This is a genomic window from Rhizobium sp. BK512 (assembly GCF_014194915.1).
In the GTDB taxonomy this organism is placed as follows: domain Bacteria; phylum Pseudomonadota; class Alphaproteobacteria; order Rhizobiales; family Rhizobiaceae; genus Rhizobium.
Genome location: NZ_JACIAS010000014.1, coordinates 55,301 through 109,773 on the forward strand (window position 1 = coordinate 55,301; position 54,473 = coordinate 109,773).

The window sequence follows — 54,473 nt, forward strand, 5'->3', positions numbered from 1 at the left end:
ACGGTCAAAAGACCAGCCGCTGATCGACCTCGTCAACGGTGCCCCGCCATCGGCAGTGCTTGACCTTCCTTTTGGCTTTGTCTTGGCTCAGAACGGTGACAGGAACGTTCTGATCGACACCGGCTTTCTCAACGAAGGCAGCGGTGCAGAGTTTTCAAAGAAGTTCGGCATTCCCGACTGGATCTCGCCCGTGCGCATGCTTGAAGAGCTTGGCGTCAAGGCAGGCGATATCACCGATATCGTGCTCAGCCACGCCCATTTCGACCACATGGGTTCGATCTCAGCCTTTACCAAGGCACGGATCTTCATCCAGAAGCGCGAATGGCTCTCCTGGAACGAAGCGATGGCCTTGCCGCCACAGTACGGATTTCTAACGGCTATCATAAACCCGGACAACATGCGCTCGGCTTTCGACGCGGCCGTCGAACACCGCCTGGTGCTGGTCGATGGTGACAAGGACAACATCCTGCCTGGCATGCATGTCCGCCTCGGCGAGGGGCATACGCTCGGCCAGCAGTTCGTGATCGTTGAAACCGCCCGCGGACGATTGCTGGCAGTGGGCGATTGCATATATTCGAAGCTCAACCTCACCGGCCACAATCACGACGGCGTTTTCGCACCGCTCAACAATGGTATCGGCAGCATCTGGAAGCAGTTGGAGACCATGGATCGCATCAACGAGGAGATTGCAGGCGACATGTCCCGATTGATCATGATGCACGATAACGACCGCTGGTCACACTTGCCCCTGGTAAAGGAAATCGGGGGCTTCAGGATACTCAAGGCGTCCTAATCGCCGTGGCGCGCCCGTGTGAAGAGTTCTATCGTGTTGTTTCCGGCATACCAGTCTTCAAGTCAGACAACGGCGTCAGTATAGGGAAAGCCGTTGGCGATGTCGGTTTCCGAAGCAAGAAAAGGTTGTCACCATTCCGGTGTTGACGAAATGTCGGAAGACGCGGAACTCGGATCGAGTTCGCCGCGCCTTGCGTCTTCTGGCGTCCTTATGGTTAGCGAGCACCTGATGGTCGACGATCCGTCTTCCAGGCGTTCCTACCGCCTGGCGCTCGTGATCGGCACCTCGGCCGGAGGGCACGAATAGTCCCCTGGAAAGTAAGCGGTCTACTTGCAGGAATGTTGTCGCCGCCCATGTTCATCTAGATCGTAACCGATGAAGAGAAGACGCGATGGATTGGATGGTAGACCTCGGGTTTCACACAGACCTGCTTCGACATCTGATCGTGCTACTCGTCGCTTACGTGCTGGCTTTGCCGATCGCTTGGGATCGCGAACGCAACGAGCGCAGCGCCGGTCTTCGCACCTTTCCACTCGTGGCAATCGCCGCGTGCGGGTTCATCCAGGCGGCAGAAACCGTGACCAAGGAGAATGCGGAGGCGACGGCAAGGATTGTGGAGGGAATTATCAACGGCGTCGGGTTCATAGGCGGGGGTGCGATCCTCGTCGGCAAGGCCAGCATTCGTGGGACCGCGACCGCTGCTAGCCTCTGGGCCACGGGCGCGATCGGGGCAGCGGTTGGTCTAGGAGCGTACGAGACCGCGGTCGTCCTGTCGATTGCCACTTTTGTGACCCTCCGGGTGATGACGAACTTCAAAGTCGAGGGAAAGGCAATTAACGAAGAGCTGCCAGTCACCGAGAATAGCGCTGAGAGGACCCATTGACGGAGAGAGTGCGCCTGCCGCGCTCATTTCAAGCTCTGCCAAGGACTTTAGAACGTTTCTGGGGCAGAACTTGCGGGGAGCATGGAAATCATCCCAGGCGCAGGACACGCTGACCAGAGGATATTTGATCGCGCTATAGATATTTTTTCGAGCTCATCGTGAAATTTTGACCACCCGCTAAGCCGCCGCCCATGGCCGATGGTTAAGGAAAAAATGTCGATCTTGCCAAATTTTGCCATTGCGGCTATAGGCATTCATATGAGCACGATGAACATTTCTCTCCCGGACCATCTTAAGAGCTTCGTCGATGAGCAGGTTGCTGGACGTGGTTACGGGACTAGCAGCGAATATATCCGCGAATTAATTCGGCGAGATCAGGATCGTCTTGTTTTGCGCGGACTGTTGGTTGACGGAGCATCGTCCGTACAATCCGATCCCGCCGATGGGCGCTATTTCACGGAACTGCGTGATCGTGTGCGTGGTCGGCACAGTAAGTGGCAAACAAGTACATCGTCCCTCGGGAATTGGCTCGCGGTGACGTCGAAGCGGCCGTAGACCACTATGTACTTGAGGCCGGCATCGAGGTTGCCCTCGGCTTTGTTGACGCTTTAGAGGCAGCCTATGATCTGATCGCGCGACATCCGGAATCGGGATCGCTACGATATGGATACGAGTTGGGATTGCCTGACCTGCGCAGCATTTCGCTGAAACGATACCCCTATATCGTCTTTTATCGTGATCAAAAAGATCATGTCGATGTGTGGCGTGTGCTTCATGGGAAACGAGACATTCCACCGTCGATGCACGAGCCTGAGAATCATTGATTATCACGACAGATTGCAGCTGCAGATTTTCCAGACTTTTGATTCCAATGCCATCAAGGCGACTATCTTTGGACCGCCGCCCGGTCGACGAGATCACTCAAGCCAATCCAGGCATCAAGACAGGCCGCAAAAGCCCATAGCAGCAGCATGATTTGGGTATATTGCTGACGTGGGCTTAGTTCAGCCTCGCATGGCAGCCGACAATAAGGAGCTAATAGAGCAACTTCGTAACCCAATAGAGGGGAGTAATCTTGGCGCGATAGGCATCAGGGCTAGGTCCGAACGGGTTATTCCCGGTAAGGCAGCGCAATCTGACGCCTACGAAGAACCGCTCGCAGAATACTTCTTTTGTCATCTTAAGATGCTACCGGAACTCCGCAATCTTACTCGTGTCCCTGGGCAGAGACGCGCGCTCGTTAACTCCTGAATCCCGCAAGACTGACCCCGCCAATATTGGGGGGTTGGAGTAGCGGCCAGATATCTCAGTTTACCGCTATCCGCTGGTTTGTCTGTATGCCTGATTTTAGGCACCCCCATACGGACAAATCAGTTGGTCGTCTGGCTCGACGAGGCCATCACGCGCAAGCCCAAGGCCACAATTTAATCATCGACCGCGCGCATTAGCGGCCGGTTTTCGCGCGGCATATGAGTGTTACGGCCGGATGATCCTCAGGCCGAGTTCAAGCGCCAAAGCGTAACATCTCGTATGTAGGATCAGCGCCGACCCTATTGCAGACTTCTCGAAGTTGCTCATCGGTCGCGTCGGCTAAGATCCCTGTCCGCACAAGTACCGAGTCCAAGCCGACCGATTTCGCGCCCAAGATATCGTGTTCGATGCTGTCTCCAATGCAGACAACGCACCGCCTGTCTGTAGCGCCTGCAAGCCTCAACGCGTGCTCATAGATATCGGGATAGGGTTTCCCGAGCCAGATGACTGGTCCTCCCATCTTCTCATAGAGCTTGGCGATGCTCCCTGCACCTGGCGCAAGAGTACCGTTGTACAATTTGTGAATATCAGGGTTTGTACAGTAGCACGGGATGCCTGTTTGAGCGGCGGGGCGCAACAGCGCCTCGTAGCGTTCCATCGAGATGTGTTCGGCTTGGCTACCTGAGACGATAACGATCTCGGCTGCCGATGCGGTTTCAACTGATCGCAGTCCAAGCCGATCCGCGAGATTGCTGTCTCCGCCACTGGAGATCGTCAGACAACGGGAGCCCCTGGCAATCACGTTTTCCGGCCGCGATAGGATTTCGAACGCGACATCCCCCGAGGTGACGAAGAAATCGAAGCTGTCCGCTGCAAAGCCAAGCTTGATGAGACGCTCGGAATTGTACTCGCCACTTCTTCCAGAGTTGGAAAGGATGACGATCGTCTTGCCCAACGATGCCAGATTGGCCAGGGCATCAGCTGCGCCTGCGTAAGGGCCGGTATCGTCTCTGAGGACGCCGTACTGATCGATGAAAAAAACGTCATAGGCCTGCTTCAACTGAGCCAAGTCAGTGGGTCGCGGCTTAGACATAGGCATTGTCCAATTCGGATATCACAAGCGCAGCTGTTCCGACCGCCGCCTCGGTCGACTTCGCAGCTATCATCTCCACGCTCATTGCCAGGGCTCTCATTTTGCTCCAGGCCGGGTTTCGTGCTCCGCCACCGACCGTTCTCAGGCTTTTCAAAGCTGGCGATCCGAGTTCGTGTAACCGCTGGTAACCCAGCCTTTCGATTTCCGTCATCCCTTCGAGAATAGCGTGGAAAAACAGGACGTCGTCGGCCGGCCGCGGCGTGAGTCGCGGCGCATAGTGAGGGTCGTTGATGGGAAAACGCTCTCCCGGACGGAGGAGGGGGTAGAAGTCCAGCCCGAGCTTTTGGGCCGGATCGATCATCTGCGTGAGGTCGTCCAGCCGGTCATCTCCAATCAAGGCGCGCACGACATTTCCGCCGCTGTTCGACGCCCCTCCAACTAGCCAGAAACCTCCGACACGATGCGAGTATACGCCATATTGTGGAGCGTCGATCGGAGCATCCGATGCCAGTTTCAACACGATAGTGGAGCCGAGCGCTGTCACGGCGTCGCCAGTATTCGATGCGCCGGTCGCGAGAAATGAGGCACAGCCGTCGGTCGTGCCCGCATGAAACCAAGCGGTCTGCGGTAGTCCGAGTTCGCGTAAGTAGCCTTCGATCGGAGCGGTTCTCTTACCTGCTCGGTGCACGATAGGCAGCTTGGTCGTATCCATTCCTGCCGCTTCGATCCAATCTGGCCAACTCTCAACCTCCAGATCAAAGCCTGTTTTCAGCGCGTTGTTTTCGTCACTGAAACGCGCTGGGCAGCCAAGTTTCATCGATATCCAGTCAGCTTGGTGTACGATGGCCGCGGCACCTTTTGCATGAGACAGATGTATTGCTCTTGCGAGGCCCGAATTTGCTCCCACAGCCGCGCTGCCCACCGGAGCATTGTCCGAAATGCGTTTGACAACTGCCTGATCGGGGCAGGGGTCGTTGTACATCAAGACTGAGCCAGTCGGCTCATTTGCGTTATCCAGCGAAAGTACGGTCCCGCTTGTCCCGTCGACGGCTATGCCCTCGATCGAGCCCAGGTTCGTCTTTTCCGAGAGCCCTTCGAGGGCTTCCTTGACCCTGTTCCACCAAGAGGCCGGTTGTCGCAGTTCATCCGGCGACCTAAACGGCGCGGCCGCGAAGCCGACGGGATTCCCGGCCCTATCGATAGCGGCTGCGCGAGCACCAGACGTGCCGATATCGATGCCGAGGGCGACGGCAGGGCCAACTTGGCTGTTCATGCGGACTGCCTCACCGATCCTCTATCGAGCGCTTGGCGATATTGCTCGGCCTCCCAATGGGTAAGTTCGTATGCATCGCCCTGTGACAGATATTCGACCTTCTTTCCTTCCGGTATGCGGCCGACCACTTCCGCCAGGCAGCGTGCCATTACTTCCCCGCCCGCCGTCAGCGTGCTGGACAGCAGGATCCCTTTATCGGGGACGATCAACATCTTAGGCACATTACGGCCCTCTTTGTGCAAAGCCGCCTCGAAATCCGACGCGCTTTGCCCTTGGGGAAGGACGCCAATTTCCGTTCCGAGGAATATTATGTGGTCCGGGTATAGGGAGCCGCCGAGCGCGATCTCCCGATTGGCTTCCGAAATCGCGACCGCGTGGCTATCGACGTCTCGAGCCACGTGAAAGCCCGAGCCCTCCGCAATCGCGGTGAGGGCGTCGATATCCGGTGTTTTGGTTGCGCGTGGCTCGCGGGACAGCGCAGAGCTGATCCGCTCAATGCGATCTTCCACGTCCTCGACGGTATCACCGCAGACGATGATGCCGTGATTGAAGAGGATCAACACGTCCGGATTGGACGCAGCAGCCTTATCGATCTCCTTCGCAAGAGGAGTGCCTGGTCGCCTGTAGGGTATTGTTACCCACTTGATGTCGGGAAGGTCATTCATGCGTGTGGCAAGCAGTGCGTCGCGGTCTTCCAGGACGGCAAGTGCTATCGCGTTTACGCAGTGGTAGTGCGCAACCACCGGGCTTTTGAGAGCTGCGTGAAAACTGGTTTCGATCGATGGTCGCAGTCCGCTGGAGTTCAGTTCCGAAACCACGAAGTCGGTGGACTTCTCCGCGCGAGGATCACCTCCTCGAAGAGCGGCAACCAACGGTTCGACAACCACCGGAACCATGATGTCCTCAGCATTGGCTTTGGAGAGCCAGGTGCCCGATGCCTTCACCCACATGACGCCGTCTCTCTTGATCGACGTATTACCGCCAGCGCCCTGTGTCTTGAGGATATCGTTACCGATCCGGCTGGAAAGCCGGAGGAAGTCTTTGAAATCGTCGGTATTCCTCAGGTCCGGTTCGGTCATGTCTTCTTCCTCCTGCGGCGCTGCCCCTTGCTTCAGAACCAATCAGTCCCGTGAGCAAACTTTGGCGCAATTCTATTTGTGTGATTGAATGTCGTCAACGATGAAGAATCTGCATCGTCAGTATTGCGACAGGAAGGAACGTGTGATTATAGTTCATCATGGACGCTGAGGGAGACGCGTCACTGGAGGCCTGCTTTGAATGATTCCGATCGCCATCGTTTGATCACGGAGACGCTTCGCGAGAAGCCGTTCGCCTCCGTCCGTGATCTGCAGAAGCTGCTCGGTGTTTCCCCGGCAACGATCCGTCGTGACATCGACAAGCTCGATGAGATCGGTGTAGCGCGCAAAGTGTATGGCGGGATTTCGGCGAACGAATCTGCGACCTCAGCACGCCTCTCGGCTCGGCCTTACGACGAGAACCGCGATATTGCGGTCGACGCGAAGCGTGCCATCGCTGAAAAAGCGGCAGGCCTCGTGCGAGACGGAGACTCCGTGATCGTTCATGCGGGGTCGACGTGCTATCAGCTCGGAATTCAACTGGCTCGGCGAAATGTTCGCCTTTATACGAACTCGATGCCATTGGCGGCCTATGTGGGTGAGCATGGTACCTGTCATCTGACGTTGGCAGGCGGGGTGCTTTATCGAGAGCCGGGCATCATCCACGACGCTTCCGCAGGAGCGCCCGATTTCTTCGCGTCGCGGTTCTTCCTGGGAACGCAAGGCATCAGTTCCGAGGGACTTCTCGAATCCCATCCCTTGTTGACCAAAGCTATTGGCGAGCTGAGCAGCTGTGCAGATGAGATTGTTCTGTTGGCGGATAGCCGGAAGCTCTCAATCCAGCCGCGCAACGTCGTTCTTCCGCTGTCTCGCATAGGGACGATCGTGATCGACGACGGTCTTGCGGATGTCGGCGCAAAGATGCTCGAAGATGCCGGTATTTCCATACTGATCGCTACGGTAGGAGGCCAATGATGGTGCCATCGAACGTGGTCGCAGTTTTCGATCTCGGCAAAACGAACTCGAAGCTTTTCGTCTTCAGTGCAGACGGTTCCGTGCTCTCGGAAGCCAGGACAAAGCCCAGTTGGATCGAGTACGATGGCTTGCGTGTTCTCGATGACGTCGCGCTCTTCACTTGGATGACGTCTGCCTTGACGCAGGCGACCGAAGAGCATTTCGTTGGTCACGTCATGTTCTCGGGACACGGGTGCACCTTTGCACTCGTTCGGGATGACGAGCTGGTGCATCCCGTACTCGATTACGAACAGGAACCGCCTCAGCGGGTTGCGGACAGCATCGACATTTTGGTGCCAGCCTTCAGCGAAACCTATTCGCCGAAGCTCCCGTTGGGTTTCAATTACGGACGGCACATCCTCTGGCTAGAGGCCATCAAGCCAGAGGTGGAAAGTCGCGCCGACGCCATCCTTTCATACCCGCAGTTTTGGTCCTGGAAATTTTCCGGCCGGAAAGTGTCCGAGGTTTCCTACATCGGCTGCCACTCTCACCTCTGGGCACCGCTGCGTGATGATTTCAGCAGTCTGGTCTATAGCCGAGGCTGGCGTGGAAAGATGCCAGCCTTCGAACGGGCGGGTGCTGCTTTGGGCAATTGGGAGATCGGGCCTGATCGGGAAAACGCGGTTCCGGTCGTTGTCCACAATGGTGTCCACGACAGTAATTCCGCGCTCTATTACTACCGTTCGCTCGGGTTCCAGGACTTTACGCTCGTGTCGACTGGCACATGGGTCGTGATTTTCAATTCGGCGTGCCCGCTGGAAGCGTTGGATGAACACCGTGACATGCTCGCAAACGTCACCGTCGACGGGAAGCCGGCTCCGACCATAAGGTTCATGGGCGGCCGGGAATATGACATCGCAAGTGACGGCTGGAACAAGCCAATCAGTCTTGAGGCAGTCTCGAGAGTGATCGCGAAGCGCGTATTCGCATTGCCCTCTTTTGCGCCCGGCGGCCCGATGCAGGGGTTCGAAAGCCGCTTTGTGGGGCCTGAGGCGAACGGCGAGGAGAGGGCCGCCGTCGCACTTCTGTATGTCGTTCTAATGACCAATCTTTCCTTGGATCTCATCCAGTCCGAGAACGAGATCGTAATCGATGGCGGGCTCGTCAAGACGGGACTGTTCGCCGAGCTTCTTGCTCAGTTGCGCCCTTCGCAGCCGATATTCACCAGCGCGACCGCCGAAGGCAGTGCGTTTGGAGCCGCCGCGTTGGTTTTCGACACTCTGGGTGAGAAGCCATTTGCGAACGAAACGAATGAGGCGGCTTCGTTGCAGGTTTTCGGCCTCGAAGCATACCGCGATGCATGGCGGGCGTTGATCGACATCGGCGAACCGGAACTCGCACTCCCGAGGAAAGAGTTACAGGCATGAACACGGCAGGCGACAACCGCGCACCCGTTCTGGAGATGCGCAATATCAGCAAAACATTCGCGAGCACTAAAGCGCTTACAAACGTGTCGCTTACCGTCTATCCCGGTGAAGTCCACGCGCTGATGGGCGAGAACGGTGCTGGCAAATCGACGCTAATGAAGGTGCTCTCGGGAGCGTACACCGCTGACCCGGGCGGCACCATTCTCGTCGACGGAAAGCCCATCGTTGCGGGAGACCCGATAAAGGCAAAGGCGAATGGCGTTTCCGTCATTTATCAGGAGCTCTCGCTCGCGCCCAATCTCACCGTCGCACAAAACATGTTCCTTGCTGCCGAACCTGCCAGGTACGGCGTCCTGGATAAGGCAGCTGCGCGCGCACGGGCCGAGCCGATCCTCAAACAGCTTGGCATTTCCTTCGGCCCCTCGCAGCTTGTAGCGTCGCTCTCGCTCGGTGAACGCCAGATGGTGGAAATCGCGCGGGCCCTGACCACGAACGCCAAGATCATCGTCATGGACGAGCCGACGACGTCGCTCACGTCCAGGGAGACGGAGCGGCTCTTTGAGGTGATCGCGGGGCTCAAGGCGCGGGGTATTGCCATTATCTACATCAGCCATCGGATGGAGGAGATCTATGCGCTCGCAGATCGGGTCAGCGTTCTCCGCGATAGCGCTTATGTGGGCACCCTCGATCGGTCCGCCTTGTCGGCCGAAAAGCTCGTTTCGATGATGGTAGGTCGCGATCTTTCCTCTTTCTACAAGAAGGAACACCGAGCACCGCAAAGCGCCGCGAAAACGGTGCTCTCAGTGCATGACATCGGAGATGGCCGTCGAGTTCACGGATGCTCGTTCGACGCAAAGGCAGGCGAAGTGCTCGGCATAGCCGGGCTAGTTGGCTCCGGACGGACGGAACTCGCGCGGCTCATCTTCGGTGCCGATCCGAAAACATCCGGACGGGTTATGCTCGACGGCAAGGACACCGTCATCGGCAGCCCGCGCGATGCGATGGACGCCGGGATCGCATACCTGACGGAAGACCGGAAAGGCCTCGGACTCTTCCTCGATATGACGATCAACGAGAACATCAACATCGGTGTTATCGGCAAGGATGCCGGCAAAGTGGGCATTCTGAACTTCGCCGCGGCGAAGGAACGAGCGGCAAGGGCCATCAAGTCGTTGTCCATTCGCACGTCAAGCGACGGCATCAATGTCGGAGCTCTGTCCGGCGGTAACCAGCAAAAGGCGCTGATCGCGCGCCTGCTAGAAACCAAGCCTCGGATCATCATCTTCGACGAACCGACACGCGGCGTCGATGTTGGAGCGAAGTCCGAAATCTACCGGATCATCGATGAGCTTGCGCAAACGGGGATCGCGATCGTCGTGATCTCGAGCGATCTGCCCGAGATCATCGGGATCGCAGACCGCGTCCTCGTGATGCGCGAAGGCCACATCGCGGGCGAGGTCCTGGCGACGCCGGACCAACCAATAAGCCAGGAAGCCATCATGGCGTTCTCCACCGGATCGGCGTCGAAAGTCGCTTGAGGTCGGAAATCAAAGACGACGGGATAAGAACATGACCGCGACATCCACGGACCAGGGCAACGCCGCAAAGGCGAAATTCAGATCGACTCTAACGGCGCTTGGCATGCTTCCGGTGCTCGTGATCTTGGCGATCGGGTTCCACTTGCTAAGTGGTCGCTTTTTGAGCGTGAATAATCTGTCGATCGTCATGCAGCAGGCCTCGATCAACACGGTTCTGGCCGCCGGTATGACGTTCGTTATTCTGACCGGCGGTATCGATCTCTCGGTCGGTTCGATCCTCGCCGCGTCGGCGATGGTCGGTGTCATCGTGTCCCTTTGGCCCGACGTCGGGATGTTGGGAATTCCGGCTGCCATCGGGGTAGGTCTCGCTTGCGGCTTCGTCAACGGAACGATCATCTCGGCGCTCAAGCTTCCGCCCTTCATCGTCACCCTTGGGTCGCTGACCGCGATGCGCGGTATTGCCCGACTGCTCGGTAACGACACCACGGTATTCAATCCGGACCTGCCATTCGACTTCATCGGAAACGGCAGCTTCTTCGGCGTGCCATGGCTTGCCATCATCGCAATGGCGACGATCCTGATCTCATGGTTCATCCTGAAGCGCACCGTGTTGGGCACCTGGATCTATGCTGTCGGCGGAAATGTCGAGGCCGCGCGCCTGACAGGTATCAAAGTCCCGCTTGTGCTCCTGTTCGTATACTCGATATCCGGCCTGCTTTCAGGGCTAGGCGGTGCCATGTCCGCAGCACGCCTGTATGCGGCGAACGGCCTTCAACTCGGGCAATCCTATGAACTCGATGCGATCGCCGCCGTCATTCTCGGCGGAACCAGCTTCGTCGGAGGCGTGGGATCGATCTGGGGAACGCTGATCGGGGCTCTCATTATCGCGGTGCTGTCGAACGGTCTCATCCTCGTCGGTGTCTCCGACATTTGGCAGTACATCATCAAGGGGCTTGTCATCATCGTGGCCGTAGCGCTCGACCGCTACAGGCTGAAAGGGCTTAGCCGCACCTGACGTGTGGCTGGAGGAACCGGGGTCACCGGATAACGGGGCGCAGGAAGCGCCACAAGGAGGAAGAATATGCGCATGATTTCCAAACTGCTTGCAGCGACCGCACTGGCCGCAGCCATCGCAATGCCGGCAGCCGCCAAGGACCTTCAGAAGATCGGCATTTCCGTCGGCCTGCTTGGCAATCCGTTCTTCGTGGCTACCATCAAAGGCATCGAGGACCGCGCCAAGGAGATCAATCCAAATGTTCAGGTCACCTCGGTTTCGGCCGACTACGACCTCAACAAGCAGGTTTCGCAGATCGACAGCTTCATCGCAGCTGGCGTTGACATCATCATGCTGAACGCGGTGGACGCCAAGGCGATCGCACCTGCCGTCAAGAAGGCGCAGGCCGCTGGCGTGATCGTCGCCGCCTTCGACGTCTCCGCACCGGGTGCTGACGTCACGGTCATGACGAACAACATCAAGGCCGGCGAAGAGGCCTGCCAGTACATTGTCGATCAGCTCAAGGGCAAAGGCGACGTCGTCATTATCAACGGCCCCGCATCGTCCTCGATCCTTGACCGTGTGCAGGGTTGCAAGAACGTCCTGACGAAGAGCCCTGACATCAAGATCCTCTCCGACGATCAGAACGGTCAGGGTTCGCGCGACGGCGGTTTGTCGGTCATGCAGGGTCTTCTGACGCGCTTCGACAAAATCGACGCCGTCTTCGCGATCAACGACCCGACGGGCATCGGTGCGGAGCTAGCCGCTAAGCAGCTGAACCGCAACGAGTTCTTCATCACTGCAGTCGACGGTGCCCCGGATATCGAAAAGTCGCTTGCCAGCGGCAACTCGATGATCAAGGCCTCCGCTTCGCAGGACCCCTATGTGATGGCCGGCGACGCACTCAAGATGGCTGCCGACGTCCTCAACGGCAAGAAGCCGGCGGAAAATACTGTACTCCTCGACCCGAAGCTGATCACGGCTGACAACGTCAAGGACTACAAGGGCTGGACCGCAGCTCGCTAAGGTCTCCTCCCGAGTAGCCCGCCAAGCTTTCGAGCTTGGCGGGCTGCGATCCGAAATCAACCAGGAATAGGTTTCATGTCCAAAATCGGTGTCCACTCGTTTGTCTGGAGCGCAGGATCTACCAAAGACGAACTGGAGAGAACTCTCGAGCGATCCCACGAACTCGGTTTCAAGCTCGTCGAGTTCTCATACCTGGACCCCAAGCAGGTCGACGTAAATTGGCTGGCGTCTCGTATTCGACAGCTTGGCCTAGATGTCGCGGTAAGTATGGGGCTGCCGACGGAAGGCGATATTTCCAGCGAGGATGGATCGGTGGTCGCGAACGGCGAAGCGATCCTCGATCGCGCGGTCGCATTGGTCCGCGATCTCGGCGGCACCAAGCTTGCAGGGATTCTGAGTTCGTCTCATGGAAAGCAGGAACGCGCCCTGTCCCGTAAAGGATGGGATAAGAGCGTCAGTACGCTTTCGAAGGTCGCCGATCGTGCAAAAGCGGCTGGCGTCACTCTCAACCTCGAGATCGTCAACCGCTTCGAGAGCAACATGCTCAATACGGCAGCGCAGGGCCTTGCTTACATCAAGGATACCGGTGCCTCGAACGTGTTCCTTCACCTTGACACTTTCCATATGAACATTGAAGAGGCGGATGTCGGCTTGGCAATCCGAAACGCTGCCGACAAGATCGGCTATGTCCACATTGGTGAAAGCCATCGTGGTTATCTTGGGACAGGCAATATCGACTTTGCCGCAATCTTCGACGCGCTGATCGCTATCGGATGGGACGACTACGTGACCTTTGAATCCTTCTCGACAACGATCGTCGATAAGGACCTTTCGCTGAAGACGGCAATCTGGAGAAATCTCTGGGAAGACAACGCAGCACTGGCCAAACATGCGCGGGCGTACATCGTGCTTGGATTGGAAACGGCGAAGCGCAAGGCCGAATTGGTGAAGGCTGCGCATTTGCCAATGGCTTGCTGACACTGGAAAAACAAACCAGCAATTCCGAAATCGCAGACAAGCACAACCACCCCGCCAAGCGGAGTGCCAAGGGCTGGACGGATTGCCTTGCCGATCTTGTCGACAAAGTGAATAAATTGAGAATCCGCCGTTGGCCGCTCTCACTGCTACGATTGCAGCCTCCGCCGAAAAGAAAACCCGCTCCGCGCACTAGCGGGTACGGTGAAATTGTGCTGGGGAGGCAACCCCTGGCACTCCTTTCGTCATTCACATCCCGAAATGAGGGTAAAGGCTGGTCGGCAGCGTCGATACAGATGTCAGCGACGCCGGGTATTCTTATCGCTCCCGTGCCGGACCGCCTCGCTGAGACACGCTGCAGGCTGCAAGTCAGGCGCAAGCACGTGATTTTCGAAGTGGTGACCGCCGTTCTGTTGCGACCGACCCGCGTTAGGCTGCCACATAATCCGGGCTAGGAGACGTCTACGGGTAGGTTTGGCGAAAAATGCCGCGCGTGACAAGTCTGTGCTTCTTTCGCCCCTCGCGGTGGCGGACATGCCGGTAACCTCCTTCGCGCGCAAAAAACGCATCACCAGCACTGGTCGGCCGTTCTTATCGCGCAATCCCCTTCTCCGCGAACCAGTCTGCGTAGAACGTCGTGCGAACCATGTGGCGGTTGAGGTCAGGAGCGCCATCCGTCCACCACACCGCCCCGCGTTCGCCCAGCGCAAGCTTTGCGGCGTCGACGGCCCTTCGCGCCGCTCGCATTTTCTCATCATCGCCGGCGGCTTCCTTCACTGCCCTGCGAGCGATCATCAGCTCCCCCACCAGGCGCTTACGCTCACCCTCCGGCAAGCGAGGGTTTGTCTTTCTCCAAAGCCGGCCGCGCACGATAATGTAGCGGCCATCCGGCGTTTCCAACGGCGCCTTCCCCGTCTTCATGGCTGTCCCCCTTGCGCCGGAACGTGAACGCGCGTCAAGCGAAAGAAGTATCGCCTCTCGTCGCCCTCGACGACCATCATGCCAGCGAGTTCGTCGTCGCCGATCCGCCTGAAATGATCCACGATCGGCTGCTTGTCGTAGACCATCGCAGCCGTCTCGGAGCCGTCAACCATTCGTAACGTCAGTTTTGCCGTCGTTGCGCGGGCACGGAATGCCTTCTGGAGGTAAGAGAACCAGTTCCGGGCGATAAACGTTCGGCCGAAGCCAGCGACACGGAGAGCAAGTTTGATAGGAAAGAGGGACGGCTCGATCGGCACAAGACGACCAGGCCGCCATTGGAACAATAAGGCGTCCGCTCTCAGGTCTGGGTGGAACCTCTTGCCGAACCACTGAAGGTTCTCGAGCGCCCCATCCAGCGGATGTCCGGAGGCAACACCTTCACCGCGCCAGATGCCGACCATCTCGGCCGGCAGCACAGGGGGGAGGGTGCCGAACCAGTCGATTGTCTTCTTCTGCAGGTCGTCTTGCATGGTCCCTCCGGGCTATCGGGGAGGGCGATGCCGGACAGGTGGGACACTCGTCTGCCATTTCGTTGGCACAGCGAGAAACCGGAAAAACCGCTGCGTTCGCCATCCCTGTCGCGTCCGGTTGACACGGCTCGCGCTCGGCAACGGTAATGTCGACCGGTCCAGTTGGTTCCAAAGCGGAGTGTTGACGCCTATTTTTTGCTGCGGCATCGTCCGGCGCGAATGCAGGGCGGGGAGATTTGAATGTTTGCCGATACGCTCACCGACGAAGACCGAATCGACCGCGATCCTCTGTGCCAGGATGCGCTCGACAAGGCATGGAAGGCGCTTGAAGCAGGGGCGACGTCGGGAAACCCCTTCAACTTCCTGCAACTCGCCACCGTCAATGAAAGGGGTGATCCCGAGGCCCGGACCATCGTCCTGAGGCAGGCAAACCGCAACGAGGCGGCGCTCTATTTCGTTACCGACTCAAGATCGCCGAAGATGGCGGACATCGCCCACAATCATACCGTCGCGCTTGTGGGTTATGATCCCGCGAGCCGGGTGCAGATCCGCTTGACAGGCATTGCAGGTACGGTCGGCGACCATGCCAAGCTCGCTAATCAGTGGAACCTGCTCAGCGAGAGGACGCGCGACAGCTTCAACAGTCCTGTCGCATCGGGCGCGCGAATGCAGTCTGATGGAACGGTTCTCCCTGATGTCCAAAAGGCCTCCATGTCCCCGTTCGAGCGGTGCTGCCTGATGCGCGTCGAGCTCGCGACGCTTGAGCGTTTGGACATCTCCCAGACCGAGCATCTCAGGTTCTGCTTCGTACGATCTGATAGAGGTTGGCTGGGGACCAGAAGGGCGCCGTGATTCGACGTAGCGTGCGGTCGACCCACATGCTGCAGGTCGAGGCACGAGAACCTGGTGGGGCATGTGTCGCCGCCTGGACCAGCTCGCTCGCAGCCCATCGCCAGCCGCAGCAGCTTCTTAAGACATGCGGTCAACCCGAACTACTGAACAAGAACCTTACGCTCGAACCCGTCCCGGCGCTCGCAGTAAACTCGAGTACGACCACGGCATCTCGAACGTCCTTCCACATGGACCTATCACCGCCCGCCAGGCTCCCGACGAACCGGCCTCATGCCGGAGCGGCGGCTGGCTACCGGATCTGCAATCCACAGGCAAGGAACCGACGCGATTCCTGCATCCCCTAAGATGCTTGAAGGAACCGATACGCTTCGGAACAAAGCCCGGTCATTTGGTGTTTTCCATTTCTCCGGATGGCCGGATGTTTCTGAAAAATAATTCGCAAGGGGAATTCAATATGGAAGATGCAGGTATCGGTTGGATCGCGGCGATCATCATCGGCGGCATCGCAGGATGGCTCGCAGAGATGTTCATGAAAAGCAGCATGGGCGTCATCATGAACATCATTCTGGGCATCGTGGGCGCTATCGTCGCTAACTTCCTTCTCTCCCTTTTCGGCGTCGTTCTCGGTGGCTGGCTCGGCTACCTGATCGCCGGGTTTATCGGCGCGTGCATCCTGATCGCGCTCGCCCGGATGGTCAGACGAACAGCGTGACATCTTGAAGGAGTTCGGGCGGCCTCTTATTGGGGACTACCGCCCGTACCAACGACAATTTACCGCGAAAGGATTTCGCGAGTAATGTCGCCCGGGTGATCGAGGGCGCTCCCCATGCATGGTCGAGCGCCCTCTGCTTTCGACCAACTTGGACGTTCCCAAAACTGAAAGCAACTAAAGCGCTGACAGCATTCCACCACATCGCGCAGGTCGCCCGCAGGAGTGGGTGCGAAGCCTATCATGCCAAGGAGAATGGTGGCCCTTGGCGGTCGTCAAGGCGCGGCACCGTTGCGATGCAGCGCCCTCGATGTCGACTTACAACACGCGACTTCTATCTCTCTTTTGAGATCAGGCAAGGAGGATTCAGATGCATATCGACGGCGAATGTCATTGTGGGCAGATCACCTACGAGGCCGAGGTAGACCGCGACGACGTTACGATCTGTCACTGCAACGACTGCCAGAGGCTAACGGGGACTGCATATCGTGTGACAGTCACCGCACCTCGCGCCAACTTTCGTATCACCTCCGGCGATCCGATGGAGTACGTCAAGGTCGCCGCCAACGGCCGCAGACGGATGCAGTATTTCTGTGCGAATTGCGGATCGCCCATCTATACCACAGGAGAGATGGAAGACGCAGAACAGGTCGGCATCCGACTAGGAACAATAAATCAGCGGCGAGAACTAGAACCGACTGCGCAGTTCTGGTGTTCATCGGAGTTCTCATGGGCTCAAAACCTGAGCCAACTTCCCCGACATGCTGAATGATGTAGGGCGAGGCAAAACCCACCGCTCGCTGCCAAACAAGTGGCGTATATTTCCGGTAGATACTGCGTCCTTTCAACATCCGCCGATTTGTGTGAAATCACGCCTTGGAGCTATCGTGTCGTGATCCTAGAGGACGACAATGGCACTGATGGACTTCCCCGCGCAAACCCATATGCCGCTTGCCAAACTTGCGTAGGCGATGTCCGCCATCTCGCGTGCGCGCAACATCAACGAGGTTATGCGATGATCCGCCCCAGCGCGCGCCGTCATCCGCCGCGAAGGCGACGTCTGTCGTTATGTGGAGCATGCCGTTGGGCCGCTCTGGTTTCCGAGACTGCCGGGCAAGCAGTGAAGCTACCCACCGATGCGTCCATGTGCCGAGCCTCGTTCCCGAAGACATCGCAAAGGCTACCTGGGTCATGTTCGGTCGGCTCGAAGATCAATGAATGAGCCGGAAACGTCCGAACTGAGATAGCTGAGTGCAATCTCTTCGTGAGGGATGGCCCAATGCGCCGCCAACAGCAACTTGACGGCTCTCACTTCGCTACGCTTCGAACCAACCAGTAAACCGCTCGGTGTGTAGGTGTGAAAGTCAACAGTGACTATCCTTCCTGCGGGCCGCTCCTCTTTGCCGCGAACGAAATCCTTAAATCAATAAAGGCCTCTACCTGTGAATAGTGTTGCCGGCGCGGTGAGCGTCGGCTGAAGTGCAGGCCTTGATCGCGCGATCTTGGCCTCGGTTAAGCGAACCGCGCGAACATCAGATCGTTATCTTTCCATGACAGATGAGAGCCGCGAAGAAACCAAAGCAGTCGAACCACCGCAGGAGACGGTCTCCTTCGCGTTCGACCGGTTGACCGTCGCCCGTTTCCGGGAAGTCTTCCCGAATGCTCGGTGGTCGGATACCCTTCAAGCCTGGACGGTCCCCGGTAAGACTGCACGAAGACGTATCGACCGATGGCTCGCCTCCGAAGCCGATCGCAAGAGGCCTTACGAAGAGGAGCGAGGCCGCGACGCCTACCAGTTCGAGCCAATCCTCAGTCCATACCTGCAGGTCTACGACCGCGGCTTCCGCATCAAGACCCCATTCTCACGAACGGTGGTCGACGAACTCCGACAGATTCCTTTCGCTCGTTGGAATAGTGACGACAAGGTGTGGGAGGTTCCGTACGCGTCTTACGACGACCTCCAGCACCGTTGGGAGGCCATCGAGAAGGCCGCGAAACGGGCCGAACCTGAAGAGCGACGGAAACGCGCAGAGGCCCGCAAGGGCACCGAAGAGGAAGCGAAGGCCAAGCGCAGGACGTCCGAGCGCAATAAGAAGCGGCTGCCTGTGCCTAGTGACGATCTTCCACCGCCGGGGCGGCCTGTAGCCACGACCGCGTTTGGGATCGTCGTTGTCACCGACATTACCGGCGAACTCGTCAACCCCGAAGAGGTCGCCGAGCATCATCCGAATGCCGACGACGAGCATGTCTGGGCAGGATGGCGGGCAGCGACCCTGGAGGAACTCGTTCATACGTGGCCGGCGAGGGCTGAGCCGGGGGAATACGAGCGGATTCGGGGATGGTGGCAGCCAACCCTCGAGGAGCTGCGGGCCGCTAGGACTGCAGCAAAATCGAGGGAGCGGCGGCGCGACGCCCGCAATGCTTCGACCAGACCGTCGACCTGAAGCGGCGGACGGAATGGTCGAGATCACGCCGGAACTTGATGTCTAGACGGTCTGAGAGCGGAACACGCGGTCGCGGGGCAGTCGGTCCCGCGCCGGCTGACGCCGACGCTCCTGCGGCTGCCCTTCAACGCGACCGCGCGTGACGCGAATTCCCGCTTTCGCGCGCCTTCTGCGCGCCGCGATGCTGAAAGCTCCGATACGCTTCGTTGTTGCCGACCCTCCGGATCGGGGTGATCGCGCCGCCGATGCTATACAGTTAAGACTTTGTAAGGTTCCCGTGGGCGAGACACGCTTCTCCTTAGATCGGCCCGCTTCCTTTTGCGCCCTTGTCCACGCGCCGCGTTGCCGAAGCCCCGATGTGCGTTCTGTTGCTGGTCGACGCTGTCGGATCGCCTCCTGGTTCTGCGCAATCGCCACTTTTTATGACGTCTTGGCCGCCGCTGGCGCGTCGGCCGCCGCGCCTCGCCAGCGGGTGACTCTGCTTTGCCCTCGGAGGTGAAGGTAAGCCTTGGTGGGACACAGAGAGGAAGAGGAGGGACGGGAGCTTTGTGACGGATTTGAAGGGTTGGAGAGAGGTTCCGCCCGGTCCGTCATGGAGAAACCGACATGTCTCAGAAGATTGAGAAGTCTGGGAAGACAGAAAGAACCGAAAAGACTGGTAAGGTCACGCTTGCGACCGCTTGTGACATTCCCTTCAACAAGCTTGTTCTCAGCCAGGAAAACATCCGTAAGGTCAAAGCGGGTGTCTCGATCGCGGAGCTTGCCGAAGACATTGCGCGGCGCGGTCTGTTGACCAGCCTCAGCGTCCGCCCGGAATTAGACAGCGACGGTAACGAGACCGGCATGTATCGCATCCCGGCCGGCGGGCGCCGCTACCGGGCGCTGGCACTGCTGGTGTCATCGAGACGTCTGTCGAAGACGGCAGGCATTCCCTGCGTGATCAGCAGGGGCGAGACGGAGGAAGCCGAAGATTCGCTTGCCGAGAACGTCCATCGCGAGAGCCTGCATCCGCTCGACCAGTTTCGCGCCTTCGAGACCCTGCGCGGGGAGGGGATGGACGAGGAAGAGATCGCCGCCCGCTTCTTCGTCCCGGTCGCGACGGTGAAGCAACGCCTGCGCCTGGCGTCGGTCTCGCCGAAACTTTTGGATCTCTATGGCGAAGACGCCATGACGCTCGAGCAGCTGATGGCCTTTTCGATCAGCAAGGACCATGCCCGTCAGGAACAGGTGTTCGAGGCGATCGCACGCTCGCACAGCCGCGAGCCCTATTACATCAGGCGCCTGCTGACCGAGACGGCGGTCCGGGCGACCGATCGGCGCTCGCTCTATATCGGCATCGATGCCTATGAGGCGGCCGGCGGCGTCGTCATGCGCGATCTCTTCGACGAGGACAGGGGCGGATGGCTGCAGGATCCGGCGCTGCTCGATCAGCTCGTGCTGGAGAAATTGAAGGGCGATGCGGCGGCCCTACAGGCGGAGGAAGGCTGGAAATGGGTCGAGGCCGCTTTCGACTTTCCCTATGGCCACACGTCGGGTCTTCGCAGGGTCTACGGTCAGCAGGCCGAATGGAGCAAAGAGGATCTTGCCCGTCACGATGTTCTTCGCGCCGACTACGATCGGCTCGATGCAGAATATGCCTCTGCCAGCCAATACTGCGAGGAGAGCGAGCAGAGACTCCAAGCACTCGGTGCGGAGCTCGACCGTCTGAACGAGCGTCCCTTCGTCTTTGATCCCGCCGAGCTTGCCCGCGGCGGTGTCTTCGTCTCGCTCGAGGCGGACGGCAGGCTCCGGATCGAACGCGGCTATGTCAGGCCTGAAGACGAACCGCAGGTGGAGATGATGAGCTGCGTCAGCGACGACCAGGACAACATCGTGTCCGCACCAGTCGCGCCAGCCGGCGGAGCGGTATCGGAGGTGGAGGCAGCAAACAAGGCCGAGACCGATGACGGGGAGGAGACGCTGAAGCCGCTTGCCGATCGTCTGGTCCTCGACCTGACCGCCGCCAGGACCGTCGCGCTGCGCGACGCGCTCGCCCGGGATCCGGAGGTCGCCTTCGTCGCCGTCCTGCATGCCTTCGTGCTGAAGACCTTTTATCTGCGGGGCGCAGACACGTGCCTGGAGGTCACGGTCCAAAGCGCCCGGTTGAGCGAGACATCGGGATTGGGCGACTTGGTCGCCGTCAGGGAAATCGGCGAGCGGCAGGAAGCCTGGGGGAACGACCTGCCGAGAGATCCGGCCGCCCTCTTCGCTTTCCTCATCGGTCTCGACGGCGTCAGCCGACAGGCGCTGTTTGCTCATTGCGCCTCGCTATCGCTCAATGCCGTCATCGAACCCTGGAACAGGCGCAGCCGCGCCATCGCCAATGCCGACGAGATCGCCCGCGCCATCGGCTTCGACATGGTCGAGGCCGGCTGGACGCCGACAGTCGAGGCCTATCTCGGCCGCGTCACCAAGGCCCATATCCTGCAAGCTGTCTGCGAGGCGAAAGGCGAGCAGGTCGCTGCATTGATCGCCGATCTGAAGAAGCCCGACATGGCCCGGGAGGCCGAACGGCTGTTGGCCGGCAGCGGTTGGTTGCCGGAGCCGCTGCGCCTGCCGGCTACCGCGGCTGATGATCCGGACCTGATCGAAGAGGCGGTATTTCCGGACGAAACCATCCTCGATCCGCCGGTGCCGATCGATGAGGTTCAAGGGACAGACGCGGCCGACGTGGTCGACGAGGATCCCGAGATCGCTGAGCCCGCCGGGACCGACTTCATCCATCCGATCGCGGCCGAATAGCGGCCTCTCACCCAGAACGGCCCGGTTCCATATGGTGCCGGGCCGGTTCGCTTAAACCGGCCATCCCCATTCCTTCACCTCAAGCCCGGCCACAGCGCCGGGCCTTTTCGTTTCAGGAGATCTGTCATGACCAATTCCAGTTTCAACAGTCCCGTGTCGTCTTCCGGCTTCAGGGTCGATATCTCGCGCGGCGAGCGCATCGGCCGCGTCTCGTCCGAATGGTTCTCGCGCCCCGACGACGAGCGTTTCCTGTCGCTCAGTGCGCTCTACGACACCGTGCGCTCGCGCGCCGATCGGGCGCATGCCCGGACCATCGAGACCAGCGCCATCCGCGTCGAAGCGACACGCGACAATGCCGAACGGCTCGAACTGATCGTCTCCGGCGAGAACGCAAGCCGAGGTCAACGTGATGCTCAACCGATCGCGCCGACCCATTGGAGCTACGGCCAGCTCTGCAGCCTGGTCGGTGCACCTGCGACCTATATGCGCCAGCTGCCGGCGCCGCTCGCCGCCATCAATCTCCAGCACGGACTGCTGTCCCATCGCGCCGAACTGGTGAAGACGCTGGAGATGGACGACGGGCGCCTCGAACTTCGCGCCGTCACCGGTCCCGACTATGGCCGCATCTGGGACCATGAGCTGGTTGCAGCCGTGATGAAGATCGCCGGCAATGGCACCGGCGACACGATGTGGAAGGTGCCGGGTCAGCTCAACTGGACGACCATGACCCACAATCCCTTCGTCGATATCACCAAGGATACGACGACGCTTTACGCCAGTGACCGCGACGTCTTCCTCTTCCTCGTCGACGACACTCACCCGATCGAGGCGGGGCGCCTTCCGAACGGCGAGCCCGATCTCTATTTCCGGGGCTTTTATGCCTGGAACTCCGAGGTCGGCTCCAAGACGCTCGGCATCGCCTCGTTTTATCTGAGGGCCGTCTGCGCCAACCGCAATCTCTGGGGCACGGAACAGTTCGAGGAAATCACCATCCGGCATTCGAAATTCGCCGGCGAGCGTTTCGCCCATGAGGCGGCCCCCGCCCTTGCAAGCTTCGCCAATTCCTCGCCAGCCCCCTTCGTTGCCGGCATCAAGGCGGCACGCGAGACGATCGTTGCCCGCCAGGATGACGACCGGGAGGCGTTTCTGCGGCGGCGCGGCTTCTCCAAAGGCGAGACCGGCAAGGTCATCGACATGGTGTTGTCGGAGGAGGGACGTCCGCCGGAATCGATCTTCGATTTCGTGCAGGGTATCACCGCACTCGCGCGCACCCGGACCAACCAGGACGTCCGCCTCGATCTCGAGGGCAAGGCGAAGAAACTGCTTGAAGGTGCCAGCCAATGACAGGCTCGGCCTCCGACCTGACCGACCGCCTCGCGCGTCATGCCGAGGCGGTCTGCCGTCATTATCTGTCGGCCGGCCGGCGATCCGGCAATTACTGGATCGCCGGAGATACGGGCAACAACAAGGGTCGGTCGCTGTTTGTGCGGCTGACCGGTCCGCGTGCCGGCCGCTGGAGCGATGCGGCGACCGGCCAATATGGCGATCTCCTTGACCTCATCCGCGCGACCTGCGGCCTGATCGCCTTCGCCGATGTTGCGGCGGAGGCACGGCTGTTTCTGAACCTGCCGCGGCTGGAACCCATGGCGGCAGAACGGCGGGACCCCAATGCACCCGACAGCCGATCGACCGCGGCGCGGGCAGGGCTGCTGTTTGCCAGTGCCGTGCCGATCGCCGGTACGGTGGCCGAACGTTACCTGCAGAGCCGCGGTATATCTGGCGCTGCAAGCCATCGCGCTTTGCGGTTCCATCCCTCCTGTTACTACCGAGATCTTTCGACCGGCGGCACGACAGGCCTGCCGGCGCTGATCGCTGCGGTCACCGATGTCGAGGGCCGGCTGACCGGCGTGCACCGGACATGGCTTGATCCTGATGGAAACGGCAAGGCCCGGGTCAACGAACCGCGCCGAGCACTCGGTCGCCTGATCGGCAACGGCGTGCGCTTCAACATGCCGCCGGGATCGCAAAGCCCGGTTCTGGCCGTCGGCGAGGGTATCGAGACCGTGCTGTCTCTTTCGGAAATCCTTCCCGGCATGGCGATGGTGGCAGCGCTTTCGGCCCATCATCTCGCAGCCTTCCTGCTGCCCGCGGCATGCAAGCGCCTCTATATCGCTGCCGACGCCGATGCGGCGGGGCGCCACGGGGTCGAGGGATTGGGCCGGGCCGCCACCGCTCTCGGCGTGCTGCCATTGGTGCTCACGCCCGAGCTTGGCGATTTCAACGAGGATCTGCGTCGGCTTGGATCTTCCCGTCTAGTGGCGAACCTGGCCCGCCAGCTCGTCCCGGACGATGCGACCGCCTATCTTTCGCGATAGCGGCGCCCGGCGTTGATACGCGAACGTTTCTGAGGTGAGGCCGTTGAGCGCGCGGCTGACGGATCGCCATGTGTGGGGCCGCGCCTGCGGGCCCGTCGGGCGGCGACCCGTACCATGCCGGTCGCAGCCTTCAGCGGATCGGTCCGGTTTCTTCCCCGCGCGGTTCCCGCGCTCCTCGCGCAGCAAGAAACCGGCCCTCAACCGCCCGGCGCTGCGCTGGGCCGCAGCACTTCGCGCTGCGGTTCCGGCCGCGACCGGCATGGGAAGGGATCGCCGTCAGGCCGCGAGGCGCGGCTCAAACCACGGAGATCCTCAATGACTTGCTCAACCTTGCTCGACGATACCGCAGAACCGCACCACGCATCCTCGCCGACCGATCGCTTCATCTACGAAATGCAGGTCCATGGCTATCGGCCTTTCCAGGACGAACCCGACCCCCGGCCCTTGCCCGAAGAGCCTATCGTCCAAGCATCGCTGATGACCATCTTCGACGCCTTGTCCTATATGCTCGCCGACACAAGGCTGGAACCGGATCTCGAAGACCTGCTCTGGTCGACCGTCAACCTCTTCCATCGCGGCGCCGATCGCATCCAGCGCGAACTTGATCGCAACGAGGAGGCGCAGCGCACAGGCCAACACGAGCAGGACGGATCGGAGGTCAAAAGCGTCGAACTGGAACGGCTCATCGCCGAGGGCATCACCCTTCTCGAACGGCGCAACACATTCGAGTTCATGCGCGACCACAGCGCAGACCTCTTCGAGGCTCAGACCGGTTCTGCCTGGAGGCCACGCACAGGCTCGAAGGTCAACCATGCCAACATGACAGCGGCGATGATCGACTCGAAGGACTTCCTGTCCGCACGTCGACATGCCGAGACCGAGGTCATGATCCCCGCGGGCACGAAGATCGGCTTTGCCGGCGGCATGGACTACAACGACCATGACCGCATCTGGAAAAAGCTCGACCAGGCCCATGCCAAGCACCCCGAGATGGTGCTGTTGCACGGTGGCGCACCGAAAGGGGCAGAACGCATCGCCGCCTGCTGGGCAGAAGCCCGCAAGGTCACCCAGATCATCTTCAAGCCGAACTGGAGCAAACATGCCAAGGCGGCACCCTTCCGCCGCAACGACGAGATGCTGTCTGTCATGCCGGCAGGATTGATCGTCTTCCCGGGCAACGGCATCACCGACAATCTCGCCGGCAAGGCCCGGCGCCTTGGCATTCCAGTCTGGCAGGCTTCGGGAGACGGCGCGTGAGCGCCGTTTTCCTCACCATGTCTCCGAGCCGTGATCCGGACTGCGGAACTTCCGTCTCGATCATCATGGATCGACGCGGTGCTGGGAGCGCGCGTCCGTGCGCAAACGATTCTGCACCCGGCGACTCGACTCGCGCGAATCGCTTCCCATGTGACTCCGTCGAGACACCGGGAGTACCGCGTCATGGAATCACTTTCCTCATCCACGCCGATCAGGCCGCTGCATGCAGAGATCGACGGCATGTCGAAATGTCGCCAGGCCTACAGCGTCGAGGATCTCGCAGCGTTTCTCCTCAGCGAGAAATGCCCGCATCTCGAAAACGATCCGGTGCGGTTCCACCATGCGTTGGCGACCTCGATGGACGCGATGCAGCTCTATCTCGATCCGGAGATGGCCCGCCAGGCCTTCGTCGAGGCTGCCCATGCTTCGAGCATGCATGTCCTGCCCGACGATATGGAAGGGATCAGACAAAGCGATGAGGGATGACAAAAGCCCCGCAGAACGCGGGGCAGTTCGAGGTCATCACAGAGAAGCAGTGCACCCGGTAAGGTGACGACAGAACGATACCATCATGAACCGCCTCGACAACCTCTTCTTTAGATATTGCTGATGTAATCCACACATGATCGACCGTCCCCGCAGCAAACCCCTTCTTGCCAATGAACGGCCGCTCAAAGGCGCCGTTCGCAGAAAACGCGATCCCGCACAGCCGAACCTGCTTTTGGATCCGATGCCCGATCGCGTCGAGCCGGCGCTTGCTCTCTTGAAGGACAAGCCACCCGGCAATCCGCGCACCATCGCCGAACTGAAGTTCGATGGCTACAGGCTGGCGATCCATATCGAGCATAAGGGGATCAGGGTCCTGACGCGTGGCGGCCATGACTGGACTGCGCGATTCCCGGCGATTGCGGCAGAGGCCCAAGAGCTTCGTGTTGCCAGCGCTATTCTCGATGGTGAGGCCGTGGTGCTCGACGAGGAGGGACGCTCCGATTTCGGCGCGCTGCAGCGATCGCTCGGCGGGCGGGGCGGCAAGCTCCCGTCGTCCAGCGCAATCTTCTTTGCCTTCGATCTTCTTTATCTCGACGGCCACGACCTCAGAACCATGGAACTGTCGAGCCGCCGGCATCTGCTTGCCGATCTCATCGGGCAGCGTGCGGGTGCGATCCGGTTTTCCGACGAGCTCGAGGGAGAGCCAGAGGCAATCTTTGCGGCTGCCTGCGAGCACGGCCTGGAAGGCGTCATCTTCAAGGATCCGGACAGTCCCTACCGCTCCGACAGATCCGGCGACTGGCTGAAGGTCAAATGTATCCAGAGCGAAAGCTTCTTCATCGTCGGCTACGAGAAATCAGCAGCCGCCCGCGGTGGTGTCGGCAGCCTGTTGCTCGCAGCCTGGAAGGGCAGCCAACTGCACTTCGTCGGCTCGGTCGGTACCGGCTTTTCCTACAAGATCGCCGTCGAACTTCGCACACTGATGGACAGGCTTGCGACCAAGAAGCCGACCGTCGCTTATGACGGGCGCACCAAGGATCTCGTCTGGGTTCAGCCGACATTGATCGCGGAAATCGAATACCGCGCCTGGACCGACGACGGCAAGCTGAGACATGCCTCCTACAAGGGCCTGCGGGAGGTTCAGGACAATGCCGCGGTCTACAGGATCGCGGAGTGAACCTGATCCGTTGAGGCCCGGCGTTCGCTCCACTTTGCCTCGAGCGTCCAGCCATGCGGGGAGGCAAGAAATGCCGCGCGAAGGGCCATCACCAGCCAGTCGGCCGGCATGACGCCGGGCAGGTCTTCGTTCGCGTGAAATGCTGTGAGATCATCCATCGTATCGAAACCGATTGGTAGAGGCCGGCCGGCGCGATCAAGTGTCCAGAGATATCGCGTTGTCATGTCGGACGATCCTGGCGATGCTGCAAGGACGACGCATCGGTTTGTTGCATTTCCGTTCGTCGCCAACTCGCATTCATCGAAGCACAAGGTGTTAGGCGACCTTGTTCGCCAGCATGTCGGCAATTTCGGCGGCTTCGAGGCGCGCCGAGGTCTTGTAGGGATAGTGCTTCCAGCACCACCAATCCTGACGCTCGCCCTTGGAGAAACCGAACCCGGCCCAATCGCCGCAATGGCACTTCCGCGCAACGGGCGAGGCTGGTTTTAGGGTCGCAGAACGGTCGATGTCGCTCATGTCGCATCCTCGAGTATTAAGATGTTCCTATTTTGTTCTCTTTTGGCTAAGAGTCAATCCGTCCGCAAAAGCTAAAGGGAGATGGGATGACGACCAGGCGAAAAGGCGAATTGAGCCCCGCTGAGATTGATCGAGGATGGCCGTTCCAAGTTGCCCTGTTGGCCGAACTGTCGCTGGGAGAACAGGCCGCGGAGCAGGAAGCATTCTGCGCTCGGTTGATGAAATGCCATCGCGGTCATAGCGTCTTCTTCGAAGACCGGCATTACACTGTTCACTGCTTTGCGACCAGGGTCGGCGCCCAGACCTTCATGGGCCGATACGGAGGTGAATGGTTCGACCCGCGCGATCGCGGGCGCGGTATCAACTGGAACAAGTGGTTCAAGGGAAAGTCCGCCGGCCAGTCCAAACCGGTTTAATCACGCGCTCGCAAAGCGAGCCGCTCGTCGAGCGTGACGCCTGCGCTCGTCCGGAATTGCCTCATCGGCCGAACGATCGTGTCAAAGCATCGAAAGTCTGGTGGCAACCGCGCCGGTAGTCATGGCCGCGATAGCGGGCACGATTGTAAAAGCTTGGACAGTGAATTTTGCATAGGTGCAGTGCAGCATAAGCAATAGAAATCCTTAGTAACAAGCGATAAACATAAGCACATCGAAGCGATGCATCTCCTCCCGCAACGCTTCGAGTCCAGACAGGCCTCTCCTCCTCCCAGGTCTGTCTCGAGGAACAGCGGCACTCCTCCTCCCAGTCGCTGCTCGGTTCTTTTCGAAAGCCTGCCGCACCTCCTCCCGCGGCAGGCTTTTTTCGTTTTTGCGTCAGCTTGTTCGAAAAATCCAAACTCCAGATATGCAGGTAGACGCCGCCCGACCTGAAGCAAATCAGAACGTTCTTGCTTTATACCCTCGACCACGCTTGACGCGCAGAATTTCGAGGAAAAGCTCGACTGCTTCCGGCTCGGTCCTGAAGAGGTGCACCAGCCGCTGACCGCGACTGCCGATCCGTCCCCAGCTTCGGACCAATGATGTCTCGCCGAACAGCGTCGGCTCGATCGACAGAGCATAGTAGCGCGCCATGTTCTTCGACGGGTCGATGCGTTCTGCGTAGAGACGATAGGGTTGCGAGCTCATGCCGGCAGAATCGCAAATGAGCGTTCGCGACGTCCAACGACATTTGTGAATCGATCCGGCCTGACCGATTCACGTTGCTGATGTCAGCAACTCAATCTTCCAGTCTTGAGAACAAATCCACGAACTCCGGATCGGCATAATAGCGCAGCTTCGTCGCCATGATCGGCCGGCGGCCTGCAATGAATAAGAGTTCGACGCCGGTCGGCAGGTTGCGGACCTCATCCGGTGTGAGCAGAGGACGACCGACATGCTGTTCGGCGAAGGTGAGGCCGGTCTTTTCCGCGTCGAGCGCGCGCGCTGCCGTATTGAAGACCACGGTCTCCTGTCCGAGGAGATCGGAGACGAGACGCGCACTATCGTGATCGTTGACGCCGAAGACCTGCAGCACGCCCGCATTCGCGAAAAACGTGCCGGCGCGCTGGCCATAGGTGGCGCGTAGCTGATGGATGTCCTGGACGATCGGCCAGAGCTGCACCCCGTAACCTGCCATCAGCCCCATGGCCCGTTCGATCGGGGCGAGATGACCGAGGCTTGCAAACTCGTCGAGAAGATAGAGAACGGGCGGCGTTGATGGCTGCGGCGAGGGTGCCGTTCGCGCCATGTCGGTGAGGCTCCGGGCGACGAGCAGACGCAGCCAGCGCGAATAGGCGGCGAGCCTGTCCGGAGGCAGGACCAGGAAGACGGTTGCCGTATTTGCCTTAAGATCGCCGAAGCGGAAATCCGATCGTGCGAGAACCGCGGTCATGCGCGGACTGTCGAGGAAATGCGTGTGTCGCTGCGCGGCCGACAGAACACCACTCGCTTCGCGGTCCGACTTGCCGAGATGGCGGTTGGCGGCACGTGCGATCAGCCCGTTGACCGCCTCACTTGCCTGCATCGCATCGAGCGCGCGACGGAAGGCGTCCGACGAAAGCGTCAGCATGTGCCTGAGCGTCGTCAGCGTGCGCCGCTCCTCCGGCTGGCTGGCAAGCACATAGAGCAGCAGACCCGCAATCAGCGCCTTCGCTTCCTCGTTCCAATGCGCGTCGCCTGACAGGCCGGGTTCATCGAACACCAGGGCATCGGCTAGCGTCGAGACCTCTTCAACTACATCGATGTTGTCACAATCCAATCCCTCCATCGGATTGAAGGTCGCCGACGGCTTGCCGGTGACGCCAAAGGGATCGAGAAGATGAACCGGCCCGAAGCTTAGCCGTGCCTCATCGGCGATCGTCGCATTCTCCCCTTTCGGATCGATGCAAATGATCGAGCGGTCGACCGTCAAAAGGTTCGGGATGATCGTGCCGACACCCTTGCCGCTACGCGTCGGTGCCATGGTCATAAGATGGGCGGGTCCGTCATAGCGCAGAAGCTTGCCGTTGCCTGGCCACCGCCCGATCAGCAATCCGCTTTCCGATTTCTTAAGTGGCGCAATTTCGCTCGATCTGGCGAAGCGTGCCGTCCCATGCGTGTCGGCATCACCGGCGGTAGCGAAATGGGCGATGAGCGGGCTCGTCAGGAGCCGGATGAGCAGCAGGATGACAAAGAGCACGAAGGCCCAGTTGCCGATATGCCAGAGGATGTCGCCTTTGTCGGCCCCGAGGACCACGCGGAGGGCATAGTCGATGCCGAAACCAACGATAAACACGACAATAAAATAGCCGGTCGCGCCCATCACGAAGGACCTGGCAGAGCGCAGCGGGAAGGTGATCAGCGCGACAATGGCCCAGAGCGGGTCGCGGGCGGCCATGCGCATCATGTTGGCAAGGGCGATCTTGATCAGCCCGGTATAGAGGATCATGGGACACTCCTGTAACCGCTCGTCCCGTCGCTGCTGGTCCCGCTGTTGCCATCGAGGGGCTCGTTTACCGCGGGCTTCAGGAGGTCGTCGAACAGGTCTCGATCGCCATCGCGCGTCAGGAATTTTGGCAGTTCGGCTCTCAGCCAGCCGGCCAGTCCTCCGCCAATCTGAATGTCGCGATTGGTCTCCAGCCGATAAAGGATCAGCGCTCCGATCAACACCTTGCGGCGTGTGTCGATGGCGCGTTCCTGCCTGGAAAGCCGGATCTGCAACGTCTTTCGCTGGGCCTCGAGCTGCGCCAGTCGTTCCCCGATGGTTTTGCGAGCCACGGATTCCTCTTTCTGTTGACGTTCGAGCGATGGCCCGAGCGGGCATCCGGATGATGGCCGCCCGCGATCGCATGTGCGGATAATGCAACGATGGGTGGCAGTTGGACTACTCGCAGATCTGTGAGTAGTAGCGTCGGGACGATCGGCCTAGGACGGCATGAGGCGCGTGCGACGTGCTCCCACCAGGGCCTGAGGAGCGAAGTCGAGGAAGGCACAAGGGCGCACTTACGAGTTGCGGGGCAACTCAAGGCGCGGGCCGGCGGCCCAAACAAGGGGAGGGCGATGGCGATCTATCATATGAGCATGAAGCCGATCGCCCGCAGCGGCGGCCGCAGCGCCGTCGCCTCTGCCGCCTATCGTACCGCCGTGCGGCTGAAGAACGAGCGCGATGGGCTGGTCCATGACTATTCCAACCGGCAGGGCGTCGAGCATGCGGAGATCATCATGCCGTCGGGTGTCGACGCCGATTGGGCCAGGAAGCGGTCCACCTTGTGGAACGCTGCAGAGCGTGCCGAGAAGCGCAGCGACGCCCGCGTTGCCCGGGAATTCGAGATCGCGCTGCCGCATGAGCTGAACGCGGAGCAGCGTCTGGCGCTGACGCGGGTCTTTGCGCAGGGACTCGCCAACCGCTACGGCGCCGCCGTCGATTTCGCCATTCATCAGCCGGGCGGGGGCGGCGATCTCCGCAACAGCCATGCGCATCTGATGATGACGACACGGCAGGTAACGGAGAGCGGACTTGGCGACAAGACCATGCTCGAGCGCGAGAACCGTTGGCTGCTGGCGAACAACCTGCCGCCGGCGCAGCTGCAGCTCAAGGACATCCGTCAAGTCTGGGAGCAGCTCGCCAACCGGCATCTGGCGATTGCCGGTCTCGATATTCGCATTGACAACCGCTCGCATCTGGAAGCCGGCATCACGCTGGAGCCGACCGAGCATGTCGGTGTGCATGCGACCCAGGTCGAACGTCAGGGCGGCACGGTCTCGCGATCGCGTATCTCTTCGCAATCGGCGGATCGGAACGCCGAGATTATCCGCAACCGACCCGAAGACATCTTGCGGCTGATCACCAACGAGAAGAGCGTCTTCAACAAGTACGATATCGCCCGCGCCCTGCACCGGTACATCAATGATGATCAGCAGACTTTCCAGAATGCCTTCGCCTCGGTCCTGGCGTCAAAGGCACTCGTCGAACTGAAACCCGACAATGCGCAGGTTCGCGGCCGTGACGGTGAGGCACGCTATTCAACGGTCGAGATCGTCGCGATCGAGGCGGCGATGGCGAAGTCCGCTGTGGCGATGCATGAGCGCCGGAAGTTTGGAGTGGCCAGGCGCTATGTCGATGCGGCGATCGCCGAACAGGACCGGTCGATCCAGGCCGCGAGCGGATCGCCGGGGCAGGGGCTGTCGGCCGAGCAGCGCGGTGCGATCGAGCATGTCACAGCATCCAGTCAGATTGCCGCCGTTGTCGGTCTTGCCGGTGCCGGCAAGAGCACGATGCTGGCCGCCGCACGTCATGCCTGGGAGGCGCAGGGCTATCGTGTTCAGGGTGCTGCGCTCGCCGGCAAGGCGGCTGAAGGTCTGGAGGAATCCTCGGGCATTTCAAGCCGCACCTTGGCGTCCTGGGACTATTCCTGGCAGAACAATCGCAGTCGCCTCAGCGCACGCGACGTTTTCGTCATCGACGAGGCGGGAATGGTCGGCAGCCGGCAGCTGGCGCGCTTCGTCGACGAGGTCAATCGGGCAGGTGCAAAGCTGGTCCTCGTCGGTGACCATGAGCAGCTGCAGGCGATCGGAGCAGGGGCTCCATTCCGGGCGATCGCGCAAGCCGTCGGGCATGCGCAATTGTCGGAAGTCCGACGACAGAAAGCCGATTGGCAGAAGCAGGCCTCGATCGACTTTGCCTCCCACCGAACGGTGGAAGGACTGGCTGCCTATGAGGCGCATGGCAACGTCCAGCTGAAGGCGAACCGCGAAGACGTGCTGGCGGCGGTCGTCGCAGATTACGTCGCCGATCGCTCGGGAAATCCGAACGGTACGCGCATCGCGATGGCGCATCGACGTCGGGATGTGGCAGCGATCAATGCCGGTGTTCGCGCCGCGCTGCAGGCGCGTGGCGAGCTGGCCAAGGGCATTGCCGGATCGGTCGATCGAGGCGACGAGCTAACCTATCAGACGAGCGTTGGGAAACGTGCCTTTGCACCCGGTGACCGCATCGTCTTCCTGGAAAACAATCGCGACCTCGGCGTCAAGAATGGCATGCTGGGCGAGGTCATCGCCGTCGCGCCGGACGCAATACAAGTTCGGCTTGACGGCAAGGCGCAGCCGTCGGGCGGGCAACGCGAAGTGACCATACCGGCCAATAGTTACCAAGCCTTTGACCACGGCTACGCCACGACGATCCATAAGACGCAGGGCGCCACGGTCGATCGCAGTTTCGTGCTGGCATCAGGGACGATGGACCGGCATCTGACATATGTTGCGATGACGCGTCATCGAGAATCCGTGCAGCTCTATGCGGGGCTCGATGAGTTCAAAACCGTGCAATCGCTCGGCGAGACCTTAAGCCGGTCAGGCGTCAAGGAAACGACGCTCGACTACAGCAATGATCTCCAGGGTCGGCGCGGCATGGAAAGTCACCACGACGCGGGCAGGGGACAGCAAGACTATGGCGAGGCACCGCGACAGCGCCCAACAGATCGCGCGGAGAGCGCTATTGAGCCGGCGCGTCGAATAGGACCCACGGTCGATCGCGATGTGACGGTGGGCGACCGGCTCGAAGGCAGTGATCAGCGTGGTGATCGTCCAATCCTCATTCCGGCAATCGCCAAATATGAGAGGAGCGTGGAGGACATTGCACGGTCAAAGGCGCTACCGGCCTTCGAGCGCGAATGGGAGACGGCAAAGTCGCTGGCCGGGCGGATCTATGCGAACCCAGAAAAGGCGATGGACGGACTGCGCGGGAGCATCCTCGATAGGAACATGGATCCTGCCGAACTCGGCAAACAGCTTCGATCCTCGCCAGCAACGTTCGGGCCTCTCGTGGGCAAGACTGGCATGTTCGGCGACAATCCGGAGCGCCGGCAAGCACTCGGCCTCATCAAGGGGCTGGCCTCCCATGTCGAGCAGTCCGGAAAGACTTGGCAGCGACGTCTCGAGGCTGAAACGAATTCCGAGCGCTGGAAGCGCGACAAGCAGGACGGGATTGCGGTGCCAGGGCTGAGCAGCCGGTCCGAGAACCTGCTTCGCGGGCTTGTTGCCGCGTTCCGCACCGACAAGGATCGCGCCCTTGCAGAACTGCTGGCATCGCCGGAAGGTCGTCGCGCGCTGGACGAAGCGAGGGAAATCGCAGGCGCGATGGAGAAGCGGTTCGGGCGCGCCGACCCCTCGGATCTTGCAGATCAGCTAAAGCGGGCAGGCCATCTGCCGAGTGGTGATATCGATCGTATCCGCGACGTGGTGCGCTTGGCAGACCGGAGCCATCTCGCCGAGCTGACGCATCAGATGGAGCTGAAGCGGTCGATCTCACGCACGAAAACCTTGGGCCTGAGACTATAGCGTTTTCTACCTCGCTGTCTGATCAGCGCAAAGCCTCGTCGCTTTGCGAAGCGCTGCGTTGATGCGGTCCTGCCAGCCCGGGCCATCTTCCTGAAAAGAGGCCAGCACATCGCCGTCGATCGCATCGAGACGGTCTCAGTCGCGACAGGACCTGAACGACGCTCGACGGCCGTCGCGGGTGTCTTGGCCGGCTTGAACAGCGCTTCAGCGGGATTGACGGGTCGGCGGGGTGTCGTTGCGATGGGCTCCATAATCCATACACCTATCCCTCAGGGGGAGAGTTCTCACGACTCCCGCTCGCGAAGAAAATGCCTGTTCAGGCTAGTGCCGGGTCAACAAAGGTTCGCCATCATCAAAGTTACCATTGCTGGCCGCATCATAGGAGTTCACGCTTCTGCCGCCGCCACGCGTACCAAAGGCGGTCAGGCCGATCATGATCTCTCGGGCTCGGTCGACGGCAGTGTGTTCGTCGATATAGGCCGCGTCTGCAACGTAAACGGTCACAGCATCACCGTCATCGCCGATGAAGTCGACGCGCCAGCCGTTGCTTTCGTGGATCACCTTCGTGTTTGTCAGGTGCATGGCTTCAACCCGCCTTGCGGCCCTTGAGGTCTGCCTCGACGCTCTTGCGAAGAGCGTCCATGATATTGACCACGTTGGATTTGGGCGCCGCTTCCTCGGCTTTCCCTTTCGCCGTCTTCTTCGGCTTCAGCGCCTTCTTCTTCTCGTTGATCAGCTTGAGCAGGCTGGTCTGGATGGGATCGCTGACCATGTTCGGCGACCAATGCGCAGACTTTTGCTTGATGAGCTTCTGAACAAGCGGCACGAGATCGGGATCGGCGTGGTCCTCGATATCCTCGAAATAGCTCTCCTCCGGCCGCACCTCGTCGCCGAACCGCAGCGACCACAGGACGATGCCTTCGTCACGAGGCTCCAGGATCACGGCGCGCTCTCGGCGTCCCATAACAAGCTTGGAGACGCCGACGACACCCTCCGACTTCATGGCATCTCGGATAACCGCGAAGGCTTCGTTGCCCACGGTATCGTCGGGCATCAGATAATGCGGCTTCTCCAAGTAGATCCATTCGATGCTGTCTGCCGGAGCGAACTTCTCGATGTCGATGGTCTTTACGGTGTCGAGCGCGACCCGATCCAGATCGTCCTCCGTCAGGATCACGTAGTCGTTCTCGCCGCGAGCATAACCCTTGGCCTCGTTGCCGTCCTTGACAGGTTTCCCCGTCACGCTATCGATGTACTGGGAGACAACCCTGTTCCCGGTATCCCTGTTCAGCGTATGGAAGCGAACCTTCTCGGACTCGGACGTCGCGGGGGTCATCGCCACGGGGCACGTGACTAGCGACAGCTTGAGGTAGCCTTTCCAGTAGTATCGCGGCGCCATGAACTGTCTCCCTCAGCTTGCCTTGCGACGCGGAGCGGCTCCGGAGGAGGCGGCCTTCGACGCCACTCCGCGTGCGGCGCGCTGCCGACCACCGCCTTGATTGGCATTGGCAGCAGTCCGTTTCGTTTTGGACTCGACGGAGGCGCCAGCTTTGAGAAGCCCCGCGCTCTCGCGAAGAGCCGCCAGCAGGTCGTTCGGCTTGGAGACCTCGACCTTCTTCGGCTTCGGAAGCGACTTGCCCTCCATCTTCGCCTTAACAAGCTCGGCGAGGGCGGCCTCATAGCGGTCGTCGAAGGTCGCGGGATTGAACTCGCCTTTCTTGGTCGCGATGATGTGCTTCGCGAGGTCCAGCATCTCGCCCTCGATCTTCAGCTTGGGCATCTCCTCGAATGCCTTCTTCGACGATCGGACTTCGTAGTCGTAGTTCATCGTGGTGGCGATCAAGCCCTTGCCGTGCGGGCGTATGAGCACGGTTCGCATGCGGCGGAACAGCACGGCACGGGCAATGGCTGCGACCTTCGACTTCTTCATGCCATCGCGCAGGGCGACGAAAGCGTCGCCGCCCATTTTGTCCGGGGTCAGATAATAGGGCTTGTCGAAGTAGACGTCGTCGACCTCGGAGCAAGGGATGAAAGCATCGATCTCAAGCGTCTTGTTGCTTTCCGGGATCGTAGCAGCGACTTCCTCGGGGTCGATGATGATGTACTGGCCGTTGCCGATCTCGAAACCCTTGGTCTGATTCTCCTTAGGAACGGGATCCTCCGTCTCGCTGTCGATGAAGACACGGTTGACCCGGTTGCCCGATGCCTTGTTGATCGTGTTGAAGGTGATGCGCTCGCTCGTCGAGGCTGCGGTGTACAGGGCGACGCCACAGCTCACTTCGCCAAATCTCAGAAAGCCCTTCCATTGGGCTCTATGTCCCGATGCCATGCGCTGTACTCCGAATCAGTGGTGTTGACTCAAAGACGTGCGGGGATGATTCGTTCCGACTCGAAACGAATCATTTTTCAATGACTTAGGGAATCGCGCTTAGAAATTGATTCCAATAAAAGCGCTGTATCGGCGGTTGATAATTTCGTTCGTCAAGTCATCCGCCTGGCTCGGATCCGCCAGTCGAGCGGGGAGGCGTGGACGGCGACGCCCCCATCGTCCGCGTCCATCTGAAGCGTCGCGACGACCCCATCTAGAGGCATCACCCCTGGCAGATTTTCGGCTCGAATGACTGCCGCGAGGTCATCGACGGCGTCTAGGCCGCGGGGTCGGTGTCCATTCCAACGTCCAAAGATAGCGCGTGATCAATCCTGTTCTTCCGCCACTCTGATAACGGGTTCGGCTAGCGCTACAGGCTTTATCTGATGGACTTCGACTATTTCCCGGGAACCACTGGAATCGCGGCGAGTTTCTCCAGTGGTAACCCATTCACGAGGAGATGCTCAATGACAAACAAACAGACATCCCGTGGTCGCGCTCAAGATCGCGCACGCGTCGCAGGCGGCCAGGATCATGAGGTCAAGTACGAAGCGAAAAAGGAAGGCGTCTCAAAAGATGCCGTCAAGAAGGCGGTGAGGAGCGCCGGAAACTCCCGGAAGAAAGTCGAAACCGAAATCGGTCGTCACTGATCGGACCCGAGTGGCGGAATTATCGAAGCCGTTGACGACCGCCGTGCGCGCCCGCCACGAACGACTTGCAGGTGCTCGAACTTCATGGCCATCGGGCGGCGGCTGCAACGATGCATTCGCGTGAGGCATTGGATGTCACAGGTAGAACATCCTGACCATTTGATCATTTCAAAGGCGGTGAGCCAGTGGTACCGCTACTACAATGCGCCTTGGGACGACCACGCTTCGTCATTCCTGTGTGATGCCGCTATCGCGCTCTACGATAAAGGCTGTCGGTCAGTAGATGAGATGGCGACGTTGCTGATCGAGACATACGTTGGGCTGGCTGCGACACGTGTGAACGCTCCTTCGTCGACGTCGATGCACTGAACTCACGGAAGGGAGGGCTTGGACCCCTGCGCCACAACATCGGTTTAGGAAGGTTCGCCACGACCAGCGACGTGAGACCTAGGGACGACGCCTGATTGGTAGGCGGAAGAAGATGACGACACCTAACTCTCAGAGCGATGGGTCTGACATATCGGAGGAGATCAGCCAGACCGTGGATGAGCTCCTCCAGATAGTCGGCGATGTCGACAGACACCATTTTCGTGACTAGCCTGAAGATGGCGGTGAACCTGCGCAGTGACGTTCAGTCGCAAACCGACGCATCCGAAGCGGACCGAGCCAGGCCCCTTGATTCGGTGATCATCGTTATTCCGCAACCAATCACAACGAACAGGACGACGGCGAACCATTGGTCGGCACCAACGGACAAGCTCCATTCGGGAGGAATGAAAATCCACGCGGCTATAATGGCGCTTAGGACGGTAGCGAGAAGGCCGGACCCTCGGTCGAACAATAGAGCTGCCAAGAAGACGGCAGGAACGAACAACAACAGAGGGTAGTGTTTGAGGGTTTCATCGAGGGCCATCCGCAGCAGAGCCGCCAACAGAACGATCCCAACGGTTATCGAATATCGAACGAGCCTCGACGACGGCGTTCTGGGGAGCACTGCAAGGAGGAGGTTTTCCGTGACCACCTAAACTATCGCTCACGGCCAGGGTCCCAGGTCGGGGAAGCCACCAGGGAAACAAGCAACACATCCCATAGAGGCTTCCGATGTCCTTCAGGATTTGGACAAAACTACGCTACGACAGTTACACCATGTAAGCACGAACTTAGGTCTGGTGCGCTTCCGTACCAATAATGTTCGATCATTCATGAGAAATAGCGGCCGCAGGCACGAACACGCGTGCGGGCGATGGGTGTTCCGCCGTCACCACCAATGCTCCACAGATAGCGGCGATAGCGATAAGAATGACGATTAACGGAAAACGAATACCTGAGGATTTTTCTTCTTCGTAGATCATGGACATTCCTCTTGGCGGCCCCGACGGCGCAGTGCGACGCCGCCGGTACTGCCTGCTAGGCCTCGATGATGTAGACGATCGTTAGCGCATCAGGATCGACGATAACGATCCGGCCATCCGCAAGGAGAAAGAAACGGTAGCCTTCGTACGCTGGCACGATCTTCACAATTCTCGGCGGCAGCCTTTCAAGGTGAACCCGCTTGGGGATTGTGGTGCCGACGGAGACCGTGAAGTCGACCTCTTTCACAGGTTCGACGTGGACTTCCTGGATGACCTGCCGGATTTCAGTCCGCTGTTCGACGGTGACGTTGACGTTGGCCTTGGAATTGGTCGACGCTCTGTTATTGACGTTCGTCTCGGTCGAGTTTTTGTTGGTCGTGCTCTGATCAACGGAATTCTTTGAAGCGTCACCGCTCTGGGTACTCGTGCCAGAAGTCGTGGAATTCTCTGTAGTGCCGCTCCTTGAGCCCGGCACCGCGCCGTTACTGCCCAACGTCGACTTCTCCTCAGTCGTCGTGCCGCCGGAGGTATCCTGCGACGCAGGCTTCTTTTTCATGTCGGTAGAGGATTTGCCGGGCAGAGTTCCCTCGCTCGAACCGTCGGTCGACTGTTGTTTCGAACTTTTCTGCGTATCGGACCCTTCGCCGCCCTTCTGCTCGGATTGATCTTTGGATTGCGGACATGCGCCTGAAGCGTCGGGAGTGCAGTCAGTTCCAGAGGCATTCGCGCCGGGCTTTGGCTGGCTCGACTGAGGCCCAGCGACGGCATCGGTGGAGGTTGACCCGGATTGCGTACCCGATTGAGCATCTGACTGCGTCTTCGTGCTGCTCTGGGCGGCGGCCGGAGCGGTTGCTAGCGGCGAGACGCTCAGTGATAGTGCGGCCAGGACCGCTGCAAGATTAGTGTGTCTCATGATAAACTCTCCGAATTCTGCACGGCAGCGCGGCCGCAGCGGAAAATCTGTGCTGCGGCCGGTGTCGCCGCTTGTTGATGATTGACGGCTGTCGCCGCCTACCGATCGCGGCTCAAGTGACTTACTGGATGACCTGGATTACCTTGCGGGTGGAAGGTTCGACGATCACGCGCTCATCGTTGACGATGGCGTAGGCGTAGCCAGTTTCATCAGGGATTGGCGTCACGACAACGGTGTCAGGAAGAGCCTGTCCGACGACGATCTTCTCCTTGACGACCACGCGTTCTTTGGGAGCAGGAGCCTTCTGGACGAAAGTGATGACCTTCTCCGACGGCATGGCCGACTGAGCGAATGCGGCGCTCGAGGTCAGGAGCACGGCAGTTGCGATTGCTGCTCTAATTTTCACGATGTTTCCTCCTTTAGCGGACCATTCCGCTGGGAGGCCAAACCTTCGCGCCGAGCACTCGTTCCAGACCCGGGACCTCAGTCCGGGGTCCACCGGACCTTAGTCCGAGGCTGCCAAATCATTGGTTTACTACGCGGCGCAACATCCGACTCGTCGACGTTTTCGACACCACCATCATGGCATCGATCGAGATCGCCTTGTCGCGATCCTGAATGTTCGAAATATTGTCTTCCAGAACCGCGAAGGGTCCGAGCATGTTGATGGTGATCGCATTGCTTGCGAACATTGGGGCTGCCGAAGCGCGGCGTGATGGTGGCAACCATCGCCGCGGAACGTTGACCTTGTAAACAGCAGTCGTCGTGACTGATATTGTGGAGAAGAAGCGTCGACGCGGCCATCCTCGCAGACGGTATCGTCAATTTGCTGTCGCCCAGCGTGGTCTGGTTCAATACTGGCCGCCAGGAGACTGGCATCATTGCCTGCCGAGAGGCCGATCGTGCGTAAACGGTATTTTGATCCCACGTTCCCCGGTCCGCCCTATCTGTTATCGGCTGTCTTATGGCGATCGTCTCGAAGGCGTCGTTTTAGCCGACCTGCTCCACAGTCAGGGTGCCCGCTGAGAGCGGCCTGATCAACGACTTTGCCGAAACGGTCGGATCGAGCCAGCCGGCCCATGCGTCGCGTTCGAGGATGACGATCTGACGGTCATGGTAGGGCGCGATGTCCGGTCCCGGCTCCATCGTCAGCATGGTGAATGCCGGCCCCACCTCCGGCGTTTCGCGCCAGGTGCCCGCGATGCAGAAGATCGGCTCGTCCTTTTTCGTGAACAGCCACTTGTCCTTGCGTTTCTTTTTAGGGACCTTCGGTTCGGTGAACTCGTAGAAGCCGTCGGCAATGATCAGGCAGCGGTTGGAAGTAAACTCCCGTCCTTCTGACCGGAAATTATACACTGGCCGCTTGTTCGGACCCGGCCAGCTCCAGCGCCGCTGCACGAGCTCAGCCTCGTCGCGAACGCCATCAATGGACCGGACGATTGGCCCGACATCGGTGATCTTGATATCCTCACGCGCTTGGAGGTTCGGTATGCCCTCGCCGAAGCGGATCTTGATCTTAAGATCGGAGAAGTCCTTGGCGATCGAGGCAGCGTCCACCGTCAGTCGATAATCATTACACATGCGTTCCCCATTTCAGGTTGGTTGCTTGAAGTAGAAGTTCCTGATATGTTCTATTTACGATGAGCGCGAAGGTTTTCCAGTCCGACGCCCCGCTCGACGAGCGCCGCGTCATCATAAGACGCCATGACGGCGATGTGGAGATGGTCGAGCTGCCATGGGGGCTGCGTCCCCGCGAGGGCGGCCCGGGCGCCGTCAATGTCGTCCGATCGGAAGGACGGACCTTTCCAGCCCACCGCTGTCTGGTGCCGGCTTCCGAGTTTCGCCACAAAAACTTCAGCTTCTCGCTCGCCAACAGTGACTGGTTCTATTTCGCAGGGATTTGGCGGCCCGAGACCAGTGGATGGCCGGAGGCCTACGCGATTCTGACTATCGAAGCGAATGCGGATATCGTGCCCTACCACGATCGGCAGATGGCGGTTCTGACACGCGATCAGCGCATGGCTTGGCTCGATGGGCTTCAGGGGGAAGAAGAAATCCTGCGGCCTCTGCCGGCAGGGACATTCCGGGTCAAGCGCCGTGCGGGCTCTTCTGCCCAGTCGATGCTGGCGGTTTAAGGCGCCAATCGCAACTCCAGGCTTCGTCCCGGAAGAGCTTGTTCGAATGTTGAGCTAAGATTTCTGACACCGGCGGTGGCCGCAAATGCGCCGCCACCGCAGATGGACCCGACTTTCGCAGGCTACAGCTTATATCCGCCGCTCGTTTCGATCACCTGCGCGGTGACCCACCGACCTTCATTGGATGCGAGGAAGGCCACCACAGCCGAGACGTCGGAGGTTTCGCCAAAGCGACCCAGCGCCGTATCTGCCTCGATCGCCTTCACCATTTCTGCATTCTCGCGAACGGCCGCGTTCATGTCCGTGCTGATCCAACCTGGCGCGACGGCATTCACGGTAATACGACGCGGGCCAAGTTCGGCGGCGAGCGCATGCGTGAGATTGTTGATGGCGGCTTTGACCATTGAATAGATCGGAACCACGGCCATTGGCCGAGCGCCAGCCGCAGAGGACACATTGATGATGCGACCGCCGTCCGCAAGGCGTTTCAACGCTGCCTGCACGACGAAGAAAGGTGCGCGCGCATGGACTGCAACCATCTCATCCCAGCTCTGCGGCGTAGCATCCGCCAGCCCGCCCCATCCGGAGTTTCCGGCATTGTTGACCAGGATATGGAGGGAGGAAGCTCCGTTGCGCTCCGTCAGTTCGCGACCAAGCTGGTCGAACAGGGACGGGATAGTTTCTGCATCCGCCAGATCGGCATGAAGTGCGAACGCCGCACCCCCGGCATCTTCGATAGACTTCACGGCCTCGTCGGCACCCGACCTGTTTGCGTTGTAGGTGAGGGCGACGGTTGCGCCTTCCTTTGCAAGACGTTCTGCGATCGCCCGGCCGATGCCCCGCGACCCTCCCGTCACGAGCGCGGTCTTTCCCTTGAGTGTCTGCGACATGGAATGTTCCTTCATTTTCAAAAGAGGTCGATAGGGTTGCGTCAGGCGACGCGGTCGCGCGCGATCGGGCCGGGAGCCGCTTCGATGACCGTCATGGCCAATCGTATGAGATCGGCGTCGCCGTTGAACTCATTGTCTGCAACCTTGTGCAGGAGCACGGCAACCTGTTCGATCTGACGGGCCGCCTTCAAGGGCCCAGCATTGACTGGCCGGAATCCGGCATCGACCACCAGGCTCCGGGTTATCTGTCCGGCCTGAACGTCGTCGGTTGCGTAGAAGACGGCCGGGCCGACAGGCGCTTCCGACCAGGCGGCTGCTTCAAGAACCGGGGCGGCGAGAAGGTTGAAGCCCTTCACGACACGCGCCTTTGGCAAGCGCTGCTGAAGGTTCTCGGAGGTCGAGCTGTCGCGCATGAATTCCACGTCATGGAAGTGCACGAAGTCCGACGTGACGTCGAGCGGGTTCATGGTCTCGATAACAATCTTGCCGTCGAGCGCGTCGCCGACTTCGGCGACGATCGCCTCTACCCGCGGCCAGTAGACCGAAAATAGCACAACCTCGCCGAACTCGGCGGCTTCCCGAATGGTGCCAAGGAGGGCCTTTCCTCCCAACTCCGCCAAGAGCGGTGCGAGCTTCCGATCCTCTCCGTCCTTTGCAATGACAAGGTCGTGGCCTGCGGCAGCCCAGGCGCGCGCAAGGCGTCCGCCAACGTTGCCGGCATTCAATATTCCGATTTTCATCTTCGTTCCTTTGACTTCAAGCTTCGACGCTGGGGTGCTTGCGTCGGCATGAGACTTAAGGATGTCCATCGAAGGGGATTAGACGCCGCAGTCACCTCAATCTGTTGCTTCGATGAGCAACAATCCCGTAGGAACGCCCAATCAGACCTCGTTTAGTCCTGGCTGAAGGATCCCCGACATAGATCGACGAAGCTTCTTACCTTCGGATCCATGTACCTCGTGGACGCAAAGACCGCGTGGACTGGCATCGGCGTGCCCGCCCACTCTGGTAACAGGTGAACCAGAGTACCTCGTTCGACATCGGGACATGCCATGAAGCGAGGAAGGTGCGCGACGCCAAGCCCGGCGACTGCCAGGTTCCTGGCCGCGACGATATTGTCGACCGAGCATCGGGGCGAGCGGAAGATGTTTTCGGTGGTCTCGCCGTTTACGAGCGTCCAGCTCGGGCGTCCCTTCGACGATTTCATGACGAGCTCGTGTTCGTTCAAATCGCCGACGGACCGAACCGGCTGCGACCGCTGAAGATATTCCGGGCTTGCGTATAAGCCGTAGGTGATCTCCCCGAGCTTCCGCGCAGAAAGATCGGAGTCCGGCAGTGTGCCGAGACGAATGGCGACGTCCACGCCCTCGTGAATGATGTCGACGAACCTGATGGAGTAGACGGTCTCTACCGCCACCTTCGGCCACAGCTTGAGATATGCCGCGATCCAGTTGTCGACGCGGGTGGTTCCGAATTCCGGCGTCGCGGTGATCTTCAAGCGCCCTTGCGGTTCCTGATGTTGGTGGGCAACCGCAGCTTCGGCCGCTTCGGCAGCCGCCAAAATCGAGGACGCCCGCTCGAAATAATCCCTGCCGACCTCGGTTACGCTGAGCCGTCTTGTCGAACGATTGAGCAGTCGGGCGCCGAGCTTTTCCTCGATCCGTTGCACGATCCGGCTCACCCGCGCCTTGTCAGTGTCGAGCCGCTGCGCTGCTGCCGTGAAGGACGCATTCGTTACGACGGCGACGAATACCCTCATCTCCGAAAAGCCGATTGTCGCCGTCATTCAGGTCTCCAGAAGCAGCTAGGAAAGCGAGAGGGCGCCCGCGCACGGGCGCCCCGGCACTCACTTCTTGATCGTGTCACCACTGGCGAGTTCAAGGAACAGGGCGACGTGGACGGCCGGCATGGATTCAAGCGTCCCTCCGATCGGCGATGGACGTACGGCCGTTTCGATCAGCTTCCGCGCCTCGGATGGCGACAGTGGTTCGCCCGGCTGCTTGTAGACCTTCTTCGCCTCTTCTTCCGTCAAGCCGTCAGGGATCTTTGGCGCATAGGGCGTAAAGTAGATCGCTGTATTGGGTTCGATCCTCCAGCTATCGGCGAGGGAGCCAGCGTCGACAACGTCATATCCGATGTTTTCGATGAAGCGCATGACGACCTCCTTGGCAGCTGCATCGCTTCCCGCGATGGGGAGCGTCGTCCGGCGGGCGTCGCCCTTCGGACGTGCGTTACCTTCCATGTGGATCCAGCCGAGATTGTGCATTCCCTTGACGACCTTCGCGCCTCGAAGGTGTCGCTGCACGAGTTCGCTCGACGTCAGTTCGCCGTTGTCGAGATCCGCTCTGCGAAACTCTCCAAGGCCGGGGTAATAGTTGCTCTGGTCGAGAACGATCTTTCCCGCGAGCTTGTCGGCTGGCAGCGCCTCGAATGTCGCCAACGGGATCGCGATCAAGACGATATCGGCGCTCGCGATAGCCTCCCCGACCGTGCCTGCGCGGGCAAGAGGGCCGAGTTCCTCTACGAGGTCAGCGAGCGTCTCCGGCCCGCGGGAGTTGCTGATCACGACGTGGTACCCAGCTGCGACGGCCAGGCGAGCGACTGCCTTGCCAACGAGGCCGGAGCCGATGATTCCGATTATTTGAGTCATTTTCCGTTTCTCTCTCTGAACGGCGGAGGCCCGCCAACATGTCGTGGTGCCTGCGGCGAACCTCGCTTGGGCTTCGTCCGCGGCACGACCTGAGATGCGGTTTTGTTCGGAGGCATAACAGTGCGAGCCCGAGCAACTGACTGTTGTCCCTGATGCGGACAATCGAAGCGGCACTAGTTCGAGGGCGAGAGGTTGTCCCTGAACCGTTCGCGGCAGAGATCAATGAACCGCCTAACCTTGGGGTCCATGTATCGCGTCGAGGCGAAGACCGCGTGAACGGGAACCGTACTCCGTGCCCAGCCCGGAAGGACGACCTCCAAGGTCCCGTCGCCGATGTGCTGCAATGCCAAATACTGGGGTAGCTGAACGATCCCGAGACCAGAGAGAGCGAGGTTTCGTGCGGTGATCGTATTGTTGACCACGCACCGAGGCGTCCGGGCGATCTTTTCGATCTGATTGCTGTTAACCAGAGTCCAGGAAGGGCGTCCTCGGGGAGTGTGCATGATCAGATCGTGATCCGCGAGGTCAGGCACACCTTGGATGTCGGGTCGGCTGCGAAGATACTCTGGCGAGGCATAGAGACCGTAGGACAGCTCGCCCAGCTTCCGAGCGGAAAGACCCGAGTCCTGCAGAGGTCCAATGCGGATGGCGACGTCAAAGCTCTCGTGGACGAGGTCGATGAGCCTGTTCGTGTACTCGGTCTCTACCGAAACCTTCGACCAGCGCTGGAGGAAATCGGCGATCCAGGCGTCGACCTGGGTTGTTCCGAATTCGACCCCTGCGGTCACCTTCAACCGACCCTGAGGTTCCTGCGCTTGCTGGGCCACGGCAGCCTCCGCAGCTTCCGCAGCAGCCAATATCGAAGACGCTCTCTCGAAATAATCGCGACCAACGTCGGTAACGCTGAGATGTCGGGTCGATCTGTTGAGCAGGCGCGCACCGAGCTTTTCTTCCATGCGCCGAACTGTACGGCTCACGCGCGCTTTGTCGGTGTCGAGGCGTTGCGCAGCGGCCGTGAACGAACCCACCGTCACGACCGCAACGAAAGCCCGCATTTCCAGGAAGTCAATCGTTGTTGCCATGACCAACAGTCTGATCAGCTGTTGTCCTTTGTCAACTTGTTGGGCGCGCTGCAGCTTGATCGTGTCAGGGGAAAAGCGATGCACCCGTTGGTGCGATTCAACCCAGCTAGTGGCAGTCCTGTGCATCTGATCAATTACTTAGAATTTCACGTCCTGAAGGGGCGTCCTTTATGAGCGCTCGGTGAGGACACTGAGCGAGCTGGACTGTCGCGAGAGATCGCCCGCTCAATCGCCGGCAAGACGACCGCAAGATCGCGATCGGCACGGTCTATCCGGCAACGACCGGCGTGCTGCCGGTATTGCTGTCGCGCATCGGCAGGAGTATCCCGATATCCGCATGCATAGCGAAAGCGGCACGATCGATGACATCATCCGCCATATCGAGGCAGGCCCCGTCAATCTCGGTTCATCCGGCCGGTGGAGAATATCGGCTCATTGCGCTTCTTCTCGATTGCCCATGAGCGCTACCTTCTGGCATTCGCCAAGGAGAGCCCGCTGTCTACGAGAAGCGACATCGATCTCGAGGATCTGCGCTCCCCGTGAGTGACCGCCCGTTGAGCGTAATCGATCGTAAACGCAGTACGAAATGATCTGAAGGGTGCAAGCAGGGCTCGCCTCCTAATCGAGAAACAAGAGAGCCCCAAATGTGGTTAAGTGCGGTGCCAGTGCGCGAGTATCGACTGGTTGATTAAGCGACGCGCCGCCGCTATCAGAATGTCACGGGTGCTCTGAGGGGCCTTGCCCGACACGGCCTCCTCCAGGAGGTCAGCCAGCTTCCTTGCCGTCTCCTGATCAGCTAGACCCTGGTAGATGCGATTGGGTTCGCGCAGTTGATTGAGTAGAGTGTTCACCTTGTCGGTCATGGAAAGAAGAACAACCGCACAAAGTAGATGTTCCTTTGTCCTCCCGGACGCATATGGATCACTCTCGGGCGGCGCGATTTTTACGCAACTCGTATGACGACATCAGCGATATCTGCGACGATAATTCCTCGGATGTCACTGGTCACCCGCAGCGACTATCCGTTGACGGAGTGCAGGGTGAGGCAAGCCAAAATATCAGCTCAACATGACTTTAGTGGTCTCTGGACTATCTCCTTAACGATCCGATAGCCGCTCAGCATTGGTCGGGTATAGCGGATTCTTCTCTCCCGATTTTCAAGGAGTACCGTTTGCTGAAAATTTACCGCGACACCGAGGGCACCGTCAGGTCGGGCGGAGCCGATGACGATTTGCCGGGTCACGTGATCTGGATGGACTTGCTCAATCCCGACGAAAAGGAGATCGAATTTGTCAGGCGCCGGGCGAAGGTGAGGGTACCGACGCGCGAAGCACTAAGCGAGATCGAAGCGTCGAGCAGGTTGTCGAAAGAGGGCAATCGCATCTATCTGAGTGCGCCGGTCATTGCACACGCGACGCTCGAGCATGCCGAGCTTTCCCCGGCAGGTTTTATCGTCGGCCGCGATTTTCTGATAACAGTTCGCTATGACAGCCAAGCCGCTTTCGATGCAGTTGCTGAGCGGCTGGTGCACGACGCAACGTTGGCTAGCGGCATGGGGGTTTTCGTTGCGCTGCTGGAAGCAATCGTGGACCGCGGCGCAGACGTGCTGGAACACCTGGCGTCCGCCGTCGATGAGGTGTCCAAGACAGTTTTCAAGGGAGACCTCAAAGGCTCGGCATCTCCTCACAGCTCCAATTTTACGCTCCGTCGGGCGCTGTCCAAGGTTGGGGCACTCGGTGATCGATCGTCAAAGGCCAGAGACGTGCTCCTCGGTGTTGGCAGGATGGCCGCTTTCACGTTGGATGTGTGTCACGATATGCTGTCGGACGAATTTCGAGACCAGCTCCACGCCGTGACGAAGGATGTCGCTTCGCTGAGCGACTACGAGACGCATCTTTCCGACAAAACGCAGTTCTTGCTGGACGCAGTTCTGGGCTTCATCACCATCGAACAGAACGACATCTTCAAAGTGCTGACAATCGCGTCTGTCGTTGGTGTGCCGCCCACGTTAATGGCTGGAGTATGGGGAATGAATTTCAAGTTCATGCCGGAGCTTAGCTGGACCTGGGGGTATCCCTTTGCATGGACGATCATTATCTTGAGCGCCGTCGCGCCGCTGCTCTGGTTTTGGCGCAAAGGATGGTTTTGATCCTGTCAGTCGTCGGAGGCCTTTGTCTGCAGGACCACGATCTCGCTCACGAATTTCCGAGATGCCGAAGCCAGATGCATAACAACTGACGGGTCAGACGGCAAGTAAGTGCACGGCTCGACGCCGGTCGGATCTGCAGACAGATCAGTTCTTTTCGGATGATGTGCTTACCTATCACCCCGTGACGTGAGGCAATGAACGCGCAGCAATGGAGGGTCTTCGCCAATTGCGCACGTATGCCGGAACCCGCTTTGCTAAAAGCGGTGGCCGAGACAGTTGAACGCGTAAACAATCTCTGGTGGCCGCTGCCGTAACGTGCGTTTACTCCGGAGAAGGTGCTCGAACGGACCGACGCATGTGAAGCGGATGACACCGATCCTCGAAACATGTGCCGGCTAGCCGGCGCAAAGAAACAAAAAGCGCAAAGCTTTGAACTGAGCGTCTTTCACAACAACCGCCGCGCTGACGCGTTCGTCTGCGGTTTGCCAGGCTGGAGCGTTTCGTGCCGGAGAGGAATCCAGAGAGACCGTGAAATGCGTCTCGTGATTTGATCGTGGGGTGAAGGCGTCCAATACCGCACGAGCCTCCCAATCGTCGGACCAATTACGTTCTGCCGATGGCCGTTCCCCTTTTTCCTCACCTTTTTCCACGGCGTTGCAGTCACTCGACGGAACGTTCAGCGGGGAGGGAACTTATCCTATGCCTGATAGGAGGAGCATCATGGACAGAGAACAGCAGCGGCGTGAGCGCGCCTATAAGATCTGGGAGGATGAAGGTCGCCCGGATGGCCAGCACGCAGACCATTGGCGGCGTGCCGAAGAGCAGCATGAGGCAACTGAAAAAGAAGCTGCCGATGTCACGGAAGCCAATCAGAATGCTTCCGATGAGTTCAACGGCGACAATGGAAACCGGCCCGTCACTGACATCCGGCCGCCTTCGACAGTCACTCCGGATTAGAGACCTCAATCATCATATGATTGGCTAGCCCCAGGGGGCACGATAGCTTCCGCTCTGAAAAGATCATCTCCCTTCCCGAGAAGACCGGTCCAGCGAGCGCCATTTCACCAAGAAGTTCGAGGAGCATGATCGCCGCTTCGATGTGGTCGATCAAGGCTAAAGCAGCGTCGAAGCCTGCGCTCGTATCCATCCTAGCGGTTCCGTTTCGATTGAGGTCGAAACGTTTTACGCTGCTTCGACGGTATCGCTCCGATTGCCCTCTCCTGCGTCGCGGCGAAGAGCTGCGAGGACATGATGTTGTCGATCGTATAGGTGGGGAAAGAGCCGGCGATGCCTGACAACTAGTGGACATCCTGCAGCACGCCGAGCGTATCATTTTGCCGCCACCTATGCACAGTTCGGTCGATTTCAGCGGCAAGCCCGGCTCCGGGCGGGCTCTTCCAATCCTCGCAGCGCGGTGTCTGTTCGCTGAGCAGATCAACGCCATCATCTCTAAAGCCCGCAAAGTCGGCGTTTGAATCCATGACAGATGTGGAACTCCGACGTCGGTTCGGGGTTGCTGTTAGCAAGGTCATGAAGGGAGAGCTTAGATGGCGCACAACAGTACGACAACGATCACGGCAACGTTTGGGACACGTGAGGCGGCGGACATTGCAGTCGAACATCTGGTTCAGCAGCATCGTATTTCCCGGCCTGACATTTTCATACAGGCAAACGGTAAGCGCAACAGTGCCGGTTCGCTGCCGTCAGGCGGCGACGCATCGCATCCTGGCGGCGTCCGACATGACGCCGCTCTCGAGGGTGACATCGAGGTGTCCGTCGAAATCACACCCGACAAAATCCCGGCGGTCCAGCGCAGCCTGGGGGATTCGGGTGCAATCCGCGTTACCAGAAAATAAAGCGAGGAACCTTCGATGAGGCAGTCAAGGCACGCAGATGATGACGAGCTGGTTGGCGTGATCACCGAAAAACTCGCCGCGCTCATCCGCGAACTCGAGGACGCTGATTGGAGTACCGACGACGTCGTATTCGCAATCGAGGACGTTTTGAACAAGAAGTGGCTTGAAAAGGCGAGAGCGCTGGCCACGGCGCGCGAGACTGTGCCCGACGATTTTGTTTCCGACGGAAACGAGGGATAGACCGCCGTGGATCACAATGAAGACGCCGTGCTGCCGAGGTTCCAGGTGATTGCTCTGAGCTCGCTCGATCCGGATGGACGCGATAGGGACAATGAGCCGAAACTTCTCTATCCCGATGCCATAAAGACAGCCAAGGAGCTGAGGTCCCAGGGCAAGGCATTTCGTGTTATCGCCGACGCCGAGGCGTCCATGGAGCAACGGCAGTCGTTCCAAGATCTGGGCGCAGTCGAGTAGAGCAGGGGAGGCGGCTGCTGAGGTGCGCTATCTGGCATGCTTCCTTTGTGATAATGAGGAACTTTAGAGCGATCTAAACATTTCTGCGCGAGATGGTGTGAACGCATATGCTTCAAGAGCACCTTTGCCGAGCCAGCCACTGGCAGCGCCGTCTTTTCAACTACCGGAATCATCCATGCCAGACGACAAGCCATTGTCGAAGTCGTTGTCTCCGAGGAAGAGGTGAGACTGCCTATTGGGATTGCCAGTGTGAAGCAGGGATTGGACATGCCAGCGGTTGACGGGCTGGCGTGCTCGCATCCAGGTCGCGAGCCAGGTGGTTCACGAACGTATCCATGACCCAGGACGAGCTCGCGAAGTTGCCGTAACGCCAACCAAATAGATCGTTTCTAACTGCCGGACTTAACCCCTCTGACGCCGTAATTCAGCGACGAACAAAACTTCCGGGCGAACGATGCTCGCCTTCTCCTAAAGGCTGATGAGCTAGCGGTATGACGATGTTTACCTAACTAATAGAAACATCCAGTGCTTGGAGTATATCTGGCGTTCGTCGCGGTCATGTCTTTCACCATGGACCACGGAAGCGGTGCCCGCGGCGCTTGCCAGCGGCGACATCGGTGATCCATACGGCACATCGATCAGATGGGGGGCGGGTGCGGCAGAGTTCCTATGCCGAGCGACGGAACCCACGCCTCTTGAAACCATTTCCACCGGATGAAGATCCGAGCCGCGTTCCTCAACCTGTCGGAAACCGTCGTTTCTCTGGCGGGGCATTCTCTCGTCCTTGCAGGAGCCGCCGCTCTCGTCGTGGTCTGGTGCGCCGTCGGTTTTGCTCTCGGTCCGCCAAAGGAGTGGCATCTTTTGTCGGCAATGTTCGGCACGCTCGTGTCGCTCTTCCTTCTCCTAATCATGCAGCATAGTCAGAATAGGGACATGGCGGCGCTCCAGGTGAAGGTCGACGAACTCATCAGGTCGAGTGAGGCTGGAAACCACATGATCGGCATCGAGCGGCTCGAGGCCGAAGAGTTGGAAAGATTGGCCGAGAACCGGACAACGTAATCGGGTTCGGGCGGTTCGCGCGGCGATATCGAGCGGCCGCGCGTTTCGAAAGCAGCGACCTCCGACGTCGTGACGTTACATGACGGTTGATTAGTGTTGGCCGATCGCGAACTAGTGGAACTGCAGCATCGTACAATGGTTTAAACGTCGTCGCCGGAGGTATCCATGATCAGGGAAATCGCAGTCGCTGCCGCATGCGCCATCCTCGTGCTGGAAGCCATGTTCACCCTTCAGCTCTACGGGCTGAACGCAGCGTCGGGCGCGTTGGCGGGAGGCACCGTAGGAGGGCTAGGAATCTTACTTGCGCGCTTTCGATGCAAGGCTTCTCGTCGGCGGCGACCCAACCGCCGTCTGTAGCACCGAGACAGGGCGCCTAAGTAGGATTGCGCTCCCGTTCCTCGGCTTTGTCCTCGGCGACCTCCTCGACACACTCGGCCTTTTCCGCCAGCTTTCGGCTCATTTCCCGAAGCTCTTGTTCCTCCAGCTTCTCGATACCGACGAACTTGTTCTGTGCCTGCGATGTCAGGATCAGCTCGTCCAGTTTCGCCTGAAGAGCCTTGCCATCGCGGTTCTGCGAGTTCTGAAGAACAAAGACCATGAGGAAGGTAACGATCGTCGTGCTCGTGTTAATGACGAGCTGCCAGGTCTCGGAATAGTTGAAAAAGGGGCCGGAGACTGCCCACGCCAGGACAAGAACAACGGCGAGCACGAAGGTCGCCGGCTTTCCGGAAAGGTCTGCAATGGCGGATGCGAACTTTGAAAATCCCTTGGACATTGCGTTGTCGCTCATGAAAAACCTCCTTGGTTCCCCGGAAAATGATAACGCGATCCGAGCTCGAGCAGTTCCGATCTTGGGACTTCAGTCTGAGGTGCCCCGTGTGCCGTGCATGGGAGACTTGCGTTGCGAAGCGCCAATGATAGTCGGCATTCGCTCATCCTGGCGCGAGTCGAGATCAATTAAGGTTTCTCGGAATCGTGGCCGAACGTATCAGGCAGCGTTCACGATGGTCGATAGCTACCGCGCCGCTTCACTGTTCCGCAGTGACGTGATCGCCAATTCGATCGGACCACAGCGAGATCGCCTCCTTCTACGGCCCTGCTCGCGTCTTCACTGCGCCGATCTTCCGGCGCTCGACAAGCCCAAAGTGCCGGGGGCATTCGCCCTCGATCGAGACCGGGGCACAGCAGCCCCATATTTCCAGGCTGCACCAGGCCGAGATCAAGTGCCTTCCCAACCTGCATATCGTGCCCAATGTCATCGTTGTCAGACTGGATCTCGACTCTGAAACCAGCCGCGCCCGAAAGGCGCGCCTCTGGCACCACGGAGTGCTACAGAGCATTGAGGCGAAGACCGTCGCACTGGGCTGCGGCGGCCGGGAAACGCCCGGCTTGTGGCGGGGACACGAGTAAGAAAAGAAGCCGTGCGGCCTTCGGGTCACCCGACGCGCGATTGTGGAAGTTGTCCCGGCGCGTCATCTAGCGGCGTCAGTCGTTGCAGCAACTCTGAGACAAGCGACGCCTCATCGTATTTGGACTGAGCAAGATCGATTGCAATACTGAGAGCCCGGCGACCCTCAATGCTGTCGATGCCGCAGTGGCGCGTGCGGCACCATTCGCGGACAGCACTCGTAACCAGTTCAATTTCGGAATCCGAGAGTGATATGACGGGTAGCAACATTTCTATGCTCCTGCGGCAGAACGGCAGAAGCAAAGCGCACTCCCAAGCGACCACTACCATGAGTTAATGAGGCCGATGAACACAATATACGCTCAAACAGCGAGTTCTGATACTCACTATGACATGGTCGGGGTAGTAGTCAGGGGGAGCTGGCGTTCGCTGTCTTTCCATCTTCGAGTACGGCAGCATTACTCGCCTGCGCGGACTGCCGCCTTTTGATCTACGAAACGCACCAAGTATGCTTATGTGCTTCGGCATGCGGCGTACATGCGATAAATCCTGTTCCGCAACCGTCAACGCGTTTAAAGCCAACGTGAGGCCCCGCGCAGGAGTGCCGCCCCGACGAGCGGCAGGAGAACTCAGACTTCTATCAGCTGTAGCCATTGTGCTCGTCGTTGGCGGTGACCCGGTTTCGGCGCCGAATACGGCGGTCGCGTGAGACCTGATTGAGGGCACTGAAAAATTCACGCGGCTCAAGCTTGCCGTTGAAAAACCGGTCGGCAGCGTCCAAAAGCTCCCCCAGGTCGACATTTGCGTTGCCGATCACCCGGTGTCGAATGAAGGCAACAAGTACACGGTCCATCGCACATCCTCAGGCCTGCCAGGAGCATCCGTCTAACAGGGCGGCGTAAAAACCGTTTTCCCAGTAATTTGTTCCCTACCAATTTTGGACTAAAGATACTTCGGCCGGTGCATCTTTTGGATGCATCAACAAAAAGTTAGATTCTCGTATAGGTAAATTATGCCTGCAGCAACCCGGGCGCCGGTCCACCCTGGACGGCGTCGTAATGCTGAATCCTACAGGCTTCTTCTGGCCGGTCGCTCGAACGGGCAAACTCGCTGCGAACTAAGTTTGGTCGACAGCCACAACACTCTCCAGCGGTGGAAGCGCGCAGACGAAGCATCTACCACTTTCGGTGATGGACGAACCTTATGATGATACCGCCCTTCCAAAGGGTAGTTTGTTAAGTGCTCAACTATGGGTGATAGTTCGTAAGGGCTGGGGTGCCTCGAGGGCGTCAGGAGGCTGACATGGAACCTTTAATCCGCGAAGTGCCACGACTTGCAAATGTCACCAAAGATATCTCGGTG

61 protein-coding genes and 4 pseudogenes (2 of these 65 running past the window's edge) are annotated in these 54,473 nt (G+C 59.4%); 35 read left to right on the plus strand and 30 right to left on the minus strand.

Annotation, left to right across the window (positions count from 1 at the left end):
* The 5 genes and pseudogenes from FHX06_RS33725 to FHX06_RS33745 all read left to right on the plus strand — a co-directional run.
* Positions 1–793 carry the 3' portion of an N-acyl homoserine lactonase family protein gene (locus FHX06_RS33725; protein WP_183882478.1) on the plus strand. Its footprint begins 38 nt before the window's first position, so 793 of the gene's 831 nt are visible here — the last part of the coding sequence; its start codon lies beyond the left edge, outside the window; its stop codon occupies positions 791–793.
* Between the two features lie 150 nt (positions 794–943).
* Positions 944–1,099 (plus strand): hypothetical protein, encoded by a 156-nt coding sequence (locus FHX06_RS33730; protein WP_162728591.1) that lies wholly within the window; start codon positions 944–946, stop codon positions 1,097–1,099.
* Between the two features lie 85 nt (positions 1,100–1,184).
* Positions 1,185–1,676, plus strand: a complete 492-nt coding sequence (locus FHX06_RS33735; RefSeq protein ID WP_018115296.1) for an MgtC/SapB family protein — start codon at positions 1,185–1,187, stop codon at positions 1,674–1,676.
* 222 nt (positions 1,677–1,898) lie between these two features.
* Positions 1,899–2,171: pseudogene (locus FHX06_RS33740) on the plus strand (type II toxin-antitoxin system ParD family antitoxin); the annotation flags it as partial.
* A complete protein-coding gene (locus FHX06_RS33745) occupies positions 2,171–2,500 on the plus strand; it encodes a type II toxin-antitoxin system RelE/ParE family toxin (RefSeq protein ID WP_183882479.1) in 330 nt (109 codons plus the stop codon). The pseudogene FHX06_RS33740 and the gene FHX06_RS33745, both read left to right, overlap by 1 nt.
* A gap of 680 nt (positions 2,501–3,180) precedes the next feature.
* On the opposite strand, the gene FHX06_RS33750 is transcribed toward FHX06_RS33745, so the two are convergent.
* From FHX06_RS33750 to FHX06_RS33760, 3 genes are read right to left on the minus strand one after another with little or no spacing between them, the layout of a single operon-like run.
* Positions 3,181–3,996, minus strand: coding sequence for a TIGR01459 family HAD-type hydrolase (locus FHX06_RS33750; RefSeq protein ID WP_246715767.1), 816 nt, complete (start codon positions 3,994–3,996; stop codon positions 3,181–3,183).
* A gap of 16 nt (positions 3,997–4,012) precedes the next feature.
* Entirely contained in the window at positions 4,013–5,293 is a 1,281-nt protein-coding gene (locus FHX06_RS33755) for an FGGY-family carbohydrate kinase (RefSeq protein WP_018115292.1), read from the minus strand.
* Positions 5,290–6,372, minus strand: coding sequence for a class II aldolase/adducin family protein (locus FHX06_RS33760; protein ID WP_018115291.1), 1,083 nt, complete (start codon positions 6,370–6,372; stop codon positions 5,290–5,292). Before FHX06_RS33760 ends, FHX06_RS33755 begins: the two co-directional genes overlap by 4 nt.
* 195 nt (positions 6,373–6,567) lie before the next feature.
* Here FHX06_RS33760 and FHX06_RS33765 point away from each other — a divergent pair, with 195 nt between their 5' ends.
* The 6 genes from FHX06_RS33765 to FHX06_RS33790 all read left to right on the plus strand — a co-directional run bounded on the left by FHX06_RS33765 (position 6,568) and on the right by FHX06_RS33790 (position 13,286).
* Positions 6,568–7,344, plus strand: coding sequence for a DeoR/GlpR family DNA-binding transcription regulator (locus tag FHX06_RS33765; RefSeq protein ID WP_018115290.1), 777 nt, complete (start codon positions 6,568–6,570; stop codon positions 7,342–7,344).
* Complete coding sequence (locus FHX06_RS33770; RefSeq protein WP_183882507.1) at positions 7,344–8,750, plus strand: FGGY-family carbohydrate kinase; 1,407 nt, start codon at positions 7,344–7,346, stop codon at positions 8,748–8,750. The genes FHX06_RS33765 and FHX06_RS33770 overlap by 1 nt, the downstream gene beginning before the upstream one ends.
* Entirely contained in the window at positions 8,747–10,288 is a 1,542-nt protein-coding gene (locus FHX06_RS33775; protein WP_183882480.1) for a sugar ABC transporter ATP-binding protein, read from the plus strand. Before FHX06_RS33770 ends, FHX06_RS33775 begins: the two co-directional genes overlap by 4 nt.
* A 31-nt stretch (positions 10,289–10,319) precedes the next feature.
* Positions 10,320–11,303, plus strand: a complete 984-nt coding sequence (locus tag FHX06_RS33780; RefSeq protein WP_018115287.1) for an ABC transporter permease subunit — start codon at positions 10,320–10,322, stop codon at positions 11,301–11,303.
* A gap of 66 nt (positions 11,304–11,369) precedes the next feature.
* Positions 11,370–12,308, plus strand: a complete 939-nt coding sequence (locus tag FHX06_RS33785) for an ABC transporter substrate-binding protein (RefSeq protein ID WP_018115286.1) — start codon at positions 11,370–11,372, stop codon at positions 12,306–12,308.
* A 75-nt stretch (positions 12,309–12,383) separates the two neighbouring features.
* Positions 12,384–13,286 (plus strand): sugar phosphate isomerase/epimerase family protein, encoded by a 903-nt coding sequence (locus tag FHX06_RS33790; protein ID WP_018115285.1) that lies wholly within the window; start codon positions 12,384–12,386, stop codon positions 13,284–13,286.
* A 588-nt stretch (positions 13,287–13,874) separates the two neighbouring features.
* Here the strand turns inward: FHX06_RS33790 and FHX06_RS33795 are convergent.
* Together FHX06_RS33795 and FHX06_RS33800 are read right to left on the minus strand one after the other, a co-directional pair.
* Positions 13,875–14,204 carry a hypothetical protein gene (locus tag FHX06_RS33795; RefSeq protein ID WP_018115283.1) on the minus strand — a complete coding sequence of 110 codons (330 nt, stop codon included), beginning with the start codon at positions 14,202–14,204 and terminating at the stop codon, positions 13,875–13,877.
* Positions 14,201–14,734, minus strand: coding sequence for a GXWXG domain-containing protein (locus FHX06_RS33800; protein ID WP_018115282.1), 534 nt, complete (start codon positions 14,732–14,734; stop codon positions 14,201–14,203). The genes FHX06_RS33795 and FHX06_RS33800 overlap by 4 nt, the downstream gene beginning before the upstream one ends.
* A 240-nt stretch (positions 14,735–14,974) precedes the next feature.
* Between FHX06_RS33800 and FHX06_RS33805 the strand changes: the two genes are divergently transcribed.
* The 10 genes from FHX06_RS33805 (at position 14,975) to ligD (ending at position 26,818) form a co-directional block, all read left to right on the plus strand.
* Positions 14,975–15,586: a pyridoxamine 5'-phosphate oxidase family protein gene (locus tag FHX06_RS33805; RefSeq protein ID WP_018115281.1), complete on the plus strand. Its 612-nt coding sequence runs from the start codon at positions 14,975–14,977 to the stop codon at positions 15,584–15,586.
* A 454-nt stretch (positions 15,587–16,040) separates the two neighbouring features.
* Positions 16,041–16,298 (plus strand): GlsB/YeaQ/YmgE family stress response membrane protein, encoded by a 258-nt coding sequence (locus tag FHX06_RS33810; protein WP_029616490.1) that lies wholly within the window; start codon positions 16,041–16,043, stop codon positions 16,296–16,298.
* A 367-nt stretch (positions 16,299–16,665) separates the two neighbouring features.
* A complete protein-coding gene (locus FHX06_RS33815) occupies positions 16,666–17,067 on the plus strand; it encodes a GFA family protein (protein WP_112547273.1) in 402 nt (133 codons plus the stop codon).
* 778 nt (positions 17,068–17,845) lie between these two features.
* Positions 17,846–18,739, plus strand: coding sequence for a hypothetical protein (locus FHX06_RS33820; protein WP_018115278.1), 894 nt, complete (start codon positions 17,846–17,848; stop codon positions 18,737–18,739).
* A 606-nt stretch (positions 18,740–19,345) separates the two neighbouring features.
* Positions 19,346–21,520 carry a ParB/RepB/Spo0J family partition protein gene (locus FHX06_RS33825; RefSeq protein ID WP_183882481.1) on the plus strand — a complete coding sequence of 725 codons (2,175 nt, stop codon included), beginning with the start codon at positions 19,346–19,348 and terminating at the stop codon, positions 21,518–21,520.
* Positions 21,521–21,646: 126 nt separating this feature from the next.
* Positions 21,647–22,864, plus strand: coding sequence for a DUF932 domain-containing protein (locus tag FHX06_RS33830; RefSeq protein WP_183882482.1), 1,218 nt, complete (start codon positions 21,647–21,649; stop codon positions 22,862–22,864).
* Positions 22,861–23,895, plus strand: coding sequence for a toprim domain-containing protein (locus FHX06_RS33835; protein ID WP_183882483.1), 1,035 nt, complete (start codon positions 22,861–22,863; stop codon positions 23,893–23,895). Before FHX06_RS33830 ends, FHX06_RS33835 begins: the two co-directional genes overlap by 4 nt.
* 315 nt (positions 23,896–24,210) lie before the next feature.
* On the plus strand, positions 24,211–25,152 hold the full coding sequence (locus FHX06_RS33840; protein ID WP_183882485.1) for a DUF2493 domain-containing protein: 942 nt from the start codon (positions 24,211–24,213) through the stop codon (positions 25,150–25,152).
* 183 nt (positions 25,153–25,335) lie between these two features.
* On the plus strand, positions 25,336–25,638 hold the full coding sequence (locus FHX06_RS33845) for a DUF982 domain-containing protein (protein ID WP_018115273.1): 303 nt from the start codon (positions 25,336–25,338) through the stop codon (positions 25,636–25,638).
* A 136-nt stretch (positions 25,639–25,774) separates the two neighbouring features.
* Positions 25,775–26,818, plus strand: coding sequence for a non-homologous end-joining DNA ligase (gene ligD / locus FHX06_RS33850; RefSeq protein ID WP_183851323.1), 1,044 nt, complete (start codon positions 25,775–25,777; stop codon positions 26,816–26,818).
* Here the strand turns inward: ligD and FHX06_RS33855 are convergent.
* Together FHX06_RS33855 and FHX06_RS33860 are read right to left on the minus strand one after the other, a co-directional pair.
* A complete protein-coding gene (locus FHX06_RS33855) occupies positions 26,800–27,042 on the minus strand; it encodes a hypothetical protein (RefSeq protein WP_018115271.1) in 243 nt (80 codons plus the stop codon). The two genes, ligD and FHX06_RS33855, sit on opposite strands and share 19 nt — an antisense overlap.
* A gap of 91 nt (positions 27,043–27,133) precedes the next feature.
* On the minus strand, positions 27,134–27,334 hold the full coding sequence (locus FHX06_RS33860) for a hypothetical protein (protein WP_112547277.1): 201 nt from the start codon (positions 27,332–27,334) through the stop codon (positions 27,134–27,136).
* 86 nt (positions 27,335–27,420) lie between these two features.
* Between FHX06_RS33860 and FHX06_RS33865 the strand changes: the two genes are divergently transcribed.
* Positions 27,421–27,750, plus strand: coding sequence for a hypothetical protein (locus FHX06_RS33865; protein ID WP_018115269.1), 330 nt, complete (start codon positions 27,421–27,423; stop codon positions 27,748–27,750).
* 459 nt (positions 27,751–28,209) lie between these two features.
* Here FHX06_RS33865 and FHX06_RS33870 read toward each other — a convergent pair whose 3' ends face one another.
* From FHX06_RS33870 to FHX06_RS33880, 3 genes are all read right to left on the minus strand, one after another.
* Positions 28,210–28,458, minus strand: coding sequence for a WGR domain-containing protein (locus FHX06_RS33870; RefSeq protein ID WP_018115268.1), 249 nt, complete (start codon positions 28,456–28,458; stop codon positions 28,210–28,212).
* A gap of 91 nt (positions 28,459–28,549) precedes the next feature.
* Positions 28,550–30,238 (minus strand): type IV secretory system conjugative DNA transfer family protein, encoded by a 1,689-nt coding sequence (locus FHX06_RS33875; protein WP_210295544.1) that lies wholly within the window; start codon positions 30,236–30,238, stop codon positions 28,550–28,552.
* Positions 30,235–30,567 carry a mobilization protein gene (locus tag FHX06_RS33880; RefSeq protein ID WP_112547278.1) on the minus strand — a complete coding sequence of 111 codons (333 nt, stop codon included), beginning with the start codon at positions 30,565–30,567 and terminating at the stop codon, positions 30,235–30,237. Before FHX06_RS33880 ends, FHX06_RS33875 begins: the two co-directional genes overlap by 4 nt.
* A 282-nt stretch (positions 30,568–30,849) precedes the next feature.
* Here FHX06_RS33880 and traA point away from each other — a divergent pair, with 282 nt between their 5' ends.
* On the plus strand, positions 30,850–34,125 hold the full coding sequence (gene traA / locus FHX06_RS33885) for a Ti-type conjugative transfer relaxase TraA (protein ID WP_183882487.1): 3,276 nt from the start codon (positions 30,850–30,852) through the stop codon (positions 34,123–34,125).
* A 6-nt stretch (positions 34,126–34,131) separates the two neighbouring features.
* On the opposite strand, the pseudogene FHX06_RS33890 reads toward traA, so the two are convergent.
* From FHX06_RS33890 to FHX06_RS33905, 4 genes and pseudogenes are all read right to left on the minus strand, one after another.
* Positions 34,132–34,367: pseudogene (locus FHX06_RS33890) on the minus strand (BrnA antitoxin family protein).
* Positions 34,368–34,446: 79 nt separating this feature from the next.
* The gene (locus tag FHX06_RS33895) at positions 34,447–34,707 is read right to left on the minus strand and encodes a hypothetical protein (protein WP_018115264.1); all 261 of its coding nucleotides are present in this window, start codon (positions 34,705–34,707) and stop codon (positions 34,447–34,449) included.
* A 4-nt stretch (positions 34,708–34,711) separates the two neighbouring features.
* Positions 34,712–35,524, minus strand: a complete 813-nt coding sequence (locus FHX06_RS33900) for a Ku protein (protein WP_183882489.1) — start codon at positions 35,522–35,524, stop codon at positions 34,712–34,714.
* A 12-nt stretch (positions 35,525–35,536) separates the two neighbouring features.
* Positions 35,537–36,454, minus strand: a complete 918-nt coding sequence (locus FHX06_RS33905; RefSeq protein ID WP_018115262.1) for a Ku protein — start codon at positions 36,452–36,454, stop codon at positions 35,537–35,539.
* 506 nt (positions 36,455–36,960) lie between these two features.
* Here FHX06_RS33905 and FHX06_RS33910 point away from each other — a divergent pair.
* Positions 36,961–37,143: a DUF3606 domain-containing protein gene (locus FHX06_RS33910; protein WP_018115260.1), complete on the plus strand. Its 183-nt coding sequence runs from the start codon at positions 36,961–36,963 to the stop codon at positions 37,141–37,143.
* Positions 37,144–37,275: 132 nt separating this feature from the next.
* Positions 37,276–37,512, plus strand: coding sequence for a hypothetical protein (locus tag FHX06_RS33915; RefSeq protein WP_113207518.1), 237 nt, complete (start codon positions 37,276–37,278; stop codon positions 37,510–37,512).
* A 262-nt stretch (positions 37,513–37,774) separates the two neighbouring features.
* On the opposite strand, the gene FHX06_RS36370 is transcribed toward FHX06_RS33915, so the two are convergent.
* The 6 genes from FHX06_RS36370 to FHX06_RS33945 form a co-directional block, all read right to left on the minus strand.
* Positions 37,775–38,164 (minus strand): DUF4118 domain-containing protein, encoded by a 390-nt coding sequence (locus tag FHX06_RS36370; protein ID WP_409564448.1) that lies wholly within the window; start codon positions 38,162–38,164, stop codon positions 37,775–37,777.
* Positions 38,165–38,339: 175 nt separating this feature from the next.
* Positions 38,340–38,495 (minus strand): hypothetical protein, encoded by a 156-nt coding sequence (locus FHX06_RS33925; RefSeq protein ID WP_183851326.1) that lies wholly within the window; start codon positions 38,493–38,495, stop codon positions 38,340–38,342.
* 55 nt (positions 38,496–38,550) lie between these two features.
* The gene (locus FHX06_RS33930; RefSeq protein ID WP_183851327.1) at positions 38,551–39,408 is read right to left on the minus strand and encodes a DUF1236 domain-containing protein; all 858 of its coding nucleotides are present in this window, start codon (positions 39,406–39,408) and stop codon (positions 38,551–38,553) included.
* Positions 39,409–39,529: 121 nt separating this feature from the next.
* The gene (locus FHX06_RS33935; protein WP_409564450.1) at positions 39,530–39,817 is read right to left on the minus strand and encodes a DUF1236 domain-containing protein; all 288 of its coding nucleotides are present in this window, start codon (positions 39,815–39,817) and stop codon (positions 39,530–39,532) included.
* A 115-nt stretch (positions 39,818–39,932) separates the two neighbouring features.
* Positions 39,933–40,100 carry a hypothetical protein gene (locus FHX06_RS35860; protein ID WP_246715769.1) on the minus strand — a complete coding sequence of 56 codons (168 nt, stop codon included), beginning with the start codon at positions 40,098–40,100 and terminating at the stop codon, positions 39,933–39,935.
* A gap of 298 nt (positions 40,101–40,398) precedes the next feature.
* Positions 40,399–40,989, minus strand: coding sequence for an SOS response-associated peptidase (locus FHX06_RS33945; protein WP_113207521.1), 591 nt, complete (start codon positions 40,987–40,989; stop codon positions 40,399–40,401).
* A gap of 59 nt (positions 40,990–41,048) precedes the next feature.
* On the opposite strand from FHX06_RS33945, the gene FHX06_RS33950 reads away from it, so the two are divergent.
* A complete protein-coding gene (locus FHX06_RS33950; RefSeq protein WP_183851329.1) occupies positions 41,049–41,543 on the plus strand; it encodes an SOS response-associated peptidase family protein in 495 nt (164 codons plus the stop codon).
* A gap of 122 nt (positions 41,544–41,665) precedes the next feature.
* On the opposite strand, the gene FHX06_RS33955 is transcribed toward FHX06_RS33950, so the two are convergent.
* The 5 genes from FHX06_RS33955 to FHX06_RS33975 form a co-directional block, all read right to left on the minus strand.
* Positions 41,666–42,433 carry an SDR family NAD(P)-dependent oxidoreductase gene (locus FHX06_RS33955; RefSeq protein WP_018115257.1) on the minus strand — a complete coding sequence of 256 codons (768 nt, stop codon included), beginning with the start codon at positions 42,431–42,433 and terminating at the stop codon, positions 41,666–41,668.
* Positions 42,434–42,474: 41 nt separating this feature from the next.
* The gene (locus tag FHX06_RS33960) at positions 42,475–43,242 is read right to left on the minus strand and encodes an NAD(P)-binding domain-containing protein (RefSeq protein ID WP_018115256.1); all 768 of its coding nucleotides are present in this window, start codon (positions 43,240–43,242) and stop codon (positions 42,475–42,477) included.
* An 83-nt stretch (positions 43,243–43,325) separates the two neighbouring features.
* Complete coding sequence (locus FHX06_RS33965) at positions 43,326–44,219, minus strand: LysR family transcriptional regulator (protein WP_018115255.1); 894 nt, start codon at positions 44,217–44,219, stop codon at positions 43,326–43,328.
* 60 nt (positions 44,220–44,279) lie between these two features.
* Positions 44,280–45,257: an NADPH-dependent F420 reductase gene (locus FHX06_RS33970; protein ID WP_312866627.1), complete on the minus strand. Its 978-nt coding sequence runs from the start codon at positions 45,255–45,257 to the stop codon at positions 44,280–44,282.
* Positions 45,257–46,249 carry a LysR family transcriptional regulator gene (locus FHX06_RS33975; protein WP_312866628.1) on the minus strand — a complete coding sequence of 331 codons (993 nt, stop codon included), beginning with the start codon at positions 46,247–46,249 and terminating at the stop codon, positions 45,257–45,259. The genes FHX06_RS33970 and FHX06_RS33975 overlap by 1 nt, the downstream gene beginning before the upstream one ends.
* A gap of 79 nt (positions 46,250–46,328) precedes the next feature.
* Here FHX06_RS33975 and FHX06_RS33980 point away from each other — a divergent pair.
* Positions 46,329–46,699 (plus strand): annotated as a pseudogene (locus tag FHX06_RS33980) (LysR substrate-binding domain-containing protein); the annotation flags it as partial.
* Between the two features lie 116 nt (positions 46,700–46,815).
* On the opposite strand, the gene FHX06_RS33985 reads toward FHX06_RS33980, so the two are convergent.
* Entirely contained in the window at positions 46,816–47,028 is a 213-nt protein-coding gene (locus FHX06_RS33985) for a hypothetical protein (protein WP_183851330.1), read from the minus strand.
* 308 nt (positions 47,029–47,336) lie between these two features.
* Between FHX06_RS33985 and FHX06_RS33990 the strand changes: the two genes are divergently transcribed.
* The 3 genes and pseudogenes from FHX06_RS33990 to FHX06_RS33995 all read left to right on the plus strand — a co-directional run bounded on the left by FHX06_RS33990 (position 47,337) and on the right by FHX06_RS33995 (position 49,271).
* Complete coding sequence (locus FHX06_RS33990) at positions 47,337–48,314, plus strand: magnesium transporter CorA family protein (protein ID WP_018115249.1); 978 nt, start codon at positions 47,337–47,339, stop codon at positions 48,312–48,314.
* Between the two features lie 188 nt (positions 48,315–48,502).
* Positions 48,503–48,713: pseudogene (locus FHX06_RS35865) on the plus strand (type II toxin-antitoxin system HipA family toxin); the annotation flags it as partial.
* 321 nt (positions 48,714–49,034) lie between these two features.
* On the plus strand, positions 49,035–49,271 hold the full coding sequence (locus FHX06_RS33995) for a DUF2934 domain-containing protein (protein ID WP_113207526.1): 237 nt from the start codon (positions 49,035–49,037) through the stop codon (positions 49,269–49,271).
* On the opposite strand, the gene FHX06_RS34000 is transcribed toward FHX06_RS33995, so the two are convergent.
* Positions 49,258–49,461, minus strand: coding sequence for a hypothetical protein (locus tag FHX06_RS34000; RefSeq protein ID WP_018115247.1), 204 nt, complete (start codon positions 49,459–49,461; stop codon positions 49,258–49,260). The genes FHX06_RS33995 and FHX06_RS34000 overlap by 14 nt on opposite strands.
* A gap of 400 nt (positions 49,462–49,861) precedes the next feature.
* On the opposite strand from FHX06_RS34000, the gene FHX06_RS34005 reads away from it, so the two are divergent.
* From FHX06_RS34005 to FHX06_RS34020, 4 genes are all read left to right on the plus strand, one after another.
* Entirely contained in the window at positions 49,862–50,170 is a 309-nt protein-coding gene (locus FHX06_RS34005) for a hypothetical protein (RefSeq protein ID WP_183882491.1), read from the plus strand.
* Between the two features lie 15 nt (positions 50,171–50,185).
* On the plus strand, positions 50,186–50,410 hold the full coding sequence (locus FHX06_RS34010) for a hypothetical protein (RefSeq protein WP_183851333.1): 225 nt from the start codon (positions 50,186–50,188) through the stop codon (positions 50,408–50,410).
* 6 nt (positions 50,411–50,416) lie between these two features.
* Positions 50,417–50,644, plus strand: coding sequence for a hypothetical protein (locus tag FHX06_RS34015; protein ID WP_113207530.1), 228 nt, complete (start codon positions 50,417–50,419; stop codon positions 50,642–50,644).
* Between the two features lie 714 nt (positions 50,645–51,358).
* Positions 51,359–51,703, plus strand: a complete 345-nt coding sequence (locus FHX06_RS34020; RefSeq protein WP_183851334.1) for a low affinity iron permease family protein — start codon at positions 51,359–51,361, stop codon at positions 51,701–51,703.
* Positions 51,704–52,076: 373 nt separating this feature from the next.
* On the opposite strand, the gene FHX06_RS34025 is transcribed toward FHX06_RS34020, so the two are convergent.
* From FHX06_RS34025 to FHX06_RS34035, 3 genes are all read right to left on the minus strand, one after another.
* Entirely contained in the window at positions 52,077–52,493 is a 417-nt protein-coding gene (locus FHX06_RS34025; protein ID WP_183851335.1) for a low affinity iron permease family protein, read from the minus strand.
* A gap of 645 nt (positions 52,494–53,138) precedes the next feature.
* The gene (locus FHX06_RS34030; protein ID WP_183851336.1) at positions 53,139–53,381 is read right to left on the minus strand and encodes a hypothetical protein; all 243 of its coding nucleotides are present in this window, start codon (positions 53,379–53,381) and stop codon (positions 53,139–53,141) included.
* Between the two features lie 370 nt (positions 53,382–53,751).
* Positions 53,752–53,964 carry a hypothetical protein gene (locus tag FHX06_RS34035; RefSeq protein ID WP_018115239.1) on the minus strand — a complete coding sequence of 71 codons (213 nt, stop codon included), beginning with the start codon at positions 53,962–53,964 and terminating at the stop codon, positions 53,752–53,754.
* A 449-nt stretch (positions 53,965–54,413) separates the two neighbouring features.
* Between FHX06_RS34035 and FHX06_RS35870 the strand changes: the two genes are divergently transcribed.
* Positions 54,414–54,473: the beginning of a hypothetical protein gene (locus FHX06_RS35870; protein WP_246715772.1), read on the plus strand. The gene runs 267 nt beyond the window's last position; 60 of the gene's 327 nt are visible here — the first part of the coding sequence; its start codon is at positions 54,414–54,416; its stop codon lies off the right edge, out of view.

Coding starts and splice junctions, on each gene's coding strand:
- FHX06_RS33755 (WP_018115292.1), bottom strand. CDS start 5,293: ATGAACAGCCAAGTTGGCCCTGCCGTCGCCCTCGGCATCGATATCGGC.
- FHX06_RS33915 (WP_113207518.1), top strand. CDS start 37,276: ATGTCACAGGTAGAACATCCTGACCATTTGATCATTTCAAAGGCGGTG.
- FHX06_RS33985 (WP_183851330.1), bottom strand. CDS start 47,028: ATGACCGACAAGGTGAACACTCTACTCAATCAACTGCGCGAACCCAAT.
- FHX06_RS33830 (WP_183882482.1), top strand. CDS start 21,647: ATGACCAATTCCAGTTTCAACAGTCCCGTGTCGTCTTCCGGCTTCAGG.
- FHX06_RS33815 (WP_112547273.1), top strand. CDS start 16,666: ATGCATATCGACGGCGAATGTCATTGTGGGCAGATCACCTACGAGGCC.
- FHX06_RS34020 (WP_183851334.1), top strand. CDS start 51,359: ATGAAGATCCGAGCCGCGTTCCTCAACCTGTCGGAAACCGTCGTTTCT.
- FHX06_RS33945 (WP_113207521.1), bottom strand. CDS start 40,989: ATGTGTAATGATTATCGACTGACGGTGGACGCTGCCTCGATCGCCAAG.
- FHX06_RS33840 (WP_183882485.1), top strand. CDS start 24,211: ATGACTTGCTCAACCTTGCTCGACGATACCGCAGAACCGCACCACGCA.
- FHX06_RS33995 (WP_113207526.1), top strand. CDS start 49,035: ATGGACAGAGAACAGCAGCGGCGTGAGCGCGCCTATAAGATCTGGGAG.
- FHX06_RS33930 (WP_183851327.1), bottom strand. CDS start 39,408: ATGAGACACACTAATCTTGCAGCGGTCCTGGCCGCACTATCACTGAGC.
- FHX06_RS34025 (WP_183851335.1), bottom strand. CDS start 52,493: ATGAGCGACAACGCAATGTCCAAGGGATTTTCAAAGTTCGCATCCGCC.
- FHX06_RS34000 (WP_018115247.1), bottom strand. CDS start 49,461: ATGGATACGAGCGCAGGCTTCGACGCTGCTTTAGCCTTGATCGACCAC.
- FHX06_RS33835 (WP_183882483.1), top strand. CDS start 22,861: ATGACAGGCTCGGCCTCCGACCTGACCGACCGCCTCGCGCGTCATGCC.
- FHX06_RS34035 (WP_018115239.1), bottom strand. CDS start 53,964: ATGGACCGTGTACTTGTTGCCTTCATTCGACACCGGGTGATCGGCAAC.
- FHX06_RS33965 (WP_018115255.1), bottom strand. CDS start 44,219: ATGACGGCGACAATCGGCTTTTCGGAGATGAGGGTATTCGTCGCCGTC.
- FHX06_RS33855 (WP_018115271.1), bottom strand. CDS start 27,042: ATGACAACGCGATATCTCTGGACACTTGATCGCGCCGGCCGGCCTCTA.
- FHX06_RS33905 (WP_018115262.1), bottom strand. CDS start 36,454: ATGGCATCGGGACATAGAGCCCAATGGAAGGGCTTTCTGAGATTTGGC.
- FHX06_RS33775 (WP_183882480.1), top strand. CDS start 8,747: ATGAACACGGCAGGCGACAACCGCGCACCCGTTCTGGAGATGCGCAAT.
- FHX06_RS33780 (WP_018115287.1), top strand. CDS start 10,320: ATGACCGCGACATCCACGGACCAGGGCAACGCCGCAAAGGCGAAATTC.
- FHX06_RS33820 (WP_018115278.1), top strand. CDS start 17,846: ATGACAGATGAGAGCCGCGAAGAAACCAAAGCAGTCGAACCACCGCAG.
- FHX06_RS33845 (WP_018115273.1), top strand. CDS start 25,336: ATGGAATCACTTTCCTCATCCACGCCGATCAGGCCGCTGCATGCAGAG.
- FHX06_RS33950 (WP_183851329.1), top strand. CDS start 41,049: ATGAGCGCGAAGGTTTTCCAGTCCGACGCCCCGCTCGACGAGCGCCGC.
- FHX06_RS33825 (WP_183882481.1), top strand. CDS start 19,346: ATGTCTCAGAAGATTGAGAAGTCTGGGAAGACAGAAAGAACCGAAAAG.
- FHX06_RS33865 (WP_018115269.1), top strand. CDS start 27,421: ATGACGACCAGGCGAAAAGGCGAATTGAGCCCCGCTGAGATTGATCGA.
- FHX06_RS33910 (WP_018115260.1), top strand. CDS start 36,961: ATGACAAACAAACAGACATCCCGTGGTCGCGCTCAAGATCGCGCACGC.
- FHX06_RS33895 (WP_018115264.1), bottom strand. CDS start 34,707: ATGCACCTGACAAACACGAAGGTGATCCACGAAAGCAACGGCTGGCGC.
- FHX06_RS33925 (WP_183851326.1), bottom strand. CDS start 38,495: ATGATCTACGAAGAAGAAAAATCCTCAGGTATTCGTTTTCCGTTAATC.
- ligD (WP_183851323.1), top strand. CDS start 25,775: ATGATCGACCGTCCCCGCAGCAAACCCCTTCTTGCCAATGAACGGCCG.
- FHX06_RS33900 (WP_183882489.1), bottom strand. CDS start 35,524: ATGGCGCCGCGATACTACTGGAAAGGCTACCTCAAGCTGTCGCTAGTC.
- FHX06_RS34005 (WP_183882491.1), top strand. CDS start 49,862: ATGGCGCACAACAGTACGACAACGATCACGGCAACGTTTGGGACACGT.
- FHX06_RS33730 (WP_162728591.1), top strand. CDS start 944: ATGTCGGAAGACGCGGAACTCGGATCGAGTTCGCCGCGCCTTGCGTCT.
- FHX06_RS33735 (WP_018115296.1), top strand. CDS start 1,185: ATGGATTGGATGGTAGACCTCGGGTTTCACACAGACCTGCTTCGACAT.
- FHX06_RS33860 (WP_112547277.1), bottom strand. CDS start 27,334: ATGAGCGACATCGACCGTTCTGCGACCCTAAAACCAGCCTCGCCCGTT.
- FHX06_RS33805 (WP_018115281.1), top strand. CDS start 14,975: ATGTTTGCCGATACGCTCACCGACGAAGACCGAATCGACCGCGATCCT.
- FHX06_RS35860 (WP_246715769.1), bottom strand. CDS start 40,100: ATGTTCGCAAGCAATGCGATCACCATCAACATGCTCGGACCCTTCGCG.
- FHX06_RS33790 (WP_018115285.1), top strand. CDS start 12,384: ATGTCCAAAATCGGTGTCCACTCGTTTGTCTGGAGCGCAGGATCTACC.
- FHX06_RS33810 (WP_029616490.1), top strand. CDS start 16,041: ATGGAAGATGCAGGTATCGGTTGGATCGCGGCGATCATCATCGGCGGC.
- FHX06_RS33795 (WP_018115283.1), bottom strand. CDS start 14,204: ATGAAGACGGGGAAGGCGCCGTTGGAAACGCCGGATGGCCGCTACATT.
- FHX06_RS33960 (WP_018115256.1), bottom strand. CDS start 43,242: ATGGACATCCTTAAGTCTCATGCCGACGCAAGCACCCCAGCGTCGAAG.
- FHX06_RS33760 (WP_018115291.1), bottom strand. CDS start 6,372: ATGACCGAACCGGACCTGAGGAATACCGACGATTTCAAAGACTTCCTC.
- FHX06_RS33800 (WP_018115282.1), bottom strand. CDS start 14,734: ATGCAAGACGACCTGCAGAAGAAGACAATCGACTGGTTCGGCACCCTC.
- FHX06_RS33785 (WP_018115286.1), top strand. CDS start 11,370: ATGCGCATGATTTCCAAACTGCTTGCAGCGACCGCACTGGCCGCAGCC.
- FHX06_RS34030 (WP_183851336.1), bottom strand. CDS start 53,381: ATGTTGCTACCCGTCATATCACTCTCGGATTCCGAAATTGAACTGGTT.
- FHX06_RS33870 (WP_018115268.1), bottom strand. CDS start 28,458: ATGAGCTCGCAACCCTATCGTCTCTACGCAGAACGCATCGACCCGTCG.
- FHX06_RS33955 (WP_018115257.1), bottom strand. CDS start 42,433: ATGTCGCAGACACTCAAGGGAAAGACCGCGCTCGTGACGGGAGGGTCG.
- FHX06_RS33770 (WP_183882507.1), top strand. CDS start 7,344: ATGGTGCCATCGAACGTGGTCGCAGTTTTCGATCTCGGCAAAACGAAC.
- FHX06_RS34010 (WP_183851333.1), top strand. CDS start 50,186: ATGAGGCAGTCAAGGCACGCAGATGATGACGAGCTGGTTGGCGTGATC.
- FHX06_RS33875 (WP_210295544.1), bottom strand. CDS start 30,238: ATGATCCTCTATACCGGGCTGATCAAGATCGCCCTTGCCAACATGATG.
- traA (WP_183882487.1), top strand. CDS start 30,850: ATGGCGATCTATCATATGAGCATGAAGCCGATCGCCCGCAGCGGCGGC.